We start from the raw sequence: 57,671 nt of genomic DNA on the forward strand, positions 1-57,671 counted from the left end.
ATAATCTTTAATGATGTAATTATACAACCAATCCACTACATACGCATAATTTTCCGATGAAACCATGGCTGTCAATTCCTTGTTGGACAATAGTTTCGGGTCCAAAATTAAACAGGCCAAAAATCGAGCTTCCATTTGATTGGTTTCCCAGAGTGCGAGACCTAAAGCATGATCTTTTTTTATTTTCCCCGCGATTTTTCGTATGTCGCCCATCTTAACACCAAATTGATTGTGCCCAGCGCCGCGTTTAATATTTTGCGCTTTTAATTTTTCATTCCCGAGAGATTCAAGCTCATGAAGTATTGTGTTAACCTTTTGACTAAGCATAATGGAATATTTAGGTTGATAAAGATAGCTATTTAAACCAAAACCTTTCCATTTATAAAATGCTAAAGAAAGGCAAAAGATAAATAACAATTTACAGGTAGCTAACTTATTAATATTATTAGTGAGGCATACTTATAGAAAAGAGATAGTTTATCCGGTAAAAGCATACCGAATAAAAAGAAAGCGAAAAAAAAACTCCTCAGGCGGGGAACCTAAGGAGTTTTAACTAACCAATTATTAACCTAAATTATGAAATTTAATAAGTACTTTTCAATGTTCATGCCGAAAAGCGCTTAAACCCAGTAGTTAACATTTTTTAACAAATGCATACTGATTGTCAATAAATTATTTACCAGGTTCATCTATTACCTTTCCAAAATCATAGCTCGCAAACCGTGGTGCATCTTTTTCATTTACCAAATCCGATTCTTTATCCCCCCATGGCCAACCGCCAAATTCAGTTACCCGATATTCTTGAAAGGCTTCCTGCAATTCCCTTTCAGTATTCATAACAAACGGTCCATAAGCAGCAACTGGTTCATTGATGGGTTCGCCCTCTAGAACCAAGAGTTTTGCGCCCACATTGCCTGCTGTAAATACGATCTCTTCACCACCGGCTAAATCAACCATACTGTTTGGATCTAATCTATAGTCTGCTACCTGTATACTTTCCGTTCCGTCATAGAACAGCACAAATCTATTCATGGTATCGGAAACTGCCGGCAAGGTAAATGTCGTATGAGCCTCCATGTCGATCAACGCAATTCCCACATGATTTTGGGGATCCTTTGCCCAAGAATGTTCAAGGGGCTCTTGGGCTTGTATGCCTTCGTATGTGCCTAAAATTGCTTTAATGATCACCTTTCCGTTTTCTTGCTCAAATACGCCCGTTGGTATTTCTTCATGCCACAACATTTTATAATTGGGTGGGGTCAATTTATTTTTTCCAGGCAAGTTCAACCATATTTGAAATAGGCGTAATGGATTTGGTTTGTCATCGTGTACCAGAGGGAACATTTCTGCATGAAGAACACCGGATCCTGCACTCATTAATTGTACATCTCCTTGACCATATCTTCCTTTCGATCCTTTAGAGTCGAAGTGGTCTGCATAGCCTTCGGGAATGATCGTTACGATTTCAAATCCACGATGCGGGTGGTGTGGGAAACCAGGGATAGTTTCTCCATGGTACATCCGCCAGTTATTTGATCGATCAAAGTCCTGACCTAACTCTCTGCCTTCCAAAGATGCATTTGGACCTAATTTACCATTTCCTTCAGGGTACTGATCGAAATGGTAGGCACCCATAATATAGGGATCGCGGATTGGTAAGCGACCTTCAATTTTGGAAATATTTTTAATTTTCATAGTGATTCCTTTTTTGATTTTATATGCTAAGTGATAATCAAATAGGAAGCCAATAAACGCTTTTTTGTCAGTTACTTACCTTATGGTAACCGCTAACCGAAAGGTAACCTCTAACCTGATTGGACCTAAGGAGGGATCAGGGAGGATTTATTATTCTGTTGGACGGAATGCAATCAGTTCACCTCTTCTACCTTCGTAATTTTCAATGTTTATTTCTGCTTGTGTATAGGTAATAGGGGAGTTATTCGTTTCTAGTGCAATATTTTGCGATAGCGTAAACTGATAGGCTATTCCATCCATAGTGATAAAGTAGACTCGATCTTGATCGATTTCGTGTTGACCACTTATTAGCATAGCTCTTTTGTTCGCAGTTCTAGCGTTTATCCATTTGTCCGATCCTCTGGTCGTTAACCAACCTGTCACAGTGGCATGATACTGCTGATTTGTCGGTGCTTGAAGGTGGTTGACCAAGTTGACAAAGTGCAGAAAATCAATTTCATAAGGAAACAGGAGTAGGGTAGTTTCAGGATCAATCCGAATCAGTTTGATAAGTACAACATAATCATCCACATTATACATGTCACAAAAATCATAACAGGCATCTTTAACGTTGCTATAGATTGGTCCATTGACCAATATAGCCTTATCGTTAGGATGAGGTTCAAAGTTTGATTCTGCGAATATTGGCCTGCCCGAAGCAGATCTTGATTTTGAAAAAATACAAACCAAAATGCAACTCACGATCAGCACAATAACTATGTAAATGATTGTACTCATGTAAGAAATTTTAGAAAATAGGTTGTGATTGGGTTAACAATCGGTAATCGTTTCGAAATTAAAATTAAGGAATAATTTGAGATTGTTTATAATAAATTATTAAATCATGAAAAAATAATATTTGGTCGGAGTGTTACAGCAGTTGCGCCTCCAATAGGTCGTATTCGGCTTGTAATACATCCTGCTGTGCTTTTAAAAATTCGCTATATGCTTTATTGAGATCAGAAATTAATATTCTTCCAGCATCGTAAGCACTTCTTTTTTCATTTTTATTCCGTTCGGCTAATTCAAGAATTTTTTGCAAGCCAATCCGTTGTTTTTGGAAAAATTGAACTTTTGCGTTTTTCTTAAGGCGGTCATTATTTTCCTTGCTGATTTCCTCCTCCAGCTGCAGTCTGTAAATTTTTTCCTGTAACCCTGCTTTTCGAATCGAAGCGCCATTACTGAAATAAGCCGTAATCGGGATCTTTAGTGCTACATTGGTAAAGCTGTGTCCATACCAGCTGTCTTTATCCACAATATTGAAGTCATTGCTGAAGAATTGACTACCCAAATAGCCGTTCAAGCTTAAAGTGGGGAGTAGTTGGCGTTTTATTCCTTTTAATTGCACTTCGGCGACTTTTCTATCTATTTCAATTAATTGTTGGGTATACGAACTGTCCGATCCATTTCCGACTAACCTCTGGATTTCTGTAATATCGGAACTTAAAAAGCGAATACTGTCAGTTAGGACATAATTTGCGAGTTCGGCGTTTGATTCCTGCAATACCTGCCAAGCTTGATACATGGTGATGATTTTTCGCTCCAACTCCTGTTGTGCTAATCTATTTTCCTCCGAAGATATTCGTCCTGACTCATAACGGAGCGCTGTTGTCGTTAAGATTTCTGCATAAATCGCTGAGTCCTGAAGGCTGGATTGGTACTGTTGCGTTGCTAGAACCACTGAAGCGTAGGCAAGTGTTGCATTTTTTTTCCAATCTGTGTAATCCTGTTGGCTTTCAATTCTTGCACGCTGTAAATTGAGTTCATCTTCTGCTCGTTGCTGCCTTTGGGTAGGGTTGAAAAGATCCCATTCCAACTGCAATCCTGCTTTTGCATTCCATTTGGTCGAAAATTTTAACGGGATGATTGCGCCTTCTTGCGCATTGGGGTCAAAGGCGATCGCTGGGACAGGAGTGGTAGGGATAATTAAATTACGCTGTAGATTCACATCTCCGTAGATAATAGGAAATCGTTCCGATCGGCGTACGTTAAGCTGTTCCTCCTGGATGGAAACTTGGGTGGCCTTCTGTCGCTGTTGAGCAGATTCAAATCCCTTTCCCCACAGCTGTTCGATGCTCAATTGTTGTGCTTTGCCCGGAAATACCGTAATTAAAAAGGCTATGATAATTAGGATGTTTTTCATGTTAAAATACCGATGCAGGTTCGAGTTTACTGATTTTACGTACGGCAAACAAAGATCCACCAATGGAGATGACCATTGTTAATACCAATAGAAAAAGGAGGAAAGGAATATTCAGTTCGATGTTGAGTCCACTATTGGCAACGCCAAATTTAAAACCTATAATAAGTACCATGGCGATAATATACCCTATGGCGGCGTATAGAAATGCTTGAGCCACGATTAGTTTATTTACATATCCTTTTTTGGCACCGATGGCCTTTAGTGTTCCATAATCCTTAATTCGATCCAATGCGGAAGAATACAGCGTCAAACCGATAATGAAAAATCCAGAAATCATGGCGAAGATGACCAATGTGCCAAAACTCATTCCCATATTGGATGATATCAGGATTTCTTTCACTGTTGAGTTTTTCAGTTTTTTGGGATCCCAAGCTCTAAGATGGGGAAAGTTTTTCCCAACCATCCTGATAAATTCCTGCTTATCCATTCCCGGTTTTAACCGGCAAACCAATAAACTGACCTGATCTCTGGGGAAATTTCCTAAAATTCGGGCGTTTTCCAAGCTTGCGTACATAAAGCTTGCGCCAAAAGCCTGTGCATTGCGGGTAATCAAGCCTACTTTAGCGGCTTTGCCATTGATCTCTATAGGTTTGTTCAGGAAAAGTTCGGTTTCCCATGTACGTGCATTGAAATATTCTGCAGATAATGAATAAGGCTGCATTAAATTTTCAATCCGGCCACTGTCGATTTTAGCAGAGGAGGGGCCCATTCGAAATTCTGGAGCTGGAGCTCCAACAATCGTAACGGCAGCTGTCTTACCATTCATAAAAGTAGCCTGAGCTGGTGCAAGAATAACCGGGATGGCTTTTTCTACAAAATCCAAGCTGCCAATTTCCTGTACATTGCGCTGATCGATACTGTTGATTGCGTTTACATTATTGCTCTGCGATTCGATGATCCAAATGTCGTTATCCTGGATATCCGCATTGTTAACCAAATTGCCCATTAAGCCCATAAGAAAGAAAAGTAAACTCAATTGTTGACCAATCAGGAAGATCGAAATGACTATCGCTGTGATGATACCGAAGCTTTTTGCTCGGTCAAATCGAATAAATTTCCACGCAAGGCTTAACATTTAACGCAATTGAATTTTAACTTCTACTTTTGAATTTATCAGCAGGCTTCCGCCTGAAGGTTCCACCTTTATTTGCCGAATCCGGCGGTCTTCTGCTTCATTGGCTGTTTCAAAAAATATGGATTTATTCACTAATGTTGGACTGACATAACGTACGATACCTTTGGCGATCACCTGATTTTTTCCAATGGGATTAATGGTCACCTGTTGACCAACAGTAACTGAATCTGCGAAAAGCTCATCTATTTCCGCCTCAATAATTATCAGTTCGTTTTTAACCATTTGCCCCAACATAGTGTTGGCATTCACGGATTGTCCAACCTCCACCGATAGGTCGGTGATTATTCCGTTACCTGGTGCAAGAACAGTAAAATCTTTTTGCTGAAGACGTGCTTTATCAATGGAGAACTGTTGTTCCTTTTCGGTCGCTCGATTTGCAAGCAATTGTTTGCGAAGACTGGAAACACGCTTTTCCTGTTGTTGATAATTCGAAAGATCTATTTCTAGATTTTCTCGTGTCTCAGCATTTTTTCTATACAATTCGTTGGAAGTTTCGTACTTCTCGCGCAATTGTTTCAGACTGATTTCCTCGCGCTTCAGATCCTCAACTTGACTTTGATGGGTTGCCCGCAAACTCTCCAATGTCGCTTGGGCCTGTGCAGCATCCAGGGCAGTCTCATCTTCACGTAACTGAACGAGCAGCTGGCCCTTCGAAACAGTGTCACCTTCCTGAACGTTAATTGCTGCAACTGAAGCCGTTATCGGACTGGATATCTGCAGCCAGCCATCAGCGGGTACTACTTTGCCAACACCTATGATGGAAGAAAAGGTCAGAGTGCTGTCAGCATTCCGATCCTTTTCTTCCCGTTCCTTTTTGTTGCTACACGAAGAGGCCAGCAGAGAAAAGCTGCAAAATGCAATCAAAGGAATATTATTTATAATCTTCTTCATTGTTTATCGTATTAGAAACCTTTCCCTCTTCGACATAAATTATTTCATCCGCAAATTTCCGTAGCCTTAGGTCATGGGTTACAATGATTACCGCTTTTCCTTCTTGGGCCAGTTCCTTGAGTTCTTCCATAATGGTTGCCGCACTTTTAGCATCTAAAGAAGCTGTGGGTTCATCGCATAATATCATGGAAGGGTTTGTGACCAATGCGCGTGCTATAGCTACCCGTTGTTTTTGCCCTCCACTTAATTTCTTCGGCAGATTGGCCAACCGATCAGACAACCCTACCGCTGCTAAAGCTTCCTCTGCTCGTTGCCGAGCATCTTTCTTAGAAACACCTTGAAGCAATAAAGGTTGCATGACATTTTCAAGTGCTGTTAATGGTTCTAAAAGATTGAATTGCTGAAAAACAAAACCAATTTCATGTAACCGTAAGTCCGCTAATTTGTTTTCGGATAGTTCTGTGATTTCTCGATCCTTATAATACACTTTTCCTTCTGTTGGATAGATGATACTCCCTACGATGGAAAGTAAGGTCGTTTTGCCGGATCCTGAGGGGCCCATGATCAATGTTAATTTGTTTGCAGAAAAGGTCAGGTCCGTCTTGTCCAGTGCAGTGATTGTTATATCTGCGGTCTGGTAAGTTTTGGAAACATTTTCTAAACGGACAATAACTTCAGGCATGGGCAAATGATGATTGATAAAGTTAGGGAAGTAATGGTCGCTTCCAAAGAAAAAATACGGTTTTTTAGGTGTTTTTGAAAGACTTTCGTAAATTAAATTTAATTAACCGCATTCGAACCTGAAACATAAGGGACTTTCTGTGTTCTTTACAAGGAAAGTCAAAAACCTAAAGCTATGAAGACAAATAATGCTAACCGCTTAGAATCCCTTGATATCCTTCGTGGGTTGGATTTATTTTTACTTGTAGGCTTGCAACCGATTTTGATAGCTTTTGGACAAATAATCGATAATCGTACTTATCATACCTTTCTTCAGCAATTTGAACATGTGGAGTGGGAGGGATTTCGCCTTTGGGATTTAATTATGCCCTTATTTCTCTTCATGACTGGTATTACGATACCTTTCTCGCTGGACCGGAAAATTGAACAACCCGGCAAGGAAGTGTATCGCCATATATTCAGACGATTTGTAGTGCTCTGGATTCTAGGAATGATCGTACAAGGAAATCTGTTGGAATTTAATTACGAAACGATCCGCTTGTATTCCAACACCCTACAGGCCATTGCGGCCGGATACCTTCTCGTGAGTTTGGCCTATCTTCATCTGAATTTGCGGAAATTAATTTCTTTGGGATGCTGTTTTCTGATTATTTATTCCATCCCTATTTCAACCTGGGGTGCATTGCTACCCCATGATAATTTTGCTTTCTATATCGACAGAATGTTTCTGCAGAATTTTATGGATGGTGTTCACTGGACGGATGGATCGTGGAGCTTTTCTGAAAATTATCATTACACCTGGATATGGAGTAGTTTAACCTTTGCTGTAACCGTGCTTATGGGCTGTGTGACGGGGAAATTGATTAAAGATGGGAAAGATAAAGATCCAATCAGGACGGTATGGTATGTCGTGGGTGTGGGAATTGCTTGCATTTTTGTCAGTTTACTGTGGCAGCTACAGCAACCCATCATCAAGAAAATATGGACAGGAAGCATGACGCTCTATTCGGGAGGAATATGCATGGTGCTCATGGGTTTGTTCTATTATCTGATTGATGTCCTCAAAATAGCTGCGCCATTCCGGTGGTTGAAAGTTTACGGAATGAATTCCATCGTTGCCTATGTTGTAGCTTCCATTATTGACTTTAGAAGTGCGGTCCACTCACTCACACATGGAGTCGAAGAATATTTCCCAGCATACAAGGACCTTATCCTAACTGTGGGGAATTATGGCGTCGTATTTTTGATCCTGTTACTCCTTTATAGGAGAGGGATATTTGTGAAGGTTTAAAAGTATTAACAATAAAGGGTGTATTGTTATACACCCCAGTTTCTAAAATTTTCCATTTGTATTTTTCCAATGCTCTTCGGCAGGTATCGTTTCAATGGTATCCCAATGTTCGGCTATTTTTCCATTTTCCACCCGAAATAGGTCATAGAAGGATGTATGTATATTGGCCAGTTTCCCTTCGGATACAACAAGGGCGAAATTGCCTTCCCCTAATACTAGGTGAATTTTATCGTATTCCATTGTAATTCCTTTTTCAGCCATAGTTGCAAGGCTTTGTTTTAAACCGCTGATTTGATCTGGAATGATCGGATTATGCTGCAAGTAATTATCCCCTTCAAAATAATCTTGGATTTTATCCAGATTGCCCTTGACTAAAATCTCCTCTACGAATGATCTGACCAAGTGCTTATTCGTGTCTGTCTTATCCAAATCCTGTACAACCGTTATGCCATCGATCATACTACGGCCGCTGGGATTGGGTTTTGCAGGTCTCTCTTGGAGGTTGTCCCAATGTTCTACAATTTTCCCATCTGCAAAACGGAAGATATCAAACCCAATGCTTTGTCCAAATAGATCGTAATCCGTATGCGTAAATACATAGGCTCCATCCTGAAATACGCGGATGGTCTGAACCTTGGTTTTTTCATGAGGGATACTGTTGAAGAAATCTTTAAAACCTTCATAGCCATCCGCGACTTGCAAATTATGTTGTTTGTACGTGTTTGGGTGGATGGAATTCAGACTTTCCGTATTTCCTGATTCAAAACTCTTCAATAAATTAATGACAGTAGTTTTTTGATCAAGAACCTGCCGTTTGTTAATTTGATGATCTTGTGATTTTCCTTCTACTGCACTCATCAGTCCGAGAAGAATCATTATTGCTGCTTTATTTTTCATGATTTTATCTGTATTAAATGATATACAAAGGTGCCATGATGCATAGAAAATCTCGTGATACAAAAGTGCTGAAGAATGATACTTTTGATCCTTGGAACTTTATTTTCTGATTTTTGCCCTAAAATTGTTGGGCGTTGTGTGGAGGTGTCTTTTGAAGAACTTATTGAAATTGGTGTTTTCTTCAAAGCCCAATTTAAACGAAATTTCCTTGATGCTATACGCACTATAGGAAAGCAGACGCTTAGATTCCAAGATTATGCGTTCCTCGATAATTGTTTTGGGACTTTTTCCTAAGATTTTTTGCGTCAATTGATTCAGGCGTTTGGGGGTTACGGCCAGTTCATCAGCATAAGCAGCTACCTGTTTTTGGAAATGGTATTTTTGATCTAGTAATTCTTTGAATTTATTGATCGTTAAGATTTGTTCGCTATCGTGACTTGTGTTTGGATGTTGCTCGTTATGTATTCTACCAGCAAGAAGGAATAGGTTATGTAATAAATTCCTTAGTATACTTGATTGCTGTATATCTTGCTGTTGGTCAAATTCTATGGCGAGTTGTTCGAAAATTAGGGCTATCTGCCGGTCATGATCTTCTAAGGAGAATAATGGTATGTGCAAATAGCCATTCCAGAGCGTCTGTTGGGCGAGCAATAAAGCCCTTTCTGTGGTATTTCCGAAAAATTCCTTCGTAAACAGGATTGTTTTTCCATGGTAATTCCCTAAGTCGTCAAATTTTTGAACTGTATCTGCCGATAGGAATAGAAGCGTATTGGCACTTACCTGAATGGGGGTGAAATCAACGGTATGGATAGGATTTCCTTTCTGAAACCAAAGGATTTGATAGAAACCTGTACGATGGGTTGTGGTTAGAGTGGATTTTGCATCCTGAAAAAGCTGTTCCAAATCAAGAAGTTCAATTTCTTGAGGTAAACCTGCCTTGAAGTCGTATTTCTTAATTGTATCCATACCCTAAAACTAGATATTTCTGCCCAGATATAAAATAAATGGTGCCGACGAATCTGCCTGCACCATAATTCATAAATAGATTGTTTGGAATTAAAGTCTATTATTTTATACCTAACTTAAAAGATAAGTTTGGGTAAAAAATGTCTTGATAAATTATCGTCAGTTCGGCTTATTGAAAAATGCCTACTGTAAATATGGAAGTCTTTTAGGTCCTTTAATAGTATCAAATTAACCATACCATAAGGCCCGGAGTAAATGTGGTGTTTTCACTACAGGTTTATGTTATACATTGCTATTTTTCAACTATATTTATTTGACTAAAAAATCATTTTATGGCAGAATATTCAATTGCGCAATTCTTGGAAAAAACCAAGCAGGATGATCGAGAACATGATTATTTTGAAGTGGAAAAACCACAAATGCTAGAGATCAATTTAAATAATCAATCGGTATGGACGAAAGCCGGTAGCATGGTGGCCTATACTGGGGCTATAAAATTTGAGCGTGAGGGCATGCTTTCTGGTGGATTGACTAAATTTTTGAAAAAGGCATTAACCGGAGAAGGTTCCAAATTGATGAAGGCAGCGGGCAAAGGGAGGTTATATGTGGCAGATATGGGAAAGAAAGTGCAGGTGTTGCAGCTCAATAATGAAACTATCTGCGTGAATGGTAATGATATCCTTGCACACGATCAATCCTTAAAGAATGACATTACCATGCTCAAAAGCATTGCTGGTGTTTTATCAGGAGGGTTATTTCAAGTAAAACTTAGTGGATCAGGCCTTGTGGCGATTACCACGCATGGCGATCCCCTGACATTGATGGTGACGCCAGATTCTCCAGTTTTTACTGATCCCAATGCAACGGTAGCTTGGTCCGGACATCTCGTGCCGGAATTGAAATCCAACATGTCTTTCAAGAGTATTATCGGACGCGGCAGTGGTGAAGAATTCCAGATGCGCTTTGCAGGAACAGGCTGGGTATTGATCCAACCCTATGAAGAGGTTTATATGCAAACAAGCAGTTAACCTTTGGAATCACAGACTTTCCTTATGACTATATGCTAATATCGGATTCGGATTTGAAAAATAATGCTTTAAAAGCTGAAAAGGCTTCTCACATTGTGATCAAGGACAAGTTAGAACCCAAGAGAAATTTGAAGGTAGCTGTCTTTGATCAGCGGAAATGTAGGACACGTCCGCATCGGCACGATGGGTATTTGGAATTGGTGCTTTTATTGCAGACTTCTGGCCGACATTTCATCGACGGTCATGAAATAAAAGTGAATACGCCATGTATGCTTATTATTCGAAAGGATAATGTGCACCATTGGGAGCTTAATACTCCGGTTGATGGTTATGTCATCTTGGTGAAGAAGCAATTTTTTGATATTAGTTTAGATTTTGAGCTCAGTTACCTATTGGAGCAATTGTATGGGATAAATACCATTCCATTGAACGATTCTAGTGTGCTGGCTGGAATGGTTTCCATACTGGAGCAGGAGGGGGACCGTATTTGCCAAGAAGGTTTAATGAAGGCAATTCTTGCCAAGCTAGTCACCTATACCAAATTAAAAACTATTGGTCACGGATCTTCAAAGCACTTATACCTTCGTTTCTGTGAACTTATAAACTCAGGGCAACCCATACACAATCATGTTGCACATTATGCAGCTTTGCTGCATACCAGCCCGCAGAACCTAAATGCTGCCTGTAAAAAGGCTAGTGAGCAGACAGCTTCTCAATTATTGGCTTCCTATATTATTAAAGAAGGGAAACGACTGCTCTATTATACAAATAAAACAATTGCAGAAATCGCTTATGATCTCGGTTTCACCGACAAATCGAATTTTACCAAATATTTCAAGCGATTTGTAGGTGTCGGCCCGAAAGCTTATCGAGATGCAAAATTAGATGGCTAGAACTCTTTCTCGCCAAATTCCGACTTCGGCAATTTTAAGATTTGATTTAATCGCTGTAGGTTGAAATTTAGATTCACCAACAGGATATTCTTCTCATATATGTAATTCGTTGTTGTATAAAAATCTGCAGCTTGGGTTGTAATGCGTTGTTCGTTTACTCCCCAATTACCTAACTCGATATTTTGCCATTGCAATTGAGCGGTCATGGCACCATTCCAAAACGTTCTGCTCACATTGAAATGCGGAGTGACAAATCTTGAATCCCAACCCTGGACTGTTGGTCTTTCTGAAAGGTAGTTTATCTGTAATCCTGTGCTCCATTTTTTTGCTATTGTGGCCTGAAGTCCGGCATTGATAGAATAGACCCAATCCTGGTTACTTCTGATTTCTTTATAGTCTAAAACCTGACCGGATATTTTATAGTTGTAGAGGTTTGCTCCTATGTTACCCTTTAACCACGGACGAATATGCCCATCAGCGCCTCCCTCGATTCCCCAACGTTCCGCATAATCAGCATTGGTGAATACCCGATGTAGAATTGTGTCGGCATATACTGAATTTACACGTTGAATGGGATTCTTGGCATGTTGATAATAGGCATTGATAAAAACATTTCCCTTGTTCAGTTTTTTCACTACACCAGTTTCTACATTGGTAATGAATTCGGGTAATAGTTCGGGATCTCCCTGTTCCAAAGTTTCTGAATGTTCACGTTCTGGTATGGGGTTAAGTTCAAAGTTGTTGTTGCGTTGCACGCGACGGGAACCGGCAATTTTCCAAGACCAGCCATGCCCAAATTCTTGCATAAAATTAACGCTTGGGTAAAGTTGGTGAATGGAATAGGGGTATTCCTCTCCGGTATGCAAAAGTTTTACATCGCGTTCATAATACTCGTAGCGCAAGCCTATCCCGAACTGACTTGTTTTGAATTTACGGTCATACTGGGAAAAGAAGGCATGCACGCGGTTTGTCGCGTTCAATTTCCCTGTAAATTCAGGAACGATAGCGCTTGGTTGGCCTTGCTCAGCAGCATAATATTCAAAATTACCTTCTTGCCGATCATGCCGAAGTTGGTAGCCTGCCTGTAATTCTGCTTGGTTAAGGTCCCATATATGCGTTGCCGATAACCGCAGACCGCGCAATGGATTCTCATACGTGTTATGGGTCCATTGAACTGTATCTTTGCCGTTTTCAATATTAGCATTTTTTGTTGAACCGTGAATTTGGGCGAACTCATAGATCGCACCGACGTTGAATCGATGGCGGTCATTTAGCTTGAGGTTATAATTGAAATCAAAAAGATAAAATTCTCCCTGTTTATTCTGCAGATTCGGATTAAAATAATTCAGGGAAGAGATTAAGTTTCCTGAATTCCGATCGATCGTCCTATTTTCATAATGGATATCTGCTACCCGATCTTGGAATTTTTTGGAAGCTAGCACACCCAAACTCAAGCTATTGTTTGAATTGATTGTATAGTTGCCATTGAGGCGGATGCCATAATTGTATTTATCAAAACTTCGTTCTCCTTTTGAAGGGAAGAAAGTTTGTTTATCGTTCAAGATGGTCCATACATCTCCATCGCGAAAACCAGCATTATCGTTGCGGAGATAGTTTGCAGATCCGTTTAATTCCAACTTATCTTTTCGGTATTGAAAGGCAATGTCTGCACCGTAACGGTGTTGTTTTTTAGCATTATCGTAATCATCAATAGGAGGCAGGCCGCCTTGAAGGTTTAATATCCAAGCAAAGCCATCGCTTTTGGTTGCTTTTGTTTTAAGGTTGATGATGCCCCCTTTACCATCAGGGTCATATTGGGCAGTTGGCGTGGTGATATATTCCACTTCCGTTACATCATTGGCAGCAATTTGCGAAAGGAGAGTTGCCGGATCTAAAAGAGAAGGCTTACCATTAATCAACACGATAATTCCTTCGTTTCCACGCATGGAAATATTACCGAGTGCATCGACAGATGCGGACGGCAGGTTTTTGACGATGTCCAGTGCAGTACCTCCAGCCGCATTCTTATATTGATCAGCTCGATAGGCCTGGCGATCGTTCCGGTGAGTTTGGGAAGCTACTTGTCCAGTTACATCAATGGCCGTAATTTGATTGCTCGTTGGTGCGATGTGGATATCTTCTACACGTATTTCTCTAGAACCAACTACTTCAATGTTGATATCTTTTTGTTTGTATCCTATAAATTTGACGCGCAATCGATAGGATCCCTTTTTAACGTTTTGAAAGGAAAATCCTCCAAGACTGTCTGTAACCATGCCGTCATAGATGGATTGGTCCTCAAGGAGCAATGCAATGCTGGCAAATTCAACTGGACGATTTGTGACGCTATCTTTAACGGTGCCAGCCAACTGATGCTGTGCAAAGGTGATGAGGCTAACTAATAAAAAAATGGAAGTGAATACTAATTTTCTCACGGGGTTTAGTTTTACCAAAAATAAGAAAGTACACCTGGATTTGAATATATGTTTTCATTTATACATCTTTTTTTTCAAATCAACCATTGTGTCCTTGAGAATTCTGTTATTTCCCTTATAAGGTTTAAGAACTGCAAAAAAGTGTTCCGTCTTTATCTAAAATTGATTGCCCCATTTATTCAGGACCATAATATTTATTCTTGTTCTGGACATCTTCCAATTTAATATCCTGTAACCTATGCCTACTTCATAATTCAATATACTTTCCATACAAGGTTTCCATCAATATAATCATAAGACATGTGAAATAATGATGTTTTAGGTCAAATTCAATAGGCTTTTTTAAGAATATGTAGTTTAATTATGAATTTTTAGTTAAATCCTTGTTTGGCTATTTATTTACTTGTCACGATATGGTAAATTTATTTCTTGTAATATTTAATAATGCTATGGGAAGAAAAAGGGTTTTTTTATGTTTTGCAGCTACGGGTATAGGTAAACCTTTCCACAATCAGTTTCATTAATCTTTGTACCATCCTTTCATTATGAAGATTTTCTTACGTTCCAGAAATTATTTTATTAAAGAAATCTTAGCTTTTTTATTTCTGTTGCTTGCCATCTATTTCTTTCGGAAGCAGAAAGATGAATTGGTTCAGGCCGTAGATTTGGTACAGCAAGCTGTTCCCAGCTATGTGTTTCTGGGCATTGTCTTTACGGGCATTTATATTTTATGTCAAGGGATGATGTATGTATATTCATTTCGTGCTGTTCATAGTAAGATTTCCATTGGTGCCGGTGTAAAATTATTTTTGAAACGCAATTTGGTGAGTGTATTTCTCCCTGGTGGCGGTATTACTTCCTTGGCGTTCTTTACATCTGACATCGAAAATCAGGGCATAAGCAAAGCAAGGATTGGTTTTGCTTCCTATATCTATGGATTAATCGGGATCGCATCATTGGTCGTCTTGGCCATTCCTGTTTTGTTGTATTTGGGACTGGAGCGGGGAACTAACCTTGATACATGGTATGCACTTGGTGCACTTATGGTACTGGTATGTATACTCATTTATGCGACCTATTCCTTTCTAAAAAGAGGGTGGGTATTCAGGCGATTGGTGAGCATAAGTCCTCAATTTTCGAATGTGTTGGAGGAAATCCAAGAAGGACATTTTTCAAGCAGCGCCGTTATTTATTCTTTATTCTGGTCTTTCGCTATTGAAGCGTGCGGTATTTTGCATGTATATATCGCCATGCTTGCCATTGGGATTGAACCAGGCTGGGAGCAGTGCATCGCTGCGTATACGATTGCTACTTTATTCTTTGCGATTTCGCCTTTCTTACGGGGTTTGGGTGCTGTAGAGGTTTCCATGGTCGTGGCTTTACGTACGTATGGCATTCAGGCTGTAGATGCGATTTCCATAACCGTATTATTTCGTGTATTTGAATTTTGGTTGCCTCTTGTCGCAGGGATAGCTTCTTTCGGCTCCGCAAAAGGGAATATCCTTCTTCGCATTCTGCCCGCTGCTTTGCTTGCTTTTCTAGGGATCCTAAATATCATTTCCGTATTAACTCCCCCCTTAGCGGAGCGCATCCACCTCTTGGCTAATTTCCTGCCCATGGGCGCCATCTATTTCTCCAATTCCGCCATTCTGCTGGTAGGTGTTCTGCTGCTGATCTGTGCCGCCTTTTTGATTCGGGGCTTTCGAAATGCTTGGCGATTGGCATTGATCCTTTGTGTACTCTCTCTGATTGGGAATATGCTAAAAGCCATTGATTATGAAGAAGCCATTGTTGCTTTCGTCGCAATTACCGTATTAGTTATAACGAGGAGGAGTTACCGATTGAAGTCAGATCCGAAAATAGTAAGTTTCAGTATCCAATCTTCCTTAATCATATTGTTCAGTGTATTGGTTTATGGCATTGTTGGTTTCTATTTTTTGGATAAGCGCGATTTTGGTGTAGACTTTTCATTTTATCAATCTTTGGGTAGTACGCTGAGAAGTTTTGTCCTTTTGGAGCCTGAACCAGTGCCTATTACTCGATTTGCAAAGAGCTTTGTTTTATCGATTAACTTATTGGGAGTAATATCGTTAGGTCTTTTACTTTATGCATTTATTCGACCTTATATCTTTCAAGCGCCTCGACTTGAAGAGGAACAACAGAAAGCCAAGGCACTTGTCCAACGATATGGAAGTTCGGCTGATGATTATTTCAAGGGCTATTTTGATAAGATCTTTTATTTTGGACTTGCGGTAGATGGATTTATAGCGTATAAGATTTCTTCGGGATTTGCATTGATCTTGGGAGAGCCAATATGCCCAGCAGATCCAGCAAGTAAACTCCTTATTTTGCGGGAATTTGAGAAATTCTGTTTGACGAACGGCTTAAAAACCTCCTACTATAAAGTGGACTCCCTGAGCTTGCCTATCTTCTATGAATTGGGTAAAAAATCATTGCCGATTGGGCAGGAAGCAATTGTTGACCTCCTTGAGTTCAAATTGGAAGGGAAAGATCGGAAATCATTGCGGAATGCATTGAATGCATTGGAAAAGAAAGGATTTCAAACCGTCGTATACCAGGGTCCCATAAAAGATGGTCTGCTGCAGAAATTGAAGCATGTATCCGATGAGTGGTTGGATATGATGAATAGAAAGGAAATATTATTTTCTTCGGGGATGTTCGATTGGGAGGAATTGAAGAATCAGGATATTATTACCATAGAAAATGAAGACGAAAAGGTGGTGGCCTTTTTGAATATAATCCCTGATTTTACAAAAGGCGAAGGTACCTATGATTTGATTCGCAAAACGAAGGATGCGCCAGGAGGTGTCATGGATGCATTGATTGTGCGGTTAATATCTCTCCTGAAAGAAAGGGGGATGGTGCGCCTCAATATGGGCATGGCCTCGATGTCTGGCATTGAAAGACCTAAGGATGTACCGGAATGGGCCATCAAATTTGCCTATGAACGGCTACGCTTTTTTAAGCACTATCACGGCATATATGAATTCAAGAATAAGTTTAATCCGCAATGGAGTACAAAGTATCTGGTGTATGAAAACCATTATGATTTAACGAGTATTCCTAAAGCACTGAATAAAGTCATGCGAGATTTGCCAGACCGGGAGGAATAAAAAACAAACAGCCGATTATTTAAATAATCGGCTGATAATTATTATATGAATTGCTATTACTTCTTAAGGTAATTATCAAAATACTTCGCAATCTTTTCGTACATATGAATCCTGTCTTTTCCGATTACGTTGTGCTCATGGGTAGGGTAAAGGAAATAATCAACCTGTTTTCCCGCCTCGATTGCTTTCTGGACAAAGTCCATGCTGTGTTGCTGAACAACCACTGGATCTTGAGCACCATGAATGATAAGTAGATTACCGTTTAAGCGATCCGCTTTATTCAGGAGGGAGGTTTTTGCATAACCTTCAGGATTTTCTTCTGGCGTATCCATATAGCGTTCTCCGTACATGGCTTCATAATATTTCCAATCCATAACAGGACCTCCGGCTACAGCGGCTTTAAAAATGTCATTATGCTTGGTCATGAATGAGGTGGTCATAAACCCACCATAGCTCCAGCCAAAAATTCCCATGTTTGCAGCATCTACATAAGGCTGTGCCTTTAGGTAATTGATACCCACCAACTGATCTTCCATTTCGGCTTCACCAAGGTTTCTATGTGTTACGCGGGTAAAATCACGTCCGCGAGCATCAGAGCCACGATTGTCAAGCGTGAAGACGATATAACCCTGTTGAGCCATATATAGATCAAAATAACCAACCCCACCTAACCACCTGTCCGTAACCATCTGGGCATGCGAACCTCCATACAGATACACCATGACTGGATATTTCTTCGCAGGATCAAAACTTGGCGGATAAGTAATACGTGCATTCAATGGTGTTTTACCGTCAGCAGAGGTGAAACGCTTAAACTCGATCTTCGGAAGATTTATCTGACCTGTAAATGGATTTCCGGCAGTAAACAATGCATTTGTTTTTCCACCCTTTTTGGTGATTACCTGCAGTTTGTTCGGAGTGGTACTATTGCTGTATTGATCCAAAATATACAAACCACTGCCACTGATTTCGGCATTGTGAACGCCATTGGTTTGAGTGAGTTGTGTCGTTTTACCTGACTTTAGATCAACCTCAAAGAGCTGCCTTTCCAGCCCGCTATTGGTAGCACCTACGTAATACGCTTTGTTGCCTTTTTCATCAAATCCTTTAAAATCTGTAACAACGATGCTATCTTTTGCGAATGAACGAAGAAGTTTACCTTGGGTATTGTATAAGTACAGACTATTGAATCCATCTTTATCGGTCTGATAAAGAAACTGATCATCTTTGTTTGGGATAAATGCCAATTGATGTTGCGGTTCTACCCAGGAGGAAGAAGTTTCCTCAAATAAAGTACTTACCAATGCACCCGTTTTTGAATCATACTTGTTGAGTTTCAGATGATCTTGACCACGGTTTAGTACACCAACATAAACAGATGCTGAACTTGGATCCCATGTTACAATTGTCAGATACTGTTCTTTCGGTTCTCCTGTTTGCAAGGTTACCTGTTCGCCAGTTTCAGTATTGAAGATGCGTAATGTAACCTCTTCACTTTTCATGCCGGCCATCGGGTACCGTATATCTTTGATGGTGGCAACACGGGTATCCCATTGCGGGAGCGGATATTTACTAACCATGCTTTCATCCTTACGGTAATAAAGCAATTGCTTCTCATCCGGAGACCACCACATGCCTTTATCAATGCCAAATTCATTCCGATGTACTGTACCAGTGCCATTTACGACTCCATTAATCGTATCCTTAGTAACGACCGTTTTCGTGCCATCCGCAGCAATGATTTCAATATTATTGCCGTTTAGATAGGCTGTTTTTGAAGTAGAGGTCGTCGCTGCTTCTGTACTTTGTGCATCCGCTAAACTGTGGATTACTTTTGCTTTTTTATCTTTTATATTATACGCTATTGTATAAGTCTTCTTATCAGCGGCAGTCGTGAATTTTATACTGTTTTCATCGATCCACTGGTAATTGGTTGGAAATCGCTTAAGAGTGATTTTGCTATTTGGAATTGCGGTTCCTATAGCTGTCTGAATTTCTTGGAGTGTAATGAATGGCTTTGGTTGCCAGTTGTTTTTCACATCGCGAATCAAAAGATTTTGATAGGTACTATCCAAATTGGTGAATGCATCTGATCCTTTGATCCATTTTGCTGAAGGAATAGATTTTGGAGCAAACTTAGCTGGCCCATATACTGTTTCTTCTATAGTGAAATTCCGCTGACCATAGGCAACAGAGGAACCTAATAATAATAAAACTAAAAGTTTTTTCATGAATTCGTTTTTTGATGGAAACGAAATTAGCGAATTTTTAGCTTTTAAAAGATAGTGAAATGAGGGATGCGGACAGTCCAATAATTTCGATACCTGTAAAGTGTGAAAATTTAATTGATCTAGGTTTACCACCCAAATTTATACCGCATGGTTCCGCCTACATTCATCGACTCCTTAACACCATAAACACCCGCTTCAAATTCGCCAATACTATGCGTTGAAATTGGCAGTGCATAGCCTGTACTTAAGGATTTATAGAAGCCAAAACCAGAATCAAGTGGTGTCTTGCGACCATCTGCTCCTAACAGAAGTTCATTTTTATACGCTAATCCGACGGCGCCAGCAAAATAAAATTCATTTGCATAATACCGTGCACCAAAATTAAGTGCGGTAAGGTGTTGTTTCCATATTTCCCCGGTAAATGATTTGGTATTTTGGTGTGAGCTACTTCTTCTGGTTTGAAGATAATTTAATCCAGCAAAGAAGCTGAGCTGTTTTTCTGGTCGGAATTCATATAGTGCTCCAAGACCATAATTCAGACCATTTATACCATAATTGTAACCTAAAATGGGACCGATAGCGAGATGTTGCCTTTTGAATGGTTGTTGATCCTGAGCAACTGCTAATAGTGAGCTACAGATTAATGTTGTCGTTAAATAGAGAAGGGTAGCTGATTTCATGTTCAAAGAATTTGTGGGTGAAATTATTATTGTTAAACTAAATTATACTTAAGATTAATATTTTCCTATATTTTTAACACTATTAACATTTTTGGTGTTTAATATGTTGATTAATAGTTTGGTATGGTGAATTTGCTAATCATAAACCAATTGCTCTATATTAAAATATAATCCAAAATCTTTTTTGTTTTGTGATTTTTTAATACTTTTTTATCAAAAATTTACTTTTAACGAAATGGATGGCATTGCTGGAAATACAGAAATGCTTTTGAGCTGTGGTGTACCTTCATACTTTCTGTCAAGATCCATAAAGTAGAAGCTGGGGTTGGCGCGATTATATATATTATACACGCCAAAGTTCAGTTCTGCAGCTTTTCGGAAAACTGTGGTTTGTTTGGTCATGCTAACATCTAATTTATGGAATGGCTTCATCCTGTAGCTATTTCGTTCACCGTAGGCATATAGGATCTGGTTGGCTGGCTGGAGTTCATTTATGGGTTTTGGTTGAGCTATACCATAATAAGATTCAGGAAGATGAATTGGATTGCCCGATCCATACATCCATGCTCCTGATATCGACCATTTGGGACTGAGCCTGTAGGTAAGTGCCAAATTGAGCAAATGCCGACGATCGGTATTTGCATTGAACCATTTACCTGCATTTAATTCTTCAAATTGATGCTCGGTATGTGATAACGAATAACTTAACCAACCAGAGAACCGGCCATATGTCCCATCCACTTTCATATCTATACCTTTTACACGACCTTTTCCCTCCGATAAAAGCATATCATATACTGAAGAGGCCCTATAGATAGCAAAAGGACTTACTTGAATGGCGCTGTAAGTATCATAACCATCCTTAAATGTTGTAATATCAGCCATGTATTTTTGATAGGCCTCAATGGAAAAAGATATATAATTGCGCTCGCTGATTAAAATATCTTTAGCAAGTCCTATCGTGAATATGTCTGCTGTTGGAGGGATAATAACAGCATCTGATGGAAACACAATGTCTGTTGGCAATCCCATTCCTGTATTCAATAATCGCTGCAGGGGTTGCGTCATTCGAGAGTAGGATGCTTTTACACCAAAATGGTGGCCAAGATCTTGTTGAATGGATACTCTTGGTTCTACATAGACTCGTGAAAAACCACTGTTTTTATAGTGCAAAATTCTGGTTCCCAAATTGAGAGAAGTCTTTCGCCAAGTATAGAAAAGTTCGCCAAATGCAGCAATTTCTTGGGATCTGGTTGTTGGCATACTTTGAATGGAGAAAGGTTTTTCGTTTTCATGACCATAATAGTTGGAAGGATCTGAGGAAGTGCTGTTGTATGCTAATCCAACGAGGGTTTGAAAATTTTGTGTGGGTTTAAAATTCACTGTTGCTTTCGTACCAATGGTACGCATTTGGGAATGGAAATTATGAAGATGGGATTCCTCTCCTGAGTATGATTTTTGTTCTTCTAATAATAAGTTCCTGAAACGGCTGTAATATGTGTTCAACTGGAGGTTTAATTTTTTGGTAATTATTCGATTCCAATTGAAGGCGAAAGCTTGTTGATGCTTGATTGATGCATCTCTTTCCTCACCTTGGTAATTACTTTCATATGCGAATTTATCTCCATCCAGATAACCACTTAATTTGAAGGTATTCAATGTGTCCGGTTTATAGGTTAAGATTGCATTTGCATCGAAAAAATTGAAATATTCAATAGATTCGGTCCCTAAGAGACGGATCGCATCAAAAAATGACCTTCGTCCTGCAAGAAGGAGGGAAAGTTTGTTTTTTATAAGTGGGACTTCCAGATGACCTTTCCCTGAGGTGAGGCCAATTTCTGCCGAACCTGAAAATTTATTGAAATCCGCTTCTCGAGATTTGATGTCGATTACGGAGGATAGCTTTCCACCGTACCACGTGGGAAAAGCTCCGGTGAATAATTTGGCATTGTTCACCACCAACGGATTTACAGCTGAAAAGAGACCTAATAAGTGCGTTGAATTGTACATTGGGACACCATCTAAAAGAATCAGATTCTGGTCGGCCGAACCGCCGCGGGCGTAAATTTCAGCACTACCTTCGGCAGCAAAGGACATTCCAGGCATCATTTGCAAGGTGCGGATAACATCCTTTTCACCTAGAAAAGAGGGCATTTTTTCTACTGTCTCTCGATCAATTTCATTGATCGTACCGGCCTTCATCATTTGTGAATGCCTGCGTTTTTTGCCATGTACGGTGATGGCTTCAATGCGTTCTTGATTAGCAAGGGGGGAGAGAATAACGTTAATTGTGCTATCGTTTTTGATGTATACTTTTTCCCTTCTGGGTTGATAGCCTAATTTACGAATGTTAAATGCAGTCGATCCCTGTGGAAGATGAAATTGAAATTCGCCTTTCTCGGAACTTTGCCATGGACCAAATGGCAACCGCAAATCGACCGAAGATAAAGGCTTGTTAAAGGTATCAAGAACGATAACTTTCACATAGAATTTTCGATCTCCATTGCACTGTTGAGCTTGAGCAAAAGAAACAAAGGTACCAAAGAAAATAGTGATATAAAGTAGGCTCTTCATGGCTTGAAGGTTTTAACATCCAACAGATAACTGCCAAAAACTCCAACACCATTTTCAATGTTTGAATAGGAGGGTAGAATGCCTTTAAAAGCTGAAATTACATCGTAAAACGCTGCATCAGCATAGCTCCACCGGACCTCATTGTTCAATTCGGCCATTTTACTGAAAGCCCCCATGGCTTTTGTTCTGGTCATCAGAACGGCCTGTGCGTCGTTATTAAAGTATATATCCCGCTTAATGGTATATTCATCTTTATTTTTGATAATTCCTTCATTACCGAATAAAATATCTGATGGTTCTTTCGTCCGGTATAAATACACGGAATAGTCGATCTCTTGTTCATCTGGTATAGGATGCCAGCTGCCTTGGAATTCAATACCGGACGAACTATTATAGGTAAACCCTGCGCTATTCCAAACTGCTTTTTCTGTAGGAACGGTAGTTTTGGCTTTGACCTCTTGAAAGTTTGCTGCAACAGCATGGAGGAGATAAGATTTTCCTTTTATAATGGGCAAATCCTGCTGTGAACAAGAATAAATGGGTAAGGTGGATGACGACAGTGTCAATGGTATGGAATTTCCATTATCCTCCGATATATGAACCTTTGCATTTCGGACATAGGTTTCCGGTAGTTCTTTCGCTTGTCCAAACGGAACCGTACTACCCAGATAAATGTGGATCGAATCTCCTGGGGTTAAAAAACCAATTGCAACAAGCTGGGGTTTAACATTGCTTTTCGGGAAATCTAGAATTTCTTCTCGCGTACAGCCATAAAATAGCAATAAGGCAAAAATAAAATAGCAGTAGAGTCTTTTCATAACCTTAATCTTTACTGGTTTTTAATCGTTATTAATTTTCGTTTAATAATTTTCTGTAAAGTTAGGTCTTGAAGGGTGGGTTTTAATCGTTGCTTTGGTTAAGAAGTGTGAAGGTTTCGTGAAAGTTTGTTAAAATTAGAAAGTTCGAAAATTGAAATGATCTTAACCATTGATGGAATTAATCATGTTTACTGAGGTTTTCAAATAATATCTAAATTTATATAGGCTTGTAGGTAAATTAATCTTTTAATAAAAACCGATATCGGTAACCCAAAGTGGGAACCTTTGTAGGGTATAAACTATTGATACCAATTTCTATCTCCATTGCATCTCCATTTCGTTTTCTGAACTGAAATCCCAACCCCAAGGAATTATATCCCATTAATTGTAAGGCGTGTGAATTTATTTTATTGTCTTCTTCTTTAGCGTATCCTGAGCTGTATCCCAAACCAATGGATGCTGAGAGATAAAGTGGTTGTAGATAAGCCCTAAGCCCAAAATCAAACGAAGCCTTTCGAAACATCCAATCATTATCGGATCCGTTTACTTGCCAAAAGGGAAATCCCCTGTAAATTTCGTGATTTAGTGAAGAGGTTATTCCCAACCATTTATTGGATCTGTGTTCGTAGGATAAATTAGCGCCAGTCAATAAACCTTGAAAATTGCTATCAAACCCGACTTTGGCACTTACACCTAAACTTTGAAGTTTATGAAAAGAGGCAGGTTGTGCGGTAGAAGTTAGTGAATATCCAACCATGAACAATAAAAAGAAATAAACGACGTGATTCATATTTAAAATTTAATTAAAAATAAAAAATAGTCGTTAAAGTGTATTATGTTATTCTTTATTTAATAAAATAATAATATGAAGGTGTATTTGAGAGGGGGGAATGCGGATAGGAGACGCATTGATATTTTTTCGGTCTGGAAAATAATTCCTAGTGTTAGAAAGAATGGAAAATTCTAACGCTAGGATAATTTTCTTTATTTTTCGATTTCTTTTAAGCTTGACATTTTCTTGTATTCCAAGAAACCTTTGATGTCTTCAAAATGTTCTCTCACGCGTTTATTTCCAAATTCGAAAACCTTGGTTGCTAAGCCGTCAAGGAAGTCACGGTCGTGGGAAACCAAGATTAATGTACCATCGAAATCCTGAAGGGCATCTTTAATAATGTCTTTTGTTTTCATGTCCAGATGGTTGGTAGGCTCATCCAGGATCAACACATTGACCGGTTCCAATAGGAGTTTGATCATGGCCAATCGTGTTTTCTCTCCGCCGGAAAGTACCTTAACCTTTTTGGTTGTATCATCGCCACTGAACATAAATGCCCCCAAGAGATCTTTAATCTTAACACGTACATCACCGACCGCAATTTGATCAATCGTTTCAAATACGGTTAATTCTTCATCCAAAAGGGATGCTTGATTCTGTGCAAAGTAACCGATCTTCGAGTTGTGCCCTACTTTAAGGGATCCCTCAAAATCAATCTCACCCATGATAGCTTTGATCATGGTCGACTTACCTTCACCGTTCTTTCCGACAAAGGCAACTTTCTGTCCACGTTCAATGACCATATTGGCATCATCGAATACCAGGTGATCACCGTAGGCCTTACGGAGACCTTCAACGATTACAGGATACGTTCCTGAGCGCGGGGATGGAGGGAATTTCAAGCGAAGTGCTGACGTATCTACTTCATCGACCTGAATGATTTCCAATTTCTCCAACATCTTCACACGGGATTGCACTTGAAGTGTTTTTGAATAGGTTCCCTTGAAACGATCAATGAATTCTTGATTATCTGCGATAAAACGCTGTTGCTCCTCGTAGGCCTTCAATTGGTGTTGGCGACGTTCCTGACGCAACACTAAATAATGGCTATATTTCGCCTTGTAATCATAGATCCGACCCATGGTGACCTCTATGGTCCGGTTCGTGATATTATCGATAAAAGCACGGTCATGGGAAATGACGATCACGGCTTTTGCTTGATTGACTAAGAAATCCTCTAACCATTGGATACTTTCGATATCCATGTGGTTGGTCGGCTCATCGAGCAGGATGAGGTCAGGTTTTTTCAAAAGTATTTTCGCCAGTTCGATACGCATACGCCATCCACCCGAAAATTCTGATGTCTGTCGGGTGAAATCTGATCGGTCAAATCCCAAACCCTTTAATACCTTTTCAACTTCTGCATCGTAATTGGTATCTTCCAAGGAGTAAAATTTCTCACTAAGCTCGGAGACGCGCTCGATAAGCTTCATGTAATCGTCACTCTCGTAATCTGTACGGATATTCAGTTGCTCATTCAGCTCCTCCAATTCATCACGCATTTTATAAACCTCTTCAAAAGCTTTGGAGGTTTCTTCAAATACCGTAAGTTTATCTTCTGTCAGCAAATGCTGGGGCAGATAGGCAATAACAGCTTCTTTTGGGCCTGATACAACGCCTGTTGTCGGTTTTCCTACGCCAGCAATTATCTTTAACAGGGTGGACTTTCCTGCTCCATTTTTACCCATTAATGCAATCTTATCATTCTCATTTATGGAGAATGAAACGTCTGAAAATAGGGTAGTCCCACCAAAGGAAACAGCGATATTATTTACATCAATCACGATAGCTCAGAATTAAAATTTGTGCAAAGATAAGGTTTCGCCATGAGATATAATTCCTCCGATTCACTTATTGAGATCCTTCTTCAATTTCAATCCTAAAATTTAATAAAGGTTTACGTGGGAATCATTATCTTTAAAATGCTAATTAACATATACTAATAAATTTATGAAAAAAAACACGTTGTTCTTTGGGGTGCTTCCAGCATTTTTGATGCTTAACGCCTGTAATAATGCAGAAAAAAAGGATGAAGGTAAAAATGATACTGTGGTTGTAGTTACCGATACGGTCGCGACGACGGTACCTGGGAATGCAGCTACGTTTGATCCATCATCGCTGCCCGTTGCAACTGCAGATTTAGGTGAATATCCCTATTTCGCACTTCCGGATTGGGTGAGTGATGACACAGGGTACGGATATGACAAAAAGAGTGACTTTGGAAAATTGGAAATCTATACCAAGGACGGATTTATTCCAGTAGAAGGAAAAGTGTTTATAAAGGGATACCAAATGACAAATGGTGGTCAGAGAGCGGATTGGGATGAATATCGATTTGTAAAATCCTTCAGTAAACATTTTGAAAGCCTTGGAGCTACAAAATTGTTTGAAGGTGAAGTTCCTGATGATGCAATTGAGGGGTTGAATAAAGCAAACAACCGAGATAACTATTATTATGAATTTGGTACATCCAGTCACGATAATTTGGTAACCTATGGCGTTCAGAAAGATAATAAACCTATTTATTTTGCAATTTCCTCTAATTCGGCAGGGGGAGCTATCTATGTTATCGAAGCAGAACCATTTCAGCAAACGATTGGGATTATAAAAGCCGACAAAATTGAAAAAGATCTAGCCGAAAGCGGAAAGTCAATCCTCTATATTAATTTCGATACCGATAAAGCCACCTTAAAAACCGAAGGTAAAGATGCCATAAATGAAATTGCTAAGGTTCTCCAGAAAAACAAAGATTTAAAGCTAGATGTTAATGGATATACCGATAATGTTGGGGATGCCGATCATAATCTGCAATTATCAAAGGATCGCGCAAATGCCGTTGTTGCCAGTTTAATCCAAGGTGGAATCGATAAAACCAGATTAGCTGCAAAAGGCTTCGGAGCGAACGATTTTATAGCCGATAACTCCACAGAAGCAGGGAAAGAGCAGAATAGACGCGTAGAATTGGTGAAAAAATAATCTTATTGCTAAAAGGCCGTTCAATAACCAGCCTTTCTATCTCAAATCTAATAGCTCATATCTCATATCTATAATCTCATATCTAAAACAAAAAATAGGGCCCTAAAGCCCTATTTTTTTGTTATTCCCTATTTCAACACAAATTTAAAACCAAGTGAAAATCTGGAAGGTTCGAAGTGTGAACCATGGGAAAGATTCCACCATGGCTTCCAATCGAAGTGCATTGCCAACGGCGTTCTCGGAATTCTAAATTCTAGACCAACTGCTGGACGGATTGCAAAATCCACGTGATCATCATCGTCCCAATGTTTGTCGTCATCATACCAATCATCGTCCCACTTACCATGATCAATAAATGATAATTGCGGACCTACACCAACATACCATGAAAGACCGTTCGTACCGGCAATCCGTTGGTTATACGAATAATCTACACCCAGGACCGTAATATGGTCTCCGAATAAAACTTGTGCATTACCGGCATTTTCGCCACCAAATGAATGTTTGATCTGCGGACCGAATAAGGACTGACCGTCGCCAACATCAACACCAAGGCCGATTGCTGTGCGGTAAGGGGTCTGCGCATTTGCTTGCTCATTTGCAGCAAACAATAAAATTAAAAGGGTAAGGAAAGGTAAAAATACTTTCTTCATGATAATATAAAATTGTTTGTTTCAATACAACCTTCGCTATGAAAGTTTCCGCTGTTGCAACAAATATTTTGCCAATTGGCCAATATAAGGTGTTATTTCCCCATACGATGCAGGATATCAAGGTTATGGCTAAATCTTATTATCTGGAAAAATTACCCAGTTAGAATTAGGGGTGACCAATCTTTGCTCCAAAAAGAAAGTAGCTTTATGTCTGAACATAAAGCTACTTTCTCTCGGTATCCAATTTCCTTAACTTTTTCGGTTTTCACGGTTATTGCTTCCTTCTTTGACAGATGAACTTCGTGAATCTAATGCATTCTTATTATGATGCTGTTTAGTGGCATCTTGTGAATTTATCCGATCATCCTGTGGAATGTTTTTCTCATTGCCGGGTTTCCGTTCTGGGTTTTGGTTTTCATTGTACTCCGGTCTATTTTCTTCTTCTGGAGGCAATATGTTAGGAATTTCTGCCGGTACATTTCCCTCTTCTACATCGTCATTCTTTGGAGCATCATTCGGATTTTTCTCATCTGGCGTATTCCTAGGCTTGTCCGACTTTCTATTATCATCGTGGTGAATTGCTGCGAATGCTAGGATCAGACCTGGTCTATTTCCTAACAAGTGTGATTTTCTTTTCATCATTTCAATGTTTCTTTATTTAGGAACAGTGAGCCACAGCTAATCGTTGAAAAGAAAAATACCCGATTGAGAAGATTTATACCCTTATTCAACTTATTGAAAACCAATTCGGAGGGTAAGTTTTCATAGGATAAGATCGGAAAATCCGAGCCTTGAATAGAACGAGTTAAATTTATTGAACTATGGAAAATCCAATGAACAATCCAGAATTGAAAGAAGGGGAGATGACAAAAAAAATCGAAGATATGACGGCGCAATTACCTTCGAAATTTTTTCTATGTACTGCAGTTGGGCTCATGGCCAGTTCGGCAATCCTTAAGTGTACAGGTCATAAACATTGGGCCTTGTTTGTGGGACAATGGGTTTCTCCCATCCTCCTCATGGGTATTTACAATAAAATCGTCAAAACGTCAGGTCATGATTAAAAATCGCCTGAAACAGACTGTATAAAAATGAATAAGTTATGTTATTTCCATTTTTATTTGCCGTAGGTTTTATCCTTATCGGACTCTATATCGTTTATCTAATTCAAACGCGACAAAATCGGTCACGGAGAAAATAATAGAAAGTTGAATTAACTTATACAGTAAATGTAATTTTATTTCAACTTCCTGTTCGTTAAAGTGTTCTTTAATTGAATCAATAAATAGTATTATGGCAACGAAGAACGAAAACGAAAAAGTCGGGTTAAATAATAAGGAAAAGCCTAGAAAAGGCAAAGAATTGACTTCGGTTATTCAGAACAGAGAAAAAAACAGGGAAGGTATCGGTGAGGCTGGTGTGGATGCCCAACAGGAACAATTGAATACAATGCCTGAACCGGACACTTTTCCCAAGGAAAAGGTTAAGAAAAAAATAAGGAATAATGATGAAGCATAAACAAATCATCTCTTCGCTTATTTTAGATAATTTTTAAGATATGAAAACACTTTTATGTAGTGCAATAGTGCTGTGCTTTGTTGCTTCATGCAACGATCCTACTGATAGAATAGATAGAAACAGTCCTCAAGATAATCTACAAAATCCAGTGGATAGCAATTTAAATGATAGTGCTCTGGATAGTATGGAAATGGACAGCGCAAAAATGATCTTGCACACAAAACCTGAGCTATAAAAAGTACATTTTCTTAGCTTGGACAAGGGAAGGGACAATTGATATTGTCCCTTTCTGTGTTTACGTGAGGTTGCAGAAAAGAACTATTTGTTGGCTAAAGGGTTCAATTAGAAAATGAAATTATAAACTCCTAATCGAGCATTATGAAAACAATACTACGATTGATGGCCATCATTCTAGGAGTCATGACCATATTGGCATTTAAGCCACAAGATTCCGTCCAGCAGTTTATCGATTCGGTGATCAAAGAGAATATGCGGAGCATCGCTCTTGCAAAACAAGCTTTGGCAACTTCTTCAAGTGAAGCAGTTAAAACATATGCCCAAGCTTCCATGGATCACAGTGAAATGCTATTAACTGAATTGGAGGCATTTACTAAAACCAAGAACTATGGTTTTTCAAGAACAGTGAAACCTGCCGACCAAGATAAGGTGCTAGTGCTGGATAGTCTGAAAAAGGATAGCTTTGACCAAGCTTACAGAAATGCTGTGGTGGATGCCAACCGGGACCTTATTGCCTTACTTGAAGCAGGAAAAATGGATGAGAAAATTCAAGATGCTGAACTTAAAACTTGGATTGATGGAAAATTACCAGGCTTGAAAGAACAACTTTCTCGAGGTGAAGCATTGACTATTTCTACCGAAGCAGCGATCAAGGATAGGCCACAAATGCCTAAGTTGCCATTGAAAAAACAGAATTAAGCAGACAGTAATTCTCGCGAAATGACCATTTGATCTTTGGGTTAAATGGTCATTTAATTTTTAGCAATGTCCTGTGCATGGATAGGTGTTTTGGAATAATATTGTTATCTTAACGTAGCCCGATGAACGGGAGCACGAAACTGTTTTTTATTCCCAACCTATGAAAATAATACTCTATAGCTTTCTTTTAGGTGCCGTAGGTGTACAGCAATGTGAGAGCAAGTTAAACAATACAGAAGTTCCAACTAGTATGCACGAGAAAATAGTGAATGAAAGGCCTGCGGAAGTTTTGGCAGATGGTTTTCAATGGGCAGAAGGCCCCGTCTGGGTGTCTAACGGAAGTTATCTATTGTTCAGCGACCCACGTCAGAATACCATTTTTAAGTGGAAGGAAGGCGAGGGCCTTACGGAATTCCTAAAACCTTCAGGTTATGCCGGCGAGCAGTGGTACAGTGATGAACCTGGTACGAATGGACTGCTCATTAATCAACAGGGGGAGCTGATCGCCTGTGACCATGGTAACCGAAGGATTGTCCAGATTGACCTGGAAAGCAAAGAAAAAGCTACGCTTGTTGATCGGTGGGAAGGTAGGCGGTTTAATTCGCCAAACGATATTGCTCAGCATCCTGGTGGATCTTATTATTTTACCGACCCTCCCTATGGACTGCCAAATAGAGAACAGGATACCCTCCATAGGGAAATTGCAGAAAATGGCGTGTATCGCGTCACAAGAGATGGTTCGGTCAAACAAGTAATTGGAAATTTAGCCAGGCCAAATGGTATTGCCGTTTCACCAAAAGGGGATAGGCTCTATGTAGCTTTGAGCGATGGACAGGCCCCGTATATTATGGCATATACCATCAAAGAAAATGGTGATTTAGAAGCGGGGAGCATATTTTTCGATTTTAAGAAACAATTCCCTGAGGAAACCATTAATGCCGATGGGATTAAGGTTGATCCTATGGGAAATCTTTTTGCAGCGGCGGGGAATGGCGTTGTGATTATGGATTCAAGTGGGAAACTGCTGGGTCGAATTGAAACGGGCGTGCATACTGCAAATTGTGCTTTCGGTGATGACGGTTATCTATACATGACTTCCAAGGATAAATTGCAGCGCATTAAATTGCCTAACGTTGCGAATTTGTAATTGTTTTTGAAAACAATATCTTCGTACAACTTAAACCCGTTCCTTCTTATGGAAGGAACATTTGCCAAAAACAAATGATAAAAATTACTTCTTTATTCAGCGCTGTCCTTTTTTGCTGTGCAGCCTGGGCACAGCAACCCAAAAAGCCCAACATATTGATCATTATTTCTGATGATCACGCCTTTCAAACCATCGGCGCTTACGGATCAAGTTACGGGAAGACCCCTCAAATTGATCGTATTGCCGATCAAGGTGCCATCTTTAAGCGTGCCTATGTAAATAATTCGATTTGCGGGCCTGCTCGAGCAACATTGCTGACCGGTAAATACAGTCACAAAAATGGTTTTAAGGATAATGAAACCTCAACGTTTGATTTCAACCAAGATAGTTTCGTTAAACAACTGCAGCAACATGGTTATAAAACAGCTTGGATCGGAAAAATTCATTTAGGTCATCAACTGCAAGGATTTGATTATTATGAGGTCCTGAATGGTCAGGGCACCTATTTTAATCCGGAATTCATTTCTAAATCAGGCCGTCAGATTTCAGAAGGTTATGTTTCGGATCTGGTAACGGACAAAGCATTAGGTTGGTTGGATACCCTTAACGAGGAGAATCCCTTTTGCCTAGTGATCGGCCACAAGGCTACGCATCGTAATTGGCAACCTGATCCTCAGGATTTTGGAACTTATGATACAGTAGATTTCGAATTGCCAGCGACATTTTACGACACCTATACGTCTAGAGAAGCAGCACAGCAACAAGAAATGTCTATCGATAAGGATATGCAATTGCCGTATGATCTCAAAATGTATGATTCCGCGGAAGCGATGTTGGCACAAGGAGATTATAAGCGAATGACCTCTGCGCAGAAGAAAGCCTATTTGGATTATTATAGACCTATTTTTGAGGATTTCAAAAAAAGAAACCTGCAAGGAAAGGAGCTGGCGGAATGGAAATTCAAGCGATATATGACGGATTATCTAAATACAGCAGCTTCCATGGATCGAAATGTTGGGGAGGTTTTGGATTACCTTAATGATCGCGAATTAATGGAAAACACCATCGTAATTTATCTTTCAGATCAAGGGTTTTATATGGGCGAGCATGGTTGGTTTGATAAACGTTGGATGTATGAGGAATCCTTCCGTACACCGATGATGATCAGCTATCCCAAATTGATAAAGCCAGGATCGGTAATAGAGGCCAACGTCATCAATGTGGACATTGCACCGACCCTGCTGGACCTGACAGGAGTTGAAATCCCTAAGGATGTTCAGGGTAAACCTTTCACTAATGTTTTGTCTGAGCCAACCAAAGAACATCGAAAAGAACTGTATTACCATTATTTCGAAAATGGAGAGCATGCCGTAAGCCCTCATTTTGGTGTACGTACGGATCGGTACAAACTTATACGTTATTATACAGGTGTTGAAGGATGGGAATTGTTCGATTTGGAAAAAGATCCCCGCGAGATGAACAATGTATATAGTGATGCCGCTTATACAAAAACAGTGCAGCAGATGAAAAAGAAGTTGATGGCTGAAATTGAACGCTATGATGATCAGGAGGCAAAAGCTATATTTTTGAGTGGGGAGTAGCAATCTGCCCTAAATCATTCGGAAATAAATTAATGGAGTAGCTCAAGGGGCTTTAGTTGAAAGCTCTTGAGCTATTTTTTTATGATTTTTCCTGTATCCGTAATATAGATTGCCTTATAATCTGGAAATTTCTTCATGAATTTTTGTCCTTCTTTCAATCCCAAGACCATGATGGAAGTGCTCAGGCCATTAGCAAATTCAGCTGATGGTCCGATTACTGTTACACTCACCAAACCTGTTGCGGGGTAGCCTGTCTTTGGATTTATGATGTGGGAATAGCGTATCCCATTGAATTCCACATATTTCTCATAATTTCCGGAGCTGACCACCGCATTTCTGTTAAAATAGAGGATCTTGACCATTTTTCCAGGTTTGAAAGGGTTAAATACGCCAACTGCCCAAGGTTTCCCGTTTAATTGCTTCCCCCAAGCTGAAAGATCACCAGATGCATTAACGAGTCCAGCTTGTACTCCTTTGCTTTCCATTAGAGCTCGGCCTTTATCCGCTGCATAACCTTTGCCAATCGATCCAAAACCAATCTTCATTCCTTTCTTGCGTAGGAAAATGGTCGATGCTATACTGTCGAGTACAATATCACGATAGCCAACGAGGGCGATGGATTTCTTCACCGCTTCGGCATTGGGCATTTCTTCCATGCTTCCATCAAATCGCCACACCTTGTCCAAGGCTACGATGCTGATGTCAAATGCACCACCGGATTGTTCAGCAAAAAAGATCGCTTTCTTGGTCAGCTCAAAAACCTCGCGGTCAACTTGTACAGGTTTTATGCCGGCGTTCCGATTCACTTCCGAAATTTGGGTATGTGGTCTCCATTCGGAAATCAGGTTCTCAATGCGCTCAATCTCTGTTACTACCATATCGATATGCTTGTTCGCGGTCAAGGTGTCCCTATCGACCAACGTAATTTCAAATCGAGAACCCATGAGCGTCATGCCCCGTCGCAATTGCACTTGAGCATCAGCGATATGCCCGGTGCTGAAGATGAATAGAATAGTGATACCTAACTGAATAACCTTTCGCATAGTCCTAATAACAGTCGGTCATTAATTGTTGTTTCTTTTGATAGTAGGATAGGGGTCTGTTGTTTGCCTCAAGACAGATTTTGTCCAACAGATTTTCGACATCCCGTTGCATGGCTAGGGATCCGCAGATCATAATCACACCTCCTCTTGCCAGAAGTTTGGCGAATCGTAATTTATCTTTTGCAATAAGGTCCATCACGTAATGGCCAGGTTCCTGTCTTGAATAAGCAAATTGATAATCTACCAAATGGCTCTTGGACATCTGTTCCTCAGCAAATCGTACGTATTGATTTACCCAATCATTCTGATAACGGAAACCGCCATAGCAATATATTGGTGTCCGTTTGCTATTTTCTGCAATCATACCGAGGAAAGGGGCGATGCCTGTTCCGTTAAAGATCAACGCTACCTCTTTCGCTTTCCTAGGAAAATGAAAGATAGCATTGCGCATGGCCTTCGCCTTGATAACATCGTGCACCGCTAAGTCGTGGAGATAGGTGGATCCCAATCCCTGCTCATGCTTTTTAACGATCAATTGCAGTTTACCTCCGCATTTACCAATGGAATAAAACCGCTCACGGTGATCATTACCTGGATAGATAGCAAAAAGATCACCCGACGTATACCGCTGGTTCTTAATGGGTTCGAGAATTACTTTAAAGGTGTCGTTGGAGGCGCTTATCGATGTTTTCTCCAACACTTTCCATTCCTGCATTTTCGTAGGCTTCTCTGCATAAACCGCTGCTGCGGTTGCTAAAGGCAATAATGATTTATCCGAAAAAGCCTGAAGCCACGGGATAAGCTCATCAATGGCTTTGTCATTAACGGTATGTAGGGGAAGGTATTCTTTTGCCCAAGGAAGTTCCTTTAAAGCATTGTCCACCTCGATGGCATAAGCGCAATAATCAGGGTATGCCTTTGAACCAAAACCCAAAACGGCATAGGCGATTGATTGATCCTGTGGTACTGACTGCAGCAGTTCTAAAAATTTCCCCGCATTTGATGGCGCATCTCCCAATCCATAAGTCGATGTCAAGATCAATATCTTGTTTGCTTTAGGAAATGTACCGTATTGATTCATGGCTGCCAGGTAGGATTTTTCACCTGCTGCTAACAATTGTTCTTGAATCTTATTTGCGAAAAATAACGTGCTTCCATTTTCTGATCCGTAAAGAATCACAGTTTCGGCATCAAGAGGCTTAAATTTGTTCCTGATTTTTGTACGGCTCCGTTTCAGGGTGATAACAAATCCTGTATAGATAAAAGCCAGGATATTTAGGGAAGCTATTCCCAATACAATGGCCCAAACAATATTGGTGCGCCCCGTATGGATGTCCATATTCCAACGTTCCTGCCACTTATTGCTCGGGAAGATCGTCCTTTCTACGATTTGACCTGATATCTGGTTGATCTGAAGTTCTTCATCCTGGAGTTTCACGATGTAAAATTCCTCAGGATCATCGGGAATAAAAGGAAATTCAATGGATTCCAATCGCTCTAGGGGTATTGACTTAAAGATTGGGAAATCTGCCGGCGATAGGGAAGGGCCATCTTCCATATCCTCACTGTTACCTACAGATACTTGCTCCACCACCGCTTCACCTTGGAACAATTCCATGCGAAGCAGGAAGAGATATGTACCTGTAATGGCAATAATCAAAACCGGAATGAGTGCCAACCTACCTGTGACGACATGAAAATATTGGGAAAAAAAATCCTTTTGCACCTTGGCAAAGAAGTTTTTGAAACCCTGCTGTCTTTTGAGAATGAGAACAAGACCGGAAATGCTGATTAGCACCAATAGAAAGGAAACAACAGCGACGATGACCCTACCTGTTTCTTTTAGGAACAGGGATCTGTGCAAAGCGGTTGTCCATTGAATAAATGGGCTTTGCTGGGTAATTTCACCGATTTTTTCGCCATTATATGGGTTAATATATCCTTTAATGGGATTTCCTTCTTCATCGATGGCATCGATGCTGACAAAGCCGCGATGGTCTCGGGATAAGGTGATGATTTCAGGATAAACCTTGTGCAGGTTCGGTACGACCTGCGCAAGGTTTAGTGTATCTGCTTCGTCAATTCGGTAAGCGGGAAGTTTATCGTTCACTGCACCTACGGCCAGGATGACACCCGTTGCCGCTAAGATGACCAAGAAAACGGATGAAATTAAAGCAAGGGCAAGATGGGCATATCGCCAAAGAGATAATACCATTCCTGAACTATTGTACCTTGCTTAGTTTTACAAATCGAATATAACCGTTTCCGGAAGCACGCTCTGTTACACCCTGGGTGGTCAATGGAATTTCTACATCTTTCGTGTGATAATTCTTTTCTTCCACTGCGGATTCAAAACGTAATTTATAGCCTTTGTTCAGCTTCGCATTATCAATGCTGATTGTTTTAACGGCGCGGTCACCTCCAGCGATGGAGGCACTTGTGATGGCGCTTAACTTCTCTTTGGATTTTGTTTGGAATTTATACCATTCCTTCAAGGTGTTATACCATTGTTTATCGGGACCTAATACAGCGAGCGTTTTTTCATAAGCGCCTTTTGGGTTGATTAAAGATATGACAACATAGGCTTCTTCACCCTGGTAGGCATTCATCTGAATCATGCATTTGTAGTTGCTAGATTGTGCGGAAGCTTGAGTTCCGAAGAATGCGGTTAAGAAGAATATGGTCAGTAACTTATGCAATTTTAACATGTTTTTATTTTAAGAAATCAAGTGATACATTGTTGTTTTTAAGGAAGTCGTTCTCTGCAGCTAAATCATAGGCAGTTTCGTCGAATTCCGTTTTCAGGTCCTTTTTAGCACCTAATGCGATCAGTCCTTTCAAGACTTTGTCGTTTTTCGCAGTTAAGGCTGCCTTATGCAAGGCGGTCATGCCTTCTTTATTCTGTGCGTTGATATTCGCGCCAAGCTCTGCTGCCTTCTGAATCAATGCTTCATCTTCCTGTGAAACGGCAATATGGAAAAGGGAGCTTCCATCGGTTTGTGGAGCAATTACATCAATCCCTGCCTTTTTCAACAACGCAAGTTTTGCTGCAAATGGATCTTCTTCTGGCTTCGCAGGACCTGCCGGTCTTGGTGAATTAAACCAGTAGAATGCAAGGTTATTACCATCTTTATCCAACAGTTTTGCATCTGCACCCTTGCTTAATAATGTTTCTACAACTGCTGGTGAACCAGTTGCGATAGCACGCGTTAGTGCAGTTTCACCTTTATCATTCTGAACATTGATATTGTTTGCTTTTGAAAGCAATAATTCAACGATCTTCGCATCGCGACCTGCCGAAGCAAGCATTAATGCGGTATTGCCATCTTTGTCAGCTTTCGATGCGTCAGCACCCTTATCCAAGAAATAAGTAATGATTTCGACATTCGGTCTGCGTACAAGTGAATTTAGGATCGAAGCACCATCTTTATTGGTAGCTTTTGGATTTAGTCCTAGTTTTTCAACAAGATATTGATAAGTGTCTAACCCATTTGATTTTCCACGTGAGCCCATGGCAGCGAAGAAGAGCGCATTATCGGTCGGTTTGATGCTTTTCGACATGAGTTTTTCCATCAACGCGATATTGCCGTACCGAGCGGCATAATCCGTAGCTGTAGCACCGTTGCTATCGGTATCTTTCAATGAAAGACCTTTCGTTTCCAGGTATTCGGCTATTTTCAGATCTTCATCCAACGCAATAGCTAATAGCATTAAATTAGCGCCATCATCGTATGTTGCTTTTGGATCTACACCAGCTTTGAATAGGGATTCGTAAACTCCGGTATTTTTATTTCCAGAAGTGGCTGCAGAAGCCGCAATGGCTGAGCCATGACTATCCTGATACTTTACATCAGAGCCTTTAGCGATCAAATAATCAACAAGTTCTTGGTTTCCGGTGCCAACTGCCCAATGCAGGTAACTGCGGCTATGGTGTGTCTTTTTAGTGACGCCATTTCCTTCTTGCTCAACCATAAATTTAACCACATCGGTTGGAGCTTGGTTTACAATGGCGATTGCTACAGGATCCCAGGATCCAGCATTTGGCTGGGACGGACTGTTCCCTTTTTGAATCTCAGCCTTAACAGCTTCCAAATTGGGTTTTGATTTCCAGAAATCATGACTTAATAGGGTGCTGGTTTGTGCATTTGCATATACTCCTAAAAGTAGGAAAGCTGGTAAAAAGAGCTTTTTCATATCTGTAACGTGTTTATTTAAATTAAATCTAAATTAATGCAAATATAGAAATATAAAATAAATCAATACCTCCTAACTGTATTTTTTTCACTAAAATCTGTGTTGATGTTACGGAAATACACTTTTTAGCCATATCAATATGACGCAATCCGAAACTTTATGACGCAATCCGAAACTATTGCATTTTGATTAGCCAATTAACTTAGATTAATTCTAAATTAGCGGCCAGTTTAAAAAATCATAATTACTACTCGATGAAAATGAATCTTAAGATAGTCCTGCCACTTCTAGGACTAGTCGCAGGCTCAACTTGCTTACAAGCCCAAACCACTGTAAAAGGTCGCATCGTTAATGAAAGCAAAGAACCGGTTTCTGATATTACGGTTATTGTTGGTGAAAAGGCCACTTCAACGGATGCACAGGGGTATTTCAATTTATATTACGACAAACCGGGCCGTTTCAAGATCAAGGTTTCTGGTTTAGGATATTCCACAAGGGAAATCGAATACAGACAGGATGGCGGGGAAACCACCCTGAACGATATCGTTTTAAAAGCTGACGGTTATAACATTGATCAGGTTGAAGTATTCGGTGAACGCGGTCGCCAACCGAAAGGATTGGAAGATATTACCCGCCTTCCGTTGAAACCCTCTGACCAGATTCAATCCATTTCGGTAATCTCCCATAAGGTAATTGAGGACCAAGGTGCTTTAACCATTACTGAAGCGGTACGTAATATCCCTGGCGTTACGCTATTCGGAAGTTACGGTGGTGTTAAAGAGTCCATGTCTTCACGTGGATTCCGTGGTGTGCCAGTCTTGAAGAACGGTGTTCGGATGGACTCTCAATTTCAGACGGCTTCCGGTGTGGTGGATATGCAAGGTGTAGAGTCCATTCAGATGATCAAGGGTTCTGCTGCTATTACTCAGGGTGTTATTACCGATATCGGTAACGCTGGTGGTGTCATCAATGTGGTAACGAAAACCCCGAATTTCGTGAATGCCGGAAATGTTGGTGTACGCGTTGGAAGTTGGGGCCAATTCCGCCCTACCTTCGATGTACAGGGTGTTGTCGATAGTAAAGAAACCTTGGCCGTTCGGTTCAATGGTTCTTACGAACGTGCAGATAGCTATAGAAAAGGCGTGTCTGCAAATTCGGTCTATTTCAACCCATCCATTAAATGGAAAGCATCCGAAAAGACAACCATTACATTAGAAGGGGATTACCTGAATTCCAATAAAACACCAGTTACATCTGCTGTAAACCTGAATCCATCACAAAGTGTAAATGCATTGTATGTATTGCCTTACGATAAGATTGCCGGCTTAGCAACTGACAACAACAACACGGTAATGAGCAGTGTTATGGCCAGCATCAGTCATTCCTTGTCGGACAATTGGCGTGTACGCGGAACGTATGCGAAATCGTCCTATCAGGTTGACAACATGTCTACCGGAGCGAGCATTCTACGTGGAAATAATCCAGATAACACGTTGTTCTCCCGTCAGTTAAGCCGGAGCAAACGCGATGATAAAAATACAACCGTTCAATTTGATTTAATTGGCGAAGAACTGTACACGGGCAAGATTAAACATACCGCGCAAGTTGGTTTTGATTACCGTATTGCTGATGCCAAAACAACGGCTATGGCTGGGACATTGAGCCCAATCGGCAAGGGCATCGACCTTGGCAAACGTACAGCCATCGATACGATTGATATCCATGGGTCATGGGCTACGGATCTGGCACAGGTGCAATACCACGATGTGAATGGAAATGATCAAGTGGGATTGAAAGTGGCCTTCGTTGACGGCGAACCGGTTGCTGCCTACTACAATACGTTCGGAATCCTAGCACAGGATGTGATCGAATTCAATAAATACCTGAAAGTGGCGTTGGGATTACGCTATTCGGAAATCGATACGAAAGACTTCACCTCCAATAGTCGTAAGAAAGAGAGTGCCTGGAACCCAAGCTTTGGTGTCATCGTTACGCCAATGAAAAATGTGAATGTATTTGGATCCTATACGAATGCGACCAATCTGCGCAGCGCGTCCAATCCAATGGTAGGCGGTGGTACAATTGGTGCTTCAACGACAACCCAATTCGAAGGGGGGATCAAATCAGATTGGTTGGATGATAAATTGCGATTTAACCTGACTTACTTCCATATCTTTACCTCAAACCTGTCAAATCAAGAGTATGTAGACGGTACAACAAATCCTACTGGATATTACTTTAAAGCAGGTGATTTGGTGCGTGATGGTATCGAAGCGGAATTGAACGGTCGTGTTATGGACAATTTAACCGTGATGTTGGGCTATGCCTATTTAAATGCACGCTATAAAGACTCACCTTCCTACGTTGAAGGATCTGCACCAATGAACGCACCGGACCATACCGCAAACGGTTGGGTTCAATACGAATTCAATCAAGGTTTCCTACGTAACCTAAGCTTAAGTGCAGGTGTATATTATGTCGGTGAACGTCCAGTGAATGAATACAGTACCAAATATGATGGACATACCTATAACCCAGGTGAAAAACCATTCGATATGCCTGCATATACAACCGTGAATGCACAAGTGGGCTATAAGATGAAACATTGGGAAGGTCGTTTATTCCTGAATAACTTGACAGATGTAGTTGGCTTGAACTCGTATTTCAGAGGTGGATTCATCAATCAGATCGACCCTAGAAATGTTGCCTTTGCATTAAATTATAAGTTCTAAAAGAAAAGCTGTTCATCAGCAGAATATTGAATTTTTAAAACACCTGGAGCAATCCAGGTGTTTTTTTTGTTCCTATGAAATTGAGTGAGAATTTGATGGAATAGAATACATGCCAATAATTAACAATTTACCTCTACAATATTATCTTGAAATTACCCTTTGATTTTACTAAAATTTCAAAAAAATAGCGGGTAATATTCTGTTTACATACATGCTAAAACGCTTTTATGTACTTTAAACCAAGTATATTTAAGATGTTTATTGTATTTCGATAATATTCATAAGATAGTATAATAATAAGATAACTACGGACAAAATTTTACCTTAAGGATTATTTTACTTTGAATTATCAATTATAGATTCATTTCTCAAGCAGAATACTTTTTAAAATTTTTGTGCACCCAATAACCAGTGCGAGAAAGAACCGAATGTTCATCCAACAACGAAAAACATTGTATATGAAAAATTATATCCTAATGATGATGTTTATTGCGTTTGGTACACTTAATTCAAGTGCTCAAACCGAAAGGGAAGCCTATTTAGAGGTAATTACTAAACGATCAGATAAAATCATAGCAACCTTGAATATTCAAGATCCTAAAGTTTATAGCGAGGTTTTAGCTGATTTAGTTAACCAATATGATCTCTTGAATACCAATCATGAAAACCATTCCGCTAAACTCGCAGCCATAAAAAATAACTCATCTTTTAGTAAGGATAAACAAGAAGAAGAAATCAAGTTATTGTCGGATAGAAATGAAAAAGCAATCGCTAAGCTTCACGACCTTTTTATCAAGAAATTGGATAAAAATTTAAATGATGAGCAGATTGCGAAATTGAAGGATGGCATGACCTACAGCATTTTACCTCGAACCTATACAGCTTACGTGGAAATGATCCCTTCCTTAACTTCCGTACAAAAGGACACGATTATGAATATGTTGGTGGAAGCTCGTGAAAAAGCAATTGATGCACCGAGTGCTGACGCAAAACATGCTGTGTTTGGAAAATATAAGGGTAGAATTAACAATTACCTTTCCAAGGAAGGTTTTGATTTGAAAATCGAAGGTGAAAAATGGAAAGAGCGCATAGCTGCTCAAGAAAAGGCGAAAAAGAACTAAACAGCGAAGCCGCCAATTTTTGGCGGTCAAACAATTGATAACCTATTTTATAACACCTATTAATTGAATCTAATTATGAAGTATAGTACTTTCTTAAGGAGGGAGCTGCTGCTCGGGGGCATGTGCATATTGCCTATGGTCAGTTTGTTTGTCCCAATGGAAATACAGGCTTCGAATAAGTTTCCTTCAGCTTATTCCAATACGTATACCTTGGTCAATGTGACTGGTAAGGTCTTGGATGAGAATGGTAAACCTATTCCTGGTGCAACTGTTATGATTAAAGGCACCAAAACCGGTGTCAAAACCGATAATCAAGGGGAATTCAGGATCAACGTTCCGCCGGAACAAAGTGTCTTGGTGATCACGTATGTAGGTTATGAAGCGCAGGAAGTTGATGTTCGTGGCAGGCAAAATATTTCGATTACCATGAAACCAGGAGCAGCGATTGAAGAAGTCGTCGTTTCGGTTGGTTATGGAACTCGGAAAAGTTCTGAGGTTGTGGGATCCATTGCTTCCATTAAAGGGGAAGAACTGATGGATATTCCTGCACCCAATTTAGCAGGCGCAATGCGGAATCGGATTGCAGGAGTTGGCGTTAGTCAAGTTTCAGGTCGCCCTGGTTCAGGAATTTCTTTAAATATCCGTAATTCCGCCACTTCTTCCACTGCAAGTGGGGTTGGTGTAACTGCAGAACCGCTGTATATCGTGGACGGTATAATCGTTGACAAAGAAGCTTTTGATAACATTGACGCATCCATGGTTGAAGATATTTCCTTTTTGAAGGACGCTGCTGCTGCCATTTATGGTGCTTCAGGTGCAAAAGGGGTGGTACTGGTAACCACCAAACGTGGAAAGGCAGGTAAACCTAGTATTACGTATAATGGATATGTCGGAACTTCGGATGCCGCTCAGCGTCCAGAAATGCTGACTGCATACCAACATGCCGTTTTAATGAATGAAACAAATTCCATTAACAATACAGCATCTTCCAGTTTTTTCAGTCCCGAAGATTTAGCCCTTATCCAAGGTTTAAATTATAAAAGTTGGTTTGATGAAATGTGGCAAGCTTCCTTAACACAGAGACATAACTTGAGCATTTCGGGAGGGTCTGAAAAAATAACCTTTTTTGCTGGCGGAAGTTACCAGAATGAAAATGCCAATTATGCAGGGATGAAGTTTGATAAATATTCATTTCGGTCGGGTTTGACAGCTGATTTTGGGAAAGGATTACGTGCCGATGTAAATTTCAATGTAGACCACAATATTCGATTGGCACAGCATAACCTGACAGAGAATGATGCCACTTATTTTGAATCAATAATTTCGATCCCTCAATGGGTTCCCATGAAAATAGACGACATGTATGTCAACTACAATGGTAAGAACCCAATGGCAACGGTTGAATCAGGTTACTATAACAACAGAAAATCGAAAGCCTATCGAATTAATGCAAGTTTGACCTACACACCTGAATTTATCAAAGGTATAACTGCGCGTTTCCAGATTTCGCAGGGGAGTGGTTCCACCAACAGCAGGACCTACAATCCGCCATACAACTTGTATAATTTTGAACGTACGGGTAATAATAATGAATTGTTTACCAATGTGTTGAATCCCGAAACGCCGAGTTTTGGTTATCCAACTGTTCAAAATTCGCGATTAACGCCTGGTCTTGGGGAGGATAACAGTTACCAAGGATTCCTGACGCTCCAATACGCAAATACTTTTGGCAAGCATGGCATAAGCGCTTTGGCGGGCGGGGAGCAGTCAGAACGCAATTCCGATATGCTATCTGTTTATTGGAACAACCAATTGATTCCTGGAGGGGAAGATTGGTGGGCCTTTGATTCCAATACCCTAACACGCAATAATATCAATCGATTTGAGAGTGCCAAAAGATCCTTTTTCGGTCGGTTTAGCTACGATTTTGATAAAAAATACTTTATAGAGGGGGTGGCACGTTGGGATGCATCTTCAAATTTCGCGACAGGAAATCGATGGGGATTTTCGCCAAGTATAGGTGCAAGTTGGATTGCCAGCAGAGAGAATTTTTTCGAAAGTTTATCTTCTTACATCACTTTCCTGAAATTCAAGGTTAATTGGGGTATCACCGGGGATGATCGTGTAGACCAACGCCTATGGCAAGAAAGGTACCTGATCGATACCAGTAACGGTTACCTCTATGGAAATTCAAACGGGAATGCCTTAAACCCGGGGCGTACTCCTAATATTGGGATTACTTGGGAAAAAAAGCGCACCATCAACTTTGGGGTGGAAATGACCTTGTTTAATACGTTAGATATTAATGCTGAGTTCTTCCAAAATAGAGGCTATGATGTATTTGATATGGGAGGAAATGATATTCTTCCATTATATGCAGGATATCTGGCGCCGATAATCAACTACCAAGAACGCTTCAATTGGGGCTCTGAATTTACGGTGGGTTACCGTACGAAATTCGGCCAAGATGTGAATTTTAATGCCAGTGTAAACTTTGGTTATGGAAATTCCTTAATATCCAGAGCATTGTACGCACCAGGTAAGATTTTGGAATTGAACATTGAGGATAACTTAACTACGGCTTTCGGTACTGACCCGCGTAAATATAACAGTGGTAACTTCGGATTGATCTCTAATGGAATGTTCCGCACCCAAGAAGAGGTTGATGCATTCATGGCACAACACCCGAATTACAGAACATATAATGCTATCCCACAACCCGGATGGCTCAGTTATGAAGACACCAACGGTGACGGCGTGATTAACGACTGGGACAAAACCACTATGTATGAAAATAACAATCCGTTTATTTCTACTGGTATCAATTTAGGTGTTGGCTATAAAGCCTTTAATCTCTCGACAAATATCTTTGCGCAATTCGGTGGACGTGTATTTTATGATTCCAGAGCACGCATTGCACCTTCCATGACCAGGAATATCCTTTCCATTTGGGAAGATCGATGGACACCTGCCAATACAAACGGGTGGCTACCACGTTTTGACGATCCATCATTAACCAGAAACTCAACATTCTGGGCAGTGGATGGAACGACCATTCGTGTGAATAATTTAACCTTAAGTTACCGCTTGCCTTCCTCCATAGCGAATCGTGTTGGATTGGCAAATGCGAGGATCCTGGCTACAGGAAATAACTTATGGACGTTGGTTAATCCGCTGAAGTATAAGGATCCCTATACCTCAAGTGCATACGATTATCCGATTTTACGGACGATTTCAGTTGGTTTAAGCTTGAATCTGTAAATCTTGTACAATGAAAAGAATGTTTAGTTTTAGTTCTATTAGAACATTAGTTTGTGTGGTAGCTGTCACTTTTGCTTCCTCTTGTAATCAGGATGATTTCTTTGAACTTCCTGACAGAGGGGGCATCGACGCTGCCATCTGGGACTCCGAAGGGTCAGTCCAACTTCATTTAAATCGCGTTTATGATGTGGTCATTCCGCAGTTCTTATATCAACTTATTCCAGATCGTGGGGGAGTACATTTGGCTAGTGATGAGAGTTTCTATCCCCATACCGACCAATGGGCACGCGGGGCATTGGGTATAGACTATAGTGTCGTCCTTGGAAATAATGATGTCCGCTATGTGGGAAATAAATACGATTGGTCTGCAGGCTCAAACCGATATTATGAAATTTCCCGCTGTAATGCGGCAATTCAGAATATTCCAGAAGGGGCACTTTCTGATCAATCAAAAAATCACTTCCTTGGGCAATATCATTTCTTGCGAGCAATGGTGTATTTTGAATTAGCTAAAGTATACGGTGGTGTACCATTGATTTTGGAGCCGATTGATCCACAGAACAATACGGTAAGTGGTCGAAACTCAGCTAAAGAAGTATTCGATGCTGTCCTGGCAGATCTCGATAAATCCATTGCATACTTGAAAGATGCCACTTGGAAGGATGATGATGGTCGTGGAAAGATCAACCAAATGATCGCGACCAGTTTCAAAGCAAAAGTATTGATGTATTGGGCTAGCCCACAGTTTAATCCTGTAAATGACGCCAAGCATCCCTATGATGCATCTCGTTGGCAAACAGCTTTAGAAGCCAACAAGGCAGCGTATGAAATGGGGCTGGCAAATGGCTATAAATTATTGCCTAACTATGCGGATATTTTCCGGACGGAGGGAACGATGAATACGGAAGCTATTCTTGTTCGTACCTATACCAACAGTATTGAACGAAGGGGCCATGATGGTGAATCCAGAAGCCGCCCACAATCCGAAGGCGGATCTGCTTATCAAGGTTATGTCGCGACAACCCGTTTATTGGATGCATATCCGATGAAGGACGGTAACCCGATTGGAAAGGGTGCATATACGTATGACGAAGTATTGTTCTGGAAAAATAGAGATCCACGATTTGAGGCAACAATTGCCTACAATGGTAGTTCCTGGCCTTTAAGTGGTAATGATGACCGCAGGCAATGGACCTACTCAGGTGCTGTCAATGAAGGATCGGTCCGGGGGGTTATGTGCAAGCGTTTTACAATGCCAAATATCAGCAGCGGCAATGTTCGTTATCAGGATAATATTGGAGGAAATGGCATGGACTGGATTGAGATGCGATTTGCCGAGGTAATGCTTAACTATGCCGAATGTGCGAATGAAACGGGTAATCTTGCCTTGGCCAAGGATTTGGTGCGTCAAATTCGCGAACGAGCTGGCATTGAACAAGGCTCAGGCGGAAACGACTATGGCTTAGGCAATGTGGCAGGTAAGGAAGGCATGCGTGACCTCATCCTGAATGAGCGCATGATCGAGTTTGCGTTCGAGGGCAAACGGAATTCAGATCTTCGCAGAACCAGAAGGATGCATTTGTTAACGGGAAGCATGTCGACCATTCAGATTGCACTTGTTGATGGAAATAATACCAAAGCTGTTCTGGAAGCAACAGATCCAGCAACAGGATTACGCTTTAGGGAATCATTGGATATTAATGACAAGGAAGTTTACTTAAAGTACTTCAAACCTTGGGCACAGGATTACGGATCAACAAATTATGGCCCGTATGCGGTACCTGCATTCCATTATTTCTATACTTTCCACAATGATTTTGTAAACAAAGGAGCCAACATTGAACCGACGATTGGCTGGAGTGGGGGAACCTTCGATCCTTTGGATAATTAGTCATTGATAAATATTAATGTATGACCATTATGAAATACGCTTTAAAATTTCTCATATTCACCTTGGCCGGACTGACCATAGCGTCCTGTAAAAAAACCTCAGAGAACGTCTTTACGATGTATGATGATGTCCAAGTGCAATTCCATAACAATAGCCCCTTGAGTGCTATAGATTACAAGTTGGTTAACGATGGCGATAGCGTGTATATCGATTATACAATAACCTCTTCGGAAGAAGAAATGTATTCCGTTGTTGTGGAACGTTTAGGGGTCGCCTCAACTACAGGTTTTGAACGAATTTCAACTCCTGTGGATAATGTGGATGAAAGGCATAGCTTTTCGAGGACGGTTAAATTAAAGATGCAGCGAGACGGAAAGAATACATTTCGTGTGTATGCCGTGAATGCTAAAGGGATTTATATGGGTGACGGCAACAAAAAGGTAACTATCGAAGTCGCACCTAGCCACACTGTATTGAGTAATCGTCGCATTTTTGCTCCAGATACCGTGCGTAAAGATGTACCTTCTTTCTTTTCCCTGATGGAAGGTGAGACTTTTACCTATGATCAGGGTAAAGCAAATGCTGCGAAAATTGATTTTGGTATTCGCCGTCGTCCCGACCCTAGAACAGGTCAGGCCAATCAATGGATATATGACTATTATTCCATTTCTGCCAACCCCAACCCATACGATCCTTACGATATTAGTACTTGGGAAAAAAGACAGACGAAGTTTAGTAAGCCTGTAATTAATCAGACGAACAATTTCTTGTACTCTTGGGTATCGGGTAGCGTTATTGAGGAACAAGCAAAATCCAAGAATTTGGATGTTGTGTCCACTTCATTCAATACGTGGCAAGAGGGATTGGCACCCGGAAATGTTGTCTTCTTCCAAACGCCTGAAGGAAAATATGGGGTATTCTTAGTCACAGCTGTTACTGCTGACTTGCAAGGGAATCCTTTTGTCAATGTTTCCGTTAAATATCAGAATTAAAAAAGCTTGAAAAAAGTATAATTATTTAGTGAATCTTAATAGGTACAATACCTATTCAAAAAATTATCAAGATGAGATTTTCAATAGTGTCAGCATTGATGTTAAGTTTTGCAGGAATGTCCATTTCTGCCGTTTATGCCCAATACCCTAAAATTCCGGAGGATGTGAAAAAGGCATCTGATGCGATGATGGAAGAGGCCAGGAAACAATCCGATATAGCTTGGAGCAAAGCTTTACCAGTTATTGAGGCCTATGGAAAGAAAGGTAAACCTTTTATTCCTTGGGCTGGAAGACCTACAGATCTTCCTCAGGCTGAAATACCAGCTTTTCCTGAAGCAGAGGGTGGCGGTAAATATACCTTCGGTGGTCGAGGAGGTAAAGTATATGTGGTGACCAGTTTGGCTGATAGCGGACCTGGAACATTAAGGGAAGCATGTGAGCAAGGTGGACCACGGATAATTGTTTTCAATGTAGCTGGTATTATTAAGTTAAAAACGCCATTGATTATCAGAGCGCCTTATATTACGATTGCCGGACAATCCGCACCTGGGGATGGGGTTTGTGTGGCAGGAGAGTCTGTCTGGATCAATACCCATGATGTGTTGATCCGGCACATGCGATTCCGAAGAGGAGAGACGTATGTTGGACGAAGGGATGATGCTATCGGTGGAAACCCAGTAGGGAATATTATGATCGATCATGTTTCCGCAAGTTGGGGTTTGGATGAGAATATGTCTATGTACAGACACATGTACAACGACAGTACAGGAAAACAAGAAGTTAAATTAGGTACGGTAAATATTACCATTCAGAACTCGATTTTTTCTGAAGCCCTAGATACATGGAATCATGCATTTGGAAGCACACTTGGTGGAGAAAATTGCACCTTTATGCGTAATTTATGGGCCAACAATGCCGCTAGAAATCCTTCAATCGGTTGGAATGGCATCTTTAATTTCTCCAATAATGTCATTTATAATTGGGTGCACCGTGCCATCGATGGGGGAGATTATACTGCGCAATACAACATCATCAACAATTATTTTAAACCTGGGCCTGCAACCCCTAAGGATGCACCTATAAGTTACAGAATTCTCAAACCGGAAGCCGGACGTTCAAAATTGCCGTATATGGTGTATGGACGTGCATATGTTGATGGGAATATCGTGGCTGGCAATGATGCCGTTACCAAGAACAATTGGGCTGGGGGTGTACAATTTTATAGCAAGGACGATGTACTTGCATCTGGAGAAGTCTATGAAGATTTTATGTTAAAATCTAGAGTTGATAAGCCCTTGCCATCGGCGGAAATGAAGATTATACCAGCGCAAGATGCTTATACTTACGTATTGGAACACGCTGGAGCTACCTTGCCAAAAAGAGATCCTGTAGATACACGTATTGTACGGGAAGTACGGGAAGGAAAACCAACGCCGCTAGAAAACGTAAAACTTCCGGAAAAGGATTTCGAACACAGAAGGTTACCAAAGGATTCGTATAAGATCGGGATTATTACAGATATTTCTCAGGTTGGTGGTTATCCTACCTACGCTGGAACGCCTTATAAGGATGCCGACAACGATGGCATACCTGATGATGTCGAGAAAAAAATGGGATTGAATCCAAATGATGCTTCCGACTCTGCAAAAATTACCGAATCGGGATACATGAATATTGAACTTTATTTAAATGAATTAGCCGCAAATAAATAATGAAAAAAGATGTAAAACGATCACTTTTGGGGCTACTTATGGTAGGCTTGCCTGCGATGGTGATTGCACAATACCCAGTGATTCCAGATTCATTGAAAGTAAAAACAGAACAGGCGGAAGCGGCAGAAAAACAGCGTGTTGCCCAGCAATGGGAGCTTGCTCAGGTGCAAATGAAAGCAGAAGGGAAACCTTTTATACCTTGGGCAGCTAAGCCATCTGATTTACCACAAGCTACGATTCCTGCATTTCCGGGAGCCGAAGGGGGTGGCGCATTTACTGCCGGAGGACGTGGTGGAAAAGTCTATGTTGTGAATAGCTTAGCGGATGCTGGACCTGGTACACTAAGGGAGGCCTGTGAGGCTGGTGGAGCACGCATCGTCGTGTTTAATGTGGCTGGAATTATTCGCTTGAAAACACCAATAGCAGTAAAAGCACCATATATAACCATTGCTGGGCAAACTGCCCCCGGGGATGGTGTATGTATCGCTGGTGAATCGTTCCTAATCGATACGCACGATGTGATCCTTCGGTATTTACGATTCAGAAGAGGAGAAGTTGATGTCATGCGTAGGGATGATGCCGTTGGCGGGAATGCAGTCGGGAATATCATAATCGATCATATTTCTGCATCTTGGGGACTTGATGAAAACATGTCCATTTATAGGCATGTTTATGACCGAACTGGTGATAATTTAAAATTACCAACAGTGAATATTACCATCCAGAACTCGATTTTCTCGGAGTGCTTAGATGTGTATAATCATGCCTTCGGAAGTACCATTGGTGGATTGAATAGCACGTTTATGCGAAATTTATGGGCTTCCAATATCAGCAGAAATCCGTCTGTGGGCATGTATGGAGATTTTGGTTTTGTAAACAATGTCATCTGGAATTGGTGGAATAGGAGTATTGACGGTGGAGATGACCGATCGGAATATAATATCATTAACAATTACTTTAAGCCAGGACCAATAACACCTTTGGATCAACCTATTAGCTATCGTATTCTGAAGCCAGAATCCAGTCGTGAAAAAGGCAAAAAAGATGTTTTTGGCAAAGCTTATGTCCATGGAAATGTTGTCGATGGGAATCCAAAGGTTTCCAAGGATAACTGGGATGGCGGAGTTCAGCCCGAAGGAAATACAAAATCTAAGGAACAATTACTGCAGGAAATTAAATCGGATGAACCATTCAAGCTTTCGGCATTCGGAAAAATCATGAGCGCCCAACAATCCTATGATTACGTGATGGAAAACGTAGGGGCTACACTGCCGAAACGCGACGCTGTGGACGAAAGAATTGTTAAACAGGTAAAAACAGGTAAAGTTTTTTATACTGAACAAACGGATAAGACAATACCATCAAAATATGTGAAAAGAAGGCTGCCGGCCGACTCCTATAAATTAGGGATCATAACAGATGTGAATCAGGTCGGTGGATATCCAACGTATGAGGGAACGCCTTATATCGATTCTGATAACGATGGGATGCCAGATGACTATGAAAAGAAACAAGGTTTAAACCCAAAAGATGCATCAGATGCCTCAAAATTAGCCAAATCAGGATATAGTCATATTGAAGAATATCTGAATAGTATTGTACCGCTAGCATCGGTACGGCCTTAGGGTTTTTTTATGCTAATTTTTTATTTTTTAGGGTGGAGGTTGCCAAAGGCAACCTCCTTTTTTTTACCCCAATACAGCATTTTCTGACTAAAATAATTAAAACACATATGTATAATCATTACCTAAATTTTTCAGCTCCTGTTGGGCGGACCTTGTCTGAGGTGCATGCGTGGTGCGTCCGGGATGCAAGCGTGGTGAGAGCGTGCCTATAGACACGCTCTCACCACGCTCTGACCACGCTCTCACCACGCTCTCACCTCGGACAAGGTCACTGTCTTGTCCTTATATAGCTATACAAATTATTGGATTAATTCTGAATTGATTATACAGGCAAATTTGGTAATACTATATGTACTATACAAACTCTTTCTGCACTATTGGATATTTTTTCGGTCTCCATCTCTTTCTCAGCGCACCTGACCTCATATGTGCCTGTTCAGGTGTGAGGTAATCACAGCTCGCGTGGGGCCTTAGGTTGTTGTATACCCTGATGTTCTCCCTGATCTTTCTTGTGGTCTCCCTCAGGCCACTCTGTGATGCGTAGAGGTCAAACTCCGCCTTCAGTATGCCGTTCACCCGTTCGGCTATCGCATTCTCATAGGGATCCCCGTTCTCGGTCATGCTGACCCCGATCCCGTTGGTGCGTAGGATATCCACATAGCCTTTGCTACAGTACTGCGAACCCCGATCGGAGTGGTGTATGAGTCCCTTTCCCGGATACTGCCTCTGCTGCAGTGCCATCTGCAGGGCATCGATACATCCCTGTGCCGAGAGGTCGCCCCTGAACGCCCAGCCCACTATCTTTCTGGAATAGGCATCGGTGACCAGGCTCAGATATCCCCAGCGCCGGTTGAGCTGTACATAGGTGATGTCGCTTACCCAGACCTGCTCGGGGCGCTCGACCGCAAGTTCCTTTATCAGGTTTCTGTACTTCTTCATCCAGTGCCGCGAATCGGTGGTGACCGCCTTCCTCTTCCTGACCCTGATCTGTAGGGAATGCTCCCTCATCAGGGCGAAGAGATAGTCGCGGCCGATCCTGATCCCATGTTCCTGCAGGGGGCCGGCGAGCATATGGAGCAGCTTCCGGGTACCGATCCTCTTCTGTTCGCTGCGTATCCGCAGCACGTGCTGCAGGATGATCTCGTCCTTCAGTCCGACATCCTGCACCCGCCACTGGCGGTCATAGTACGCATGCCTTGTTCTGCCAAACAGTCCGCAGATCAAACGGATCCCCATTGCTGGGGATTCCTGTTTGATCTTTACGACCGCTTGGCACCAGACTTTTTTCTGATGTCGATCTTGAGCTGTTCCTCGGCAATATCGATCATGGTATCCAATGCCCTGATCTTCAGGTTTGCATATTCCAGGGCCTTCTTCAGGGCCAGGATCTCTGCCTCTTTGGGGTCTACGGGTTTCTTGTTGGCCATATCATCGGGTTCTGGGGAACTAAGTTCGGTATTTTTCCCCTTATATTCCCTGACCCATCTGGAGACCGTACCGCAGGAGATATCAAAGGTGTTCCCCGCCCGGTAGGCGCTCATCCCGTCCTGGACCGCCCTGATCACTGAACGCTTCAGCTCGGTGGTATACCGCTTTGCCCCAATGGGCTGTCGCCCGAACTTCTTCATCCAGCGGATCAGGCTCACTTCGGAGACACCGTACTGTTCCATCAGGTCCCGGCGGGGGACCCCAAGTTCGATCTGATCCAGCATGTGGAGGATCAAACGCTTGTCGAATGGCTGCTTCTTACTGGTCCGCTCAGCGAACTCAAACTCTCTTTCTATTGTTTCCATACACTTTGTTTTTGTGTATAGCTTTTTTAGGATTGGACACACCTGATGCTTTAACTTAAATTGAAATAATTCGGCCTTCATGAATCAGTGAAATCGTGCTTTAATCAGGTTTAGAATTAGTTTATGGCCATTATTGACGTTCTACTCACCTTAAATGTGACTAATATTGTTACAATTTTATCCAAAATGATGGTTTAAGAGGCAATATTGTACAGTAGCTTGAGAAAATGATACAAGCAGGTGTCTGTATTTTACATTATGTTTGTAATAGAGGGAATTAATTTTAGACAAATCAACAACACGTTTAACAAGTTTCTTCAACCAACTATATTCGCTATACAACTTTGAAAATTTTAAAAATACATACACTCTTTTTCGAGATTGGTAAGTTTGCTATTTGGTTTTGTTTCCTGAGCGGAATTGGGCTTGTGCATGCTCAAGTTCAGCCACCTTTATCCCTATCCAAGGAAGGTAAACTGGTTTACGCTGCGGACTCTATGGGTAACCATATCCCTGATTTTTCTCATGCAGGCTATGCGGGAGGGAATGTTGCAATTCCAAAGATTGCATCCAAGATCTTCGTTCCGGTCCAAAACGGTGATGCCACTGCAAAAATTCAGGCAGCCATTGATTACGTCGCCAAATTGCCATTGGATAAAAATGGCTTTCGTGGTGCTGTACAATTGGGTGTGGGGGAATATAAAGTTTCAGGTTCGTTGAAAATTCAACACTCCGGTATTATTCTCCGTGGTGCTGGCTTTGGGAATGATGGGACGACTATTTTGGGTAAAGGCTTTACGAGAGAAACACTGCTTCAAATACACGGAGAAAATGATGTTCAACTTACCGATTCCACAGCGATCATAGACCAGTACACACCTGTTGGTAGTTTAAAAATCACCGTTAATCAAGCATCTGTATTTAAAGTAGGAGATCGAATTCAAATTACGAGACCGGCGACTGCGGAATGGATAAATGCATTAGGAACAGATCATTTCGGTGGAGGGATTACGTCACTGGGCTGGAAACCTGGGCAACGTGAGATTTACTGGGATCGCATGATAACTGAAATAGAGGATGGAGTAATAACTTTGGATGCACCATTGACTACGGCATTAGATCACCGGTTTGGAGGCGGATACGTCCAAAAAATCAATTGGCCAGGAGAAATCCAACATGTTGGTGTTGAGGGTTTACGCTTAATGTCAACTTATGACAAGAATAATTTAAAGGATGAGGACCATCGATGGATGGCTATAACTTTAGCGAATATTTCCAATGGTTGGGTTCGACAGGTTGAATTTCATCATTTTGCAGGATCAGCAGTCTATGCTCTAAGTTCTGCAAGCAAAGTTACAGTCGAAGATTGCATTTCTTTAGATCCAATATCTGAATTCGCAGGTCAGCGCCGGAGGACATTTTTTACCAATGGGCAGCAGATTCTTTTTCAGCGCTGTTATTCGGAAAATGGTTATCATGATTTTGCAGTTGGATTTATGGCCGCTGGCCCGAATGCATTTGTGCAGTGCCAAGCTATAGGATCTTTGGATTTTAGTGGAGCAGTCGATAGTTGGGCATCAGGGGTCCTTTTTGATGTTGTACAAATCGAGGATAACGCATTAAGTTTTAAGAATAGGGGCCAAGATGGGCAAGGAGCGGGATGGTCGGCCGCAAATTCTGTTTTTTGGCAATCAACAGCTTCTCTGATTGAAAATTTCCAACCACCAACCGCTCAAAATTGGGCGTTTGGTACGTGGTCACAGTTCCAAGGCAACGGTTATTGGGATCAATCCAATGAACATATCAAACCGCGCAGCTTGTATTATGCGCAGTTGGAAGAACGTTTGGGACCCGAGATTGGCAACCGGAAGATTTTACTTCCTGTTTTATCAGAAGCCTCCAGCAGTCCTTCCGTAGAAGTGGCAGCAGCTCTTACAAAAGAAGCCTTGCAACCCACTATGCAACTAATTGACTTTATAAGAAACGCAGGGACTAGAACACCAATTTCAGGAGGGGCTTCCCCTATTAAATCAATTGATGATATAGATTGGGAGAGACCGGAAGAAAGCAAAACGGTAGCTCCGCTACTTTTGAAAGCTGGTCTCTTGCAACGGAATAATGCTATACAGGTTGGTCAGAAGACGGATGTCCAATGGTGGAGTGGAAATGCTAGACGATATGCTACAGCCAAATCTAAAGTACATGTAACTCGGTTTGTTCCCGGAGAGGAAGGAATGGGGCTAACAGATAACTTGGATGAAGTCGCTGATTTCATGCAAAGAAACCACATTCTGGTATTGGATCATAATTATGGGTTATGGTATGATCGCCGTCGTGATGACCATGAGCGTATCCGTCGAATCGACGGAGATGTATGGCCTCCGTTCTATGAACTGCCCTTCGCAAGAACTGGTCAAGGAACTGCTTATGATGGCCTTTCAAAGTATGACCTCACCAAATACAATCATTTTTATTGGGATAGATTAGGGGCCTTCGCTAAGTTAGCGGATGAACATCAACTGATACTTATATATCAGCATTATTTCCAACATAATATTCTTGAAGCAGGTGCGCATTATACAGAGTTTCCATGGAGAACAGCCAATAATATAAATGAGGTTGGATTTCCTGAACCTGCACCCTATGCTGGTGATAAGCGTATTTTTATGGCAGAACAATTCTATGATGTAAATAATACAACCAGACGGGCTATCCACCGCTCGTATATACGGAAATCGTTAGATAACTTCAAAAATAGCACGGGGGTTATCCACTCCATCAGTGCCGAATACACGGGACCTTTGCATTTCGTTGAATTCTGGATTGATGTGATCAAAGAATGGAAAGCGGAAACCGGTAAAAATCCACTGATTTCCCTCAGTACCACTAAAGATGTTCAGGATGCAATTCTCAATGATCCAATCCGTTCCAAAGAAGTCCAGGTCATTGACATTCGGTATTGGCATTACCAGGCGGACGGATCAGTCTATGCACCCTTGGGCGGTCAAAATCTAGCACCTAGGCAACATGCTAGATTGATGAAACCAAAGAAAACATCCCCAGAGCAGGTTTATAGAGCGGTTTCAGAATATCGAACCAAATTCCCGGATAAAGCTGTAGTGTACCACAGTAGTAACTATCCAGAAATGGCATGGGCAATTTTCATGGCAGGCGGTTCAATGGCGGGTATTCCAAATATTGAAGCTGAGAATTTTGAACAGGAAGCTGCCTCAATGAAACCTGAAAATATAAATGGCCTATGGGTATTGAAAAATGCAAAGGGCAAAATCATTTATGCAGAAAATTCAGTTGGCTTGGTCGACCTTGTTAACGATTTGAAGGGAAAATTTACTGTTACGTATATTGATCCTAAAACTGGAGCAACCCTCGCCAAAGAAACCAATCATGCGAAAAATCTATCACTAAATCCAACCATTCTTCAGCGTGCTGTGGTGTTGTGGATTTCAAAATAAGAATAAGAAACAATAAATTTTTTAGATAAAGAAATGATGAACCTTTTACGCCAATCCATTTTTGCAAGCCTGATCAGTTGTTCGGTAATATCTTGTGCTACTCCTGAGCAGAGTAATTCTATGCAAGCATTGAAGGTCTCTGAAAATGGCAGATACTTAACCTTGGCTGATGGAGAACCTTTCTTCTGGCTAGGGGACACGGGCTGGTTATTGTTTAATAAACTTGACCGTGAGGAAGCAGAAAATTACCTGGAGGATAGAAAAGGGAAGGGATTCAATGTAATTCAAGCGATGGTTCTGCATACGGTTCCCTCTGTGAATAGCTATGGAGATTCTTCACTTGTTGCAGGTGATCTGTCGAAACCAAAAATTACCCCAGGCTCCAATCCAGATCAGGAAGAAGAATACGATTATTGGGATCATGTGGATTTCATAATTGATAAGGCAGCTGAAAAAGGATTGTATATGGCAGTTGTACCTGTTTGGGGCACGCCTGTAAAAGATGGTAAAGTAACTGCTGCACAAGCTAAGGCCTATGGAACATTTTTGGCCAACCGGTGGAAGGATAAATCAAATATTA

44 protein-coding genes (2 of these 44 only partly in view) are annotated in these 57,671 nt (G+C 40.9%); 20 read left to right on the top strand and 24 right to left on the bottom strand.

Annotated features, from left to right (window positions below; genetic code table 11):
• From G6N79_RS10645 to G6N79_RS10675, 7 genes are all read right to left on the bottom strand, one after another.
• Positions 1 to 327 carry the start of a DNA alkylation repair protein gene (locus G6N79_RS10645; RefSeq protein ID WP_103907825.1) on the bottom strand. 351 nt of this gene lie to the left of the window's left edge, so the window shows 327 of its 678 coding nt (coding positions 1-327); the start codon lies at positions 325 to 327; its stop codon lies off the left edge, out of view.
• Positions 328 to 672: 345 nt separating this feature from the next.
• A complete protein-coding gene (locus tag G6N79_RS10650; protein ID WP_103907824.1) occupies positions 673 to 1,695 on the bottom strand; it encodes a pirin family protein in 1,023 nt (340 codons plus the stop codon).
• 150 nt (positions 1,696 to 1,845) lie between these two features.
• Positions 1,846 to 2,472 carry a hypothetical protein gene (locus G6N79_RS10655; protein WP_103907823.1) on the bottom strand — a complete coding sequence of 209 codons (627 nt, stop codon included), beginning with the start codon at positions 2,470 to 2,472 and terminating at the stop codon, positions 1,846 to 1,848.
• Positions 2,473 to 2,605: 133 nt separating this feature from the next.
• Positions 2,606 to 3,877: a TolC family protein gene (locus G6N79_RS10660; RefSeq protein WP_103907822.1), complete on the bottom strand. Its 1,272-nt coding sequence runs from the start codon at positions 3,875 to 3,877 to the stop codon at positions 2,606 to 2,608.
• Position 3,878: 1 nt separating this feature from the next.
• Positions 3,879 to 5,012: an ABC transporter permease gene (locus G6N79_RS10665; RefSeq protein WP_103907821.1), complete on the bottom strand. Its 1,134-nt coding sequence runs from the start codon at positions 5,010 to 5,012 to the stop codon at positions 3,879 to 3,881.
• Complete coding sequence (locus tag G6N79_RS10670; protein ID WP_103907820.1) at positions 5,013 to 5,963, bottom strand: HlyD family secretion protein; 951 nt, start codon at positions 5,961 to 5,963, stop codon at positions 5,013 to 5,015. It lies immediately after the preceding gene.
• The gene (locus G6N79_RS10675) at positions 5,944 to 6,645 is read right to left on the bottom strand and encodes an ABC transporter ATP-binding protein (protein ID WP_103907819.1); all 702 of its coding nucleotides are present in this window, start codon (positions 6,643 to 6,645) and stop codon (positions 5,944 to 5,946) included. Before G6N79_RS10675 ends, G6N79_RS10670 begins: the two co-directional genes overlap by 20 nt.
• A 174-nt stretch (positions 6,646 to 6,819) precedes the next feature.
• Between G6N79_RS10675 and G6N79_RS10680 the strand changes: the two genes are divergently transcribed.
• Positions 6,820 to 7,935 (top strand): acyltransferase family protein, encoded by a 1,116-nt coding sequence (locus G6N79_RS10680; RefSeq protein ID WP_103907818.1) that lies wholly within the window; start codon positions 6,820 to 6,822, stop codon positions 7,933 to 7,935.
• 42 nt (positions 7,936 to 7,977) lie between these two features.
• Here G6N79_RS10680 and G6N79_RS10685 read toward each other — a convergent pair whose 3' ends face one another.
• Together G6N79_RS10685 and G6N79_RS10690 are read right to left on the bottom strand one after the other, a co-directional pair.
• Positions 7,978 to 8,832: a nuclear transport factor 2 family protein gene (locus G6N79_RS10685; RefSeq protein ID WP_160003820.1), complete on the bottom strand. Its 855-nt coding sequence runs from the start codon at positions 8,830 to 8,832 to the stop codon at positions 7,978 to 7,980.
• 99 nt (positions 8,833 to 8,931) lie between these two features.
• A complete protein-coding gene (locus tag G6N79_RS10690) occupies positions 8,932 to 9,798 on the bottom strand; it encodes an AraC family transcriptional regulator (RefSeq protein ID WP_103907817.1) in 867 nt (288 codons plus the stop codon).
• Positions 9,799 to 10,130: 332 nt separating this feature from the next.
• Between G6N79_RS10690 and G6N79_RS10695 the strand changes: the two genes are divergently transcribed.
• Together G6N79_RS10695 and G6N79_RS10700 are read left to right on the top strand one after the other, a co-directional pair.
• Positions 10,131 to 10,826 (top strand): AIM24 family protein, encoded by a 696-nt coding sequence (locus G6N79_RS10695; protein ID WP_103907816.1) that lies wholly within the window; start codon positions 10,131 to 10,133, stop codon positions 10,824 to 10,826.
• A 32-nt stretch (positions 10,827 to 10,858) separates the two neighbouring features.
• Complete coding sequence (locus tag G6N79_RS10700) at positions 10,859 to 11,719, top strand: AraC family transcriptional regulator (protein ID WP_103907815.1); 861 nt, start codon at positions 10,859 to 10,861, stop codon at positions 11,717 to 11,719.
• On the opposite strand, the gene G6N79_RS10705 is transcribed toward G6N79_RS10700, so the two are convergent.
• Entirely contained in the window at positions 11,716 to 14,154 is a 2,439-nt protein-coding gene (locus tag G6N79_RS10705) for a TonB-dependent receptor (protein WP_146060678.1), read from the bottom strand. The genes G6N79_RS10700 and G6N79_RS10705 overlap by 4 nt on opposite strands.
• Before the next feature lie 545 nt (positions 14,155 to 14,699).
• Here G6N79_RS10705 and G6N79_RS10710 point away from each other — a divergent pair.
• Positions 14,700 to 17,288, top strand: a complete 2,589-nt coding sequence (locus G6N79_RS10710) for a phosphatidylglycerol lysyltransferase domain-containing protein (protein ID WP_103907813.1) — start codon at positions 14,700 to 14,702, stop codon at positions 17,286 to 17,288.
• A 56-nt stretch (positions 17,289 to 17,344) separates the two neighbouring features.
• Here the strand turns inward: G6N79_RS10710 and G6N79_RS10715 are convergent, their stop codons facing one another.
• The 6 genes from G6N79_RS10715 to G6N79_RS10740 all read right to left on the bottom strand — a co-directional run bounded on the left by G6N79_RS10715 (position 17,345) and on the right by G6N79_RS10740 (position 26,207).
• Positions 17,345 to 19,519, bottom strand: coding sequence for a S9 family peptidase (locus tag G6N79_RS10715; protein ID WP_103907812.1), 2,175 nt, complete (start codon positions 19,517 to 19,519; stop codon positions 17,345 to 17,347).
• 125 nt (positions 19,520 to 19,644) lie between these two features.
• Positions 19,645 to 20,199: a hypothetical protein gene (locus tag G6N79_RS10720; protein ID WP_103907811.1), complete on the bottom strand. Its 555-nt coding sequence runs from the start codon at positions 20,197 to 20,199 to the stop codon at positions 19,645 to 19,647.
• A gap of 213 nt (positions 20,200 to 20,412) precedes the next feature.
• Positions 20,413 to 22,773, bottom strand: coding sequence for a TonB-dependent receptor plug domain-containing protein (locus G6N79_RS10725; protein ID WP_103907810.1), 2,361 nt, complete (start codon positions 22,771 to 22,773; stop codon positions 20,413 to 20,415).
• Entirely contained in the window at positions 22,770 to 23,591 is an 822-nt protein-coding gene (locus tag G6N79_RS10730) for a DUF4249 family protein (RefSeq protein WP_103907809.1), read from the bottom strand. Before G6N79_RS10730 ends, G6N79_RS10725 begins: the two co-directional genes overlap by 4 nt.
• 238 nt (positions 23,592 to 23,829) lie before the next feature.
• Positions 23,830 to 24,381 carry a hypothetical protein gene (locus G6N79_RS10735; protein WP_103907808.1) on the bottom strand — a complete coding sequence of 184 codons (552 nt, stop codon included), beginning with the start codon at positions 24,379 to 24,381 and terminating at the stop codon, positions 23,830 to 23,832.
• A 194-nt stretch (positions 24,382 to 24,575) separates the two neighbouring features.
• The gene (locus tag G6N79_RS10740; protein WP_103907807.1) at positions 24,576 to 26,207 is read right to left on the bottom strand and encodes an ABC-F family ATP-binding cassette domain-containing protein; all 1,632 of its coding nucleotides are present in this window, start codon (positions 26,205 to 26,207) and stop codon (positions 24,576 to 24,578) included.
• Between the two features lie 166 nt (positions 26,208 to 26,373).
• Here G6N79_RS10740 and G6N79_RS10745 point away from each other — a divergent pair, with 166 nt between their 5' ends.
• Positions 26,374 to 27,399 (top strand): OmpA family protein, encoded by a 1,026-nt coding sequence (locus G6N79_RS10745; RefSeq protein ID WP_103907806.1) that lies wholly within the window; start codon positions 26,374 to 26,376, stop codon positions 27,397 to 27,399.
• Positions 27,400 to 27,527: 128 nt separating this feature from the next.
• Here the strand turns inward: G6N79_RS10745 and G6N79_RS10750 are convergent, their stop codons facing one another.
• Entirely contained in the window at positions 27,528 to 28,052 is a 525-nt protein-coding gene (locus G6N79_RS10750) for a hypothetical protein (protein WP_103907805.1), read from the bottom strand.
• A gap of 249 nt (positions 28,053 to 28,301) precedes the next feature.
• Positions 28,302 to 28,691 carry a hypothetical protein gene (locus tag G6N79_RS10755; RefSeq protein ID WP_103907804.1) on the bottom strand — a complete coding sequence of 130 codons (390 nt, stop codon included), beginning with the start codon at positions 28,689 to 28,691 and terminating at the stop codon, positions 28,302 to 28,304.
• 182 nt (positions 28,692 to 28,873) lie between these two features.
• Here G6N79_RS10755 and G6N79_RS10760 point away from each other — a divergent pair, with 182 nt between their 5' ends.
• The 6 genes from G6N79_RS10760 (at position 28,874) to G6N79_RS10785 (ending at position 33,254) form a co-directional block, all read left to right on the top strand.
• Positions 28,874 to 29,116 carry a hypothetical protein gene (locus tag G6N79_RS10760; RefSeq protein WP_103907803.1) on the top strand — a complete coding sequence of 81 codons (243 nt, stop codon included), beginning with the start codon at positions 28,874 to 28,876 and terminating at the stop codon, positions 29,114 to 29,116.
• Between the two features lie 229 nt (positions 29,117 to 29,345).
• On the top strand, positions 29,346 to 29,570 hold the full coding sequence (locus tag G6N79_RS10765) for a hypothetical protein (protein WP_103907802.1): 225 nt from the start codon (positions 29,346 to 29,348) through the stop codon (positions 29,568 to 29,570).
• 40 nt (positions 29,571 to 29,610) lie between these two features.
• On the top strand, positions 29,611 to 29,805 hold the full coding sequence (locus G6N79_RS10770; protein WP_103907801.1) for a hypothetical protein: 195 nt from the start codon (positions 29,611 to 29,613) through the stop codon (positions 29,803 to 29,805).
• Between the two features lie 143 nt (positions 29,806 to 29,948).
• The gene (locus tag G6N79_RS10775) at positions 29,949 to 30,506 is read left to right on the top strand and encodes a DUF4142 domain-containing protein (protein ID WP_103907800.1); all 558 of its coding nucleotides are present in this window, start codon (positions 29,949 to 29,951) and stop codon (positions 30,504 to 30,506) included.
• 160 nt (positions 30,507 to 30,666) lie between these two features.
• Positions 30,667 to 31,653, top strand: a complete 987-nt coding sequence (locus G6N79_RS10780) for an SMP-30/gluconolactonase/LRE family protein (protein WP_200818851.1) — start codon at positions 30,667 to 30,669, stop codon at positions 31,651 to 31,653.
• Between the two features lie 74 nt (positions 31,654 to 31,727).
• Positions 31,728 to 33,254 (top strand): sulfatase family protein, encoded by a 1,527-nt coding sequence (locus tag G6N79_RS10785; RefSeq protein WP_103907799.1) that lies wholly within the window; start codon positions 31,728 to 31,730, stop codon positions 33,252 to 33,254.
• A gap of 71 nt (positions 33,255 to 33,325) precedes the next feature.
• Here G6N79_RS10785 and G6N79_RS10790 read toward each other — a convergent pair whose 3' ends face one another.
• The 4 genes from G6N79_RS10790 to G6N79_RS10805 are packed head-to-tail and all read right to left on the bottom strand — an operon-like array spanning position 33,326 to position 38,491.
• Positions 33,326 to 34,297: an FAD:protein FMN transferase gene (locus G6N79_RS10790; RefSeq protein WP_103907798.1), complete on the bottom strand. Its 972-nt coding sequence runs from the start codon at positions 34,295 to 34,297 to the stop codon at positions 33,326 to 33,328.
• A gap of 4 nt (positions 34,298 to 34,301) precedes the next feature.
• Complete coding sequence (locus G6N79_RS10795) at positions 34,302 to 36,512, bottom strand: PepSY domain-containing protein (RefSeq protein WP_103907797.1); 2,211 nt, start codon at positions 36,510 to 36,512, stop codon at positions 34,302 to 34,304.
• Between the two features lie 7 nt (positions 36,513 to 36,519).
• Positions 36,520 to 37,005 carry a DUF2271 domain-containing protein gene (locus tag G6N79_RS10800; protein WP_200818850.1) on the bottom strand — a complete coding sequence of 162 codons (486 nt, stop codon included), beginning with the start codon at positions 37,003 to 37,005 and terminating at the stop codon, positions 36,520 to 36,522.
• Between the two features lie 4 nt (positions 37,006 to 37,009).
• A complete protein-coding gene (locus G6N79_RS10805) occupies positions 37,010 to 38,491 on the bottom strand; it encodes an ankyrin repeat domain-containing protein (RefSeq protein WP_103907796.1) in 1,482 nt (493 codons plus the stop codon).
• A gap of 254 nt (positions 38,492 to 38,745) precedes the next feature.
• Between G6N79_RS10805 and G6N79_RS10810 the strand changes: the two genes are divergently transcribed.
• The 7 genes from G6N79_RS10810 to G6N79_RS10840 all read left to right on the top strand — a co-directional run bounded on the left by G6N79_RS10810 (position 38,746) and on the right by G6N79_RS10840 (position 51,825).
• Positions 38,746 to 41,223 carry a TonB-dependent receptor domain-containing protein gene (locus G6N79_RS10810; protein WP_103907795.1) on the top strand — a complete coding sequence of 826 codons (2,478 nt, stop codon included), beginning with the start codon at positions 38,746 to 38,748 and terminating at the stop codon, positions 41,221 to 41,223.
• A 458-nt stretch (positions 41,224 to 41,681) separates the two neighbouring features.
• A complete protein-coding gene (locus G6N79_RS10815) occupies positions 41,682 to 42,344 on the top strand; it encodes a DUF3826 domain-containing protein (RefSeq protein WP_160003816.1) in 663 nt (220 codons plus the stop codon).
• 75 nt (positions 42,345 to 42,419) lie between these two features.
• Positions 42,420 to 45,605, top strand: a complete 3,186-nt coding sequence (locus G6N79_RS10820; RefSeq protein WP_234993281.1) for a SusC/RagA family TonB-linked outer membrane protein — start codon at positions 42,420 to 42,422, stop codon at positions 45,603 to 45,605.
• Between the two features lie 10 nt (positions 45,606 to 45,615).
• On the top strand, positions 45,616 to 47,496 hold the full coding sequence (locus G6N79_RS10825; RefSeq protein WP_103907792.1) for a RagB/SusD family nutrient uptake outer membrane protein: 1,881 nt from the start codon (positions 45,616 to 45,618) through the stop codon (positions 47,494 to 47,496).
• Positions 47,497 to 47,516: 20 nt separating this feature from the next.
• Complete coding sequence (locus G6N79_RS10830; RefSeq protein ID WP_103907791.1) at positions 47,517 to 48,488, top strand: hypothetical protein; 972 nt, start codon at positions 47,517 to 47,519, stop codon at positions 48,486 to 48,488.
• Positions 48,489 to 48,559: 71 nt separating this feature from the next.
• On the top strand, positions 48,560 to 50,200 hold the full coding sequence (locus G6N79_RS10835) for a polysaccharide lyase (protein WP_200818849.1): 1,641 nt from the start codon (positions 48,560 to 48,562) through the stop codon (positions 50,198 to 50,200).
• A complete protein-coding gene (locus G6N79_RS10840) occupies positions 50,200 to 51,825 on the top strand; it encodes a pectate lyase family protein (RefSeq protein WP_164527210.1) in 1,626 nt (541 codons plus the stop codon). Before G6N79_RS10835 ends, G6N79_RS10840 begins: the two co-directional genes overlap by 1 nt.
• A 354-nt stretch (positions 51,826 to 52,179) precedes the next feature.
• On the opposite strand, the gene G6N79_RS10845 is transcribed toward G6N79_RS10840, so the two are convergent.
• Together G6N79_RS10845 and G6N79_RS17555 are read right to left on the bottom strand one after the other, a co-directional pair.
• A complete protein-coding gene (locus G6N79_RS10845) occupies positions 52,180 to 53,061 on the bottom strand; it encodes an IS3 family transposase (protein ID WP_164527198.1) in 882 nt (293 codons plus the stop codon).
• A gap of 23 nt (positions 53,062 to 53,084) precedes the next feature.
• Positions 53,085 to 53,618: a transposase gene (locus G6N79_RS17555; RefSeq protein ID WP_146060690.1), complete on the bottom strand. Its 534-nt coding sequence runs from the start codon at positions 53,616 to 53,618 to the stop codon at positions 53,085 to 53,087.
• A 344-nt stretch (positions 53,619 to 53,962) separates the two neighbouring features.
• On the opposite strand from G6N79_RS17555, the gene G6N79_RS10855 reads away from it, so the two are divergent.
• Complete coding sequence (locus G6N79_RS10855) at positions 53,963 to 57,091, top strand: DUF6298 domain-containing protein (protein WP_103907612.1); 3,129 nt, start codon at positions 53,963 to 53,965, stop codon at positions 57,089 to 57,091.
• A 33-nt stretch (positions 57,092 to 57,124) separates the two neighbouring features.
• Positions 57,125 to 57,671, top strand: the beginning of a protein-coding gene (locus tag G6N79_RS10860) for a glycoside hydrolase family 140 protein (RefSeq protein ID WP_234993268.1). Its footprint extends 863 nt past the window's final position; the window shows 547 of its 1,410 coding nt (coding positions 1-547); its start codon is at positions 57,125 to 57,127; its stop codon lies beyond the right edge, outside the window.

The sequence above is a fragment of the Sphingobacterium lactis genome (assembly GCF_011046555.1).
GTDB classification, from domain to species: Bacteria; Bacteroidota; Bacteroidia; order Sphingobacteriales; family Sphingobacteriaceae; genus Sphingobacterium; species Sphingobacterium lactis.

Excerpts from the sequence above, each read along its gene's own strand:
- G6N79_RS10725 (WP_103907810.1), bottom strand. The coding sequence starts at position 22,773 with ATGAAGAGCCTACTTTATATCACTATTTTCTTTGGTACCTTTGTTTCT.
- G6N79_RS10765 (WP_103907802.1), top strand. The coding sequence starts at position 29,346 with ATGGCAACGAAGAACGAAAACGAAAAAGTCGGGTTAAATAATAAGGAA.
- G6N79_RS10835 (WP_200818849.1), top strand. The coding sequence starts at position 48,560 with ATGAGATTTTCAATAGTGTCAGCATTGATGTTAAGTTTTGCAGGAATG.
- G6N79_RS10790 (WP_103907798.1), bottom strand. The coding sequence starts at position 34,297 with ATGCGAAAGGTTATTCAGTTAGGTATCACTATTCTATTCATCTTCAGC.
- G6N79_RS10735 (WP_103907808.1), bottom strand. The coding sequence starts at position 24,381 with ATGAATCACGTCGTTTATTTCTTTTTATTGTTCATGGTTGGATATTCA.
- G6N79_RS17555 (WP_146060690.1), bottom strand. The coding sequence starts at position 53,618 with ATGGAAACAATAGAAAGAGAGTTTGAGTTCGCTGAGCGGACCAGTAAG.
- G6N79_RS10820 (WP_234993281.1), top strand. The coding sequence starts at position 42,420 with ATGAAGTATAGTACTTTCTTAAGGAGGGAGCTGCTGCTCGGGGGCATG.
- G6N79_RS10730 (WP_103907809.1), bottom strand. The coding sequence starts at position 23,591 with ATGAAAAGACTCTACTGCTATTTTATTTTTGCCTTATTGCTATTTTAT.
- G6N79_RS10800 (WP_200818850.1), bottom strand. The coding sequence starts at position 37,005 with ATGTTAAAATTGCATAAGTTACTGACCATATTCTTCTTAACCGCATTC.
- G6N79_RS10775 (WP_103907800.1), top strand. The coding sequence starts at position 29,949 with ATGAAAACAATACTACGATTGATGGCCATCATTCTAGGAGTCATGACC.
- G6N79_RS10660 (WP_103907822.1), bottom strand. The coding sequence starts at position 3,877 with ATGAAAAACATCCTAATTATCATAGCCTTTTTAATTACGGTATTTCCG.
- G6N79_RS10760 (WP_103907803.1), top strand. The coding sequence starts at position 28,874 with ATGGAAAATCCAATGAACAATCCAGAATTGAAAGAAGGGGAGATGACA.
- G6N79_RS10810 (WP_103907795.1), top strand. The coding sequence starts at position 38,746 with ATGAAAATGAATCTTAAGATAGTCCTGCCACTTCTAGGACTAGTCGCA.
- G6N79_RS10815 (WP_160003816.1), top strand. The coding sequence starts at position 41,682 with ATGAAAAATTATATCCTAATGATGATGTTTATTGCGTTTGGTACACTT.
- G6N79_RS10770 (WP_103907801.1), top strand. The coding sequence starts at position 29,611 with ATGAAAACACTTTTATGTAGTGCAATAGTGCTGTGCTTTGTTGCTTCA.
- G6N79_RS10795 (WP_103907797.1), bottom strand. The coding sequence starts at position 36,512 with ATGGTATTATCTCTTTGGCGATATGCCCATCTTGCCCTTGCTTTAATT.
- G6N79_RS10840 (WP_164527210.1), top strand. The coding sequence starts at position 50,200 with ATGAAAAAAGATGTAAAACGATCACTTTTGGGGCTACTTATGGTAGGC.
- G6N79_RS10755 (WP_103907804.1), bottom strand. The coding sequence starts at position 28,691 with ATGAAAAGAAAATCACACTTGTTAGGAAATAGACCAGGTCTGATCCTA.
- G6N79_RS10715 (WP_103907812.1), bottom strand. The coding sequence starts at position 19,519 with ATGAAAAAACTTTTAGTTTTATTATTATTAGGTTCCTCTGTTGCCTAT.
- G6N79_RS10695 (WP_103907816.1), top strand. The coding sequence starts at position 10,131 with ATGGCAGAATATTCAATTGCGCAATTCTTGGAAAAAACCAAGCAGGAT.
- G6N79_RS10685 (WP_160003820.1), bottom strand. The coding sequence starts at position 8,832 with ATGAAAAATAAAGCAGCAATAATGATTCTTCTCGGACTGATGAGTGCA.
- G6N79_RS10700 (WP_103907815.1), top strand. The coding sequence starts at position 10,859 with ATGCTAATATCGGATTCGGATTTGAAAAATAATGCTTTAAAAGCTGAA.
- G6N79_RS10670 (WP_103907820.1), bottom strand. The coding sequence starts at position 5,963 with ATGAAGAAGATTATAAATAATATTCCTTTGATTGCATTTTGCAGCTTT.
- G6N79_RS10825 (WP_103907792.1), top strand. The coding sequence starts at position 45,616 with ATGAAAAGAATGTTTAGTTTTAGTTCTATTAGAACATTAGTTTGTGTG.
- G6N79_RS10650 (WP_103907824.1), bottom strand. The coding sequence starts at position 1,695 with ATGAAAATTAAAAATATTTCCAAAATTGAAGGTCGCTTACCAATCCGC.
- G6N79_RS10690 (WP_103907817.1), bottom strand. The coding sequence starts at position 9,798 with ATGGATACAATTAAGAAATACGACTTCAAGGCAGGTTTACCTCAAGAA.
- G6N79_RS10845 (WP_164527198.1), bottom strand. The coding sequence starts at position 53,061 with ATGGGGATCCGTTTGATCTGCGGACTGTTTGGCAGAACAAGGCATGCG.
- G6N79_RS10750 (WP_103907805.1), bottom strand. The coding sequence starts at position 28,052 with ATGAAGAAAGTATTTTTACCTTTCCTTACCCTTTTAATTTTATTGTTT.
- G6N79_RS10780 (WP_200818851.1), top strand. The coding sequence starts at position 30,667 with ATGAAAATAATACTCTATAGCTTTCTTTTAGGTGCCGTAGGTGTACAG.
- G6N79_RS10805 (WP_103907796.1), bottom strand. The coding sequence starts at position 38,491 with ATGAAAAAGCTCTTTTTACCAGCTTTCCTACTTTTAGGAGTATATGCA.
- G6N79_RS10785 (WP_103907799.1), top strand. The coding sequence starts at position 31,728 with ATGATAAAAATTACTTCTTTATTCAGCGCTGTCCTTTTTTGCTGTGCA.
- G6N79_RS10830 (WP_103907791.1), top strand. The coding sequence starts at position 47,517 with ATGACCATTATGAAATACGCTTTAAAATTTCTCATATTCACCTTGGCC.
- G6N79_RS10680 (WP_103907818.1), top strand. The coding sequence starts at position 6,820 with ATGAAGACAAATAATGCTAACCGCTTAGAATCCCTTGATATCCTTCGT.
- G6N79_RS10655 (WP_103907823.1), bottom strand. The coding sequence starts at position 2,472 with ATGAGTACAATCATTTACATAGTTATTGTGCTGATCGTGAGTTGCATT.
- G6N79_RS10665 (WP_103907821.1), bottom strand. The coding sequence starts at position 5,012 with ATGTTAAGCCTTGCGTGGAAATTTATTCGATTTGACCGAGCAAAAAGC.
- G6N79_RS10720 (WP_103907811.1), bottom strand. The coding sequence starts at position 20,199 with ATGAAATCAGCTACCCTTCTCTATTTAACGACAACATTAATCTGTAGC.
- G6N79_RS10675 (WP_103907819.1), bottom strand. The coding sequence starts at position 6,645 with ATGCCTGAAGTTATTGTCCGTTTAGAAAATGTTTCCAAAACTTACCAG.
- G6N79_RS10745 (WP_103907806.1), top strand. The coding sequence starts at position 26,374 with ATGAAAAAAAACACGTTGTTCTTTGGGGTGCTTCCAGCATTTTTGATG.
- G6N79_RS10710 (WP_103907813.1), top strand. The coding sequence starts at position 14,700 with ATGAAGATTTTCTTACGTTCCAGAAATTATTTTATTAAAGAAATCTTA.